Origin of the sequence: Coleofasciculus sp. A1-SPW-01, assembly GCF_040217205.1 — a bacterium.
Classification (GTDB): Bacteria; Cyanobacteriota; Cyanobacteriia; order Cyanobacteriales; family Coleofasciculaceae; genus Coleofasciculus; species Coleofasciculus chthonoplastes_A.
In genome coordinates this window covers 1-50,418 of record NZ_JAVJNP010000024.1, presented here as the reverse complement: position 1 = coordinate 50,418, position 50,418 = coordinate 1, and the positions used below count along the sequence as shown (strand labels likewise).

At 45.5% G+C, this 50,418-nt stretch carries 35 protein-coding genes and 2 pseudogenes; 14 read left to right on the top strand and 23 right to left on the bottom strand.

The features are described from left to right. Positions 1 to 188 (top strand): annotated as a pseudogene (locus RH949_RS04725) (photosystem II q(b) protein); the annotation flags it as partial. A gap of 327 nt (positions 189 to 515) precedes the next feature. Here the strand turns inward: RH949_RS04725 and RH949_RS04720 are convergent. From RH949_RS04720 to adhE, 8 genes are all read right to left on the bottom strand, one after another. Next, positions 516 to 959 carry an OsmC family peroxiredoxin gene (locus RH949_RS04720; protein ID WP_446352085.1) on the bottom strand — a complete coding sequence of 148 codons (444 nt, stop codon included), beginning with the start codon at positions 957 to 959 and terminating at the stop codon, positions 516 to 518. Positions 960 to 1,635: 676 nt separating this feature from the next. After that, a complete protein-coding gene (locus RH949_RS04715) occupies positions 1,636 to 2,658 on the bottom strand; it encodes a radical SAM/SPASM domain-containing protein (RefSeq protein ID WP_446352086.1) in 1,023 nt (340 codons plus the stop codon). 316 nt (positions 2,659 to 2,974) lie between these two features. Further along, complete coding sequence (locus RH949_RS04710; protein WP_006101686.1) at positions 2,975 to 4,399, bottom strand: Ni/Fe hydrogenase subunit alpha; 1,425 nt, start codon at positions 4,397 to 4,399, stop codon at positions 2,975 to 2,977. 131 nt (positions 4,400 to 4,530) lie between these two features. Next, complete coding sequence (locus RH949_RS04705; RefSeq protein WP_446352084.1) at positions 4,531 to 5,079, bottom strand: NADH-quinone oxidoreductase subunit B family protein; 549 nt, start codon at positions 5,077 to 5,079, stop codon at positions 4,531 to 4,533. 183 nt (positions 5,080 to 5,262) lie between these two features. Then, positions 5,263 to 5,979, bottom strand: a complete 717-nt coding sequence (gene hoxU / locus RH949_RS04700) for a bidirectional hydrogenase complex protein HoxU (protein ID WP_006101685.1) — start codon at positions 5,977 to 5,979, stop codon at positions 5,263 to 5,265. A 181-nt stretch (positions 5,980 to 6,160) separates the two neighbouring features. After that, complete coding sequence (nuoF, locus tag RH949_RS04695; protein ID WP_446352083.1) at positions 6,161 to 7,777, bottom strand: NADH-quinone oxidoreductase subunit NuoF; 1,617 nt, start codon at positions 7,775 to 7,777, stop codon at positions 6,161 to 6,163. Between the two features lie 154 nt (positions 7,778 to 7,931). After that, on the bottom strand, positions 7,932 to 8,471 hold the full coding sequence (gene hoxE, locus RH949_RS04690) for a bidirectional hydrogenase complex protein HoxE (protein WP_044207783.1): 540 nt from the start codon (positions 8,469 to 8,471) through the stop codon (positions 7,932 to 7,934). Between the two features lie 61 nt (positions 8,472 to 8,532). Then, positions 8,533 to 11,217 (bottom strand): bifunctional acetaldehyde-CoA/alcohol dehydrogenase, encoded by a 2,685-nt coding sequence (gene adhE, locus RH949_RS04685; RefSeq protein WP_446352082.1) that lies wholly within the window; start codon positions 11,215 to 11,217, stop codon positions 8,533 to 8,535. Between the two features lie 825 nt (positions 11,218 to 12,042). On the opposite strand from adhE, the gene RH949_RS04680 reads away from it, so the two are divergent. Together RH949_RS04680 and RH949_RS04675 are read left to right on the top strand one after the other, a co-directional pair. Beyond that, positions 12,043 to 13,383 (top strand): cytochrome P450, encoded by a 1,341-nt coding sequence (locus tag RH949_RS04680; protein WP_446352081.1) that lies wholly within the window; start codon positions 12,043 to 12,045, stop codon positions 13,381 to 13,383. A gap of 446 nt (positions 13,384 to 13,829) precedes the next feature. Continuing rightward, positions 13,830 to 16,169 carry an NACHT domain-containing protein gene (locus RH949_RS04675; RefSeq protein WP_006101629.1) on the top strand — a complete coding sequence of 780 codons (2,340 nt, stop codon included), beginning with the start codon at positions 13,830 to 13,832 and terminating at the stop codon, positions 16,167 to 16,169. A gap of 386 nt (positions 16,170 to 16,555) precedes the next feature. Here RH949_RS04675 and RH949_RS04670 read toward each other — a convergent pair whose 3' ends face one another. From RH949_RS04670 to RH949_RS04620, 11 genes are all read right to left on the bottom strand, one after another. Then, the gene (locus RH949_RS04670) at positions 16,556 to 17,068 is read right to left on the bottom strand and encodes a L,D-transpeptidase (protein WP_446352080.1); all 513 of its coding nucleotides are present in this window, start codon (positions 17,066 to 17,068) and stop codon (positions 16,556 to 16,558) included. 41 nt (positions 17,069 to 17,109) lie between these two features. Beyond that, positions 17,110 to 17,751: a bifunctional 4-hydroxy-2-oxoglutarate aldolase/2-dehydro-3-deoxy-phosphogluconate aldolase gene (locus tag RH949_RS04665; RefSeq protein ID WP_044207780.1), complete on the bottom strand. Its 642-nt coding sequence runs from the start codon at positions 17,749 to 17,751 to the stop codon at positions 17,110 to 17,112. 476 nt (positions 17,752 to 18,227) lie between these two features. After that, the gene (locus RH949_RS04660; RefSeq protein WP_446352079.1) at positions 18,228 to 18,830 is read right to left on the bottom strand and encodes a hypothetical protein; all 603 of its coding nucleotides are present in this window, start codon (positions 18,828 to 18,830) and stop codon (positions 18,228 to 18,230) included. A gap of 407 nt (positions 18,831 to 19,237) precedes the next feature. Beyond that, on the bottom strand, positions 19,238 to 19,900 hold the full coding sequence (locus tag RH949_RS04655; protein WP_446352078.1) for a retron system putative HNH endonuclease: 663 nt from the start codon (positions 19,898 to 19,900) through the stop codon (positions 19,238 to 19,240). Between the two features lies 1 nt (position 19,901). Continuing rightward, on the bottom strand, positions 19,902 to 21,254 hold the full coding sequence (locus tag RH949_RS04650) for an AAA family ATPase (protein ID WP_044207666.1): 1,353 nt from the start codon (positions 21,252 to 21,254) through the stop codon (positions 19,902 to 19,904). 404 nt (positions 21,255 to 21,658) lie between these two features. After that, entirely contained in the window at positions 21,659 to 22,939 is a 1,281-nt protein-coding gene (locus tag RH949_RS04645; protein ID WP_446352077.1) for a DNA-processing protein DprA, read from the bottom strand. Between the two features lie 15 nt (positions 22,940 to 22,954). Then, positions 22,955 to 25,045 carry a RecQ family ATP-dependent DNA helicase gene (locus RH949_RS04640; protein ID WP_446352076.1) on the bottom strand — a complete coding sequence of 697 codons (2,091 nt, stop codon included), beginning with the start codon at positions 25,043 to 25,045 and terminating at the stop codon, positions 22,955 to 22,957. A gap of 335 nt (positions 25,046 to 25,380) precedes the next feature. After that, positions 25,381 to 26,334: a DUF1350 family protein gene (locus tag RH949_RS04635; RefSeq protein ID WP_446352075.1), complete on the bottom strand. Its 954-nt coding sequence runs from the start codon at positions 26,332 to 26,334 to the stop codon at positions 25,381 to 25,383. Between the two features lie 200 nt (positions 26,335 to 26,534). Further along, the gene (locus RH949_RS04630; protein WP_446352074.1) at positions 26,535 to 27,305 is read right to left on the bottom strand and encodes a hypothetical protein; all 771 of its coding nucleotides are present in this window, start codon (positions 27,303 to 27,305) and stop codon (positions 26,535 to 26,537) included. Positions 27,306 to 27,626: 321 nt separating this feature from the next. Further along, positions 27,627 to 28,847: an acetate/propionate family kinase gene (locus tag RH949_RS04625; protein ID WP_446352073.1), complete on the bottom strand. Its 1,221-nt coding sequence runs from the start codon at positions 28,845 to 28,847 to the stop codon at positions 27,627 to 27,629. A 342-nt stretch (positions 28,848 to 29,189) separates the two neighbouring features. Continuing rightward, complete coding sequence (locus RH949_RS04620; protein ID WP_446352072.1) at positions 29,190 to 31,631, bottom strand: phosphoketolase family protein; 2,442 nt, start codon at positions 31,629 to 31,631, stop codon at positions 29,190 to 29,192. A 384-nt stretch (positions 31,632 to 32,015) separates the two neighbouring features. On the opposite strand from RH949_RS04620, the gene RH949_RS04615 reads away from it, so the two are divergent. The 4 genes from RH949_RS04615 to RH949_RS04600 all read left to right on the top strand — a co-directional run bounded on the left by RH949_RS04615 (position 32,016) and on the right by RH949_RS04600 (position 39,092). After that, entirely contained in the window at positions 32,016 to 35,453 is a 3,438-nt protein-coding gene (locus RH949_RS04615; RefSeq protein ID WP_446352071.1) for a PAS domain S-box protein, read from the top strand. A gap of 99 nt (positions 35,454 to 35,552) precedes the next feature. Then, complete coding sequence (locus RH949_RS04610) at positions 35,553 to 35,996, top strand: response regulator (protein ID WP_446352070.1); 444 nt, start codon at positions 35,553 to 35,555, stop codon at positions 35,994 to 35,996. 85 nt (positions 35,997 to 36,081) lie between these two features. Continuing rightward, the gene (locus tag RH949_RS04605; RefSeq protein WP_446352069.1) at positions 36,082 to 37,635 is read left to right on the top strand and encodes an ATP-binding protein; all 1,554 of its coding nucleotides are present in this window, start codon (positions 36,082 to 36,084) and stop codon (positions 37,633 to 37,635) included. Between the two features lie 455 nt (positions 37,636 to 38,090). Continuing rightward, positions 38,091 to 39,092: a hydroxyacid dehydrogenase gene (locus tag RH949_RS04600; RefSeq protein ID WP_446352068.1), complete on the top strand. Its 1,002-nt coding sequence runs from the start codon at positions 38,091 to 38,093 to the stop codon at positions 39,090 to 39,092. A 119-nt stretch (positions 39,093 to 39,211) separates the two neighbouring features. On the opposite strand, the gene RH949_RS04595 is transcribed toward RH949_RS04600, so the two are convergent. From RH949_RS04595 to RH949_RS04585, 3 genes and pseudogenes are all read right to left on the bottom strand, one after another. Then, on the bottom strand, positions 39,212 to 40,576 hold the full coding sequence (locus tag RH949_RS04595) for an NAD(P)/FAD-dependent oxidoreductase (protein WP_446352067.1): 1,365 nt from the start codon (positions 40,574 to 40,576) through the stop codon (positions 39,212 to 39,214). Between the two features lie 321 nt (positions 40,577 to 40,897). Then, entirely contained in the window at positions 40,898 to 41,530 is a 633-nt protein-coding gene (locus RH949_RS04590) for a cytochrome c oxidase subunit 3 (protein ID WP_006101654.1), read from the bottom strand. 101 nt (positions 41,531 to 41,631) lie between these two features. Further along, positions 41,632 to 42,384, bottom strand: a pseudogene (locus tag RH949_RS04585) (cytochrome c oxidase subunit I); the annotation flags it as partial. Between RH949_RS04585 and RH949_RS04580 the strand changes: the two are divergent. Beyond that, positions 42,379 to 42,756, top strand: coding sequence for a hypothetical protein (locus RH949_RS04580; RefSeq protein WP_044207662.1), 378 nt, complete (start codon positions 42,379 to 42,381; stop codon positions 42,754 to 42,756). The pseudogene RH949_RS04585 and the gene RH949_RS04580 sit on opposite strands and share 6 nt — an antisense overlap. A 48-nt stretch (positions 42,757 to 42,804) precedes the next feature. Continuing rightward, on the top strand, positions 42,805 to 43,614 hold the full coding sequence (locus RH949_RS04575; RefSeq protein ID WP_446352066.1) for an SDR family oxidoreductase: 810 nt from the start codon (positions 42,805 to 42,807) through the stop codon (positions 43,612 to 43,614). 93 nt (positions 43,615 to 43,707) lie between these two features. Here the strand turns inward: RH949_RS04575 and RH949_RS04570 are convergent, their stop codons facing one another. Continuing rightward, positions 43,708 to 44,646, bottom strand: coding sequence for a hypothetical protein (locus tag RH949_RS04570; protein ID WP_446352065.1), 939 nt, complete (start codon positions 44,644 to 44,646; stop codon positions 43,708 to 43,710). A gap of 368 nt (positions 44,647 to 45,014) precedes the next feature. On the opposite strand from RH949_RS04570, the gene RH949_RS04565 reads away from it, so the two are divergent. The 5 genes from RH949_RS04565 to folE all read left to right on the top strand — a co-directional run bounded on the left by RH949_RS04565 (position 45,015) and on the right by folE (position 50,096). Continuing rightward, positions 45,015 to 45,710 (top strand): aldehyde oxygenase (deformylating), encoded by a 696-nt coding sequence (locus RH949_RS04565; RefSeq protein WP_044207762.1) that lies wholly within the window; start codon positions 45,015 to 45,017, stop codon positions 45,708 to 45,710. Between the two features lie 277 nt (positions 45,711 to 45,987). After that, positions 45,988 to 47,010 (top strand): long-chain acyl-[acyl-carrier-protein] reductase, encoded by a 1,023-nt coding sequence (locus RH949_RS04560; RefSeq protein ID WP_006101798.1) that lies wholly within the window; start codon positions 45,988 to 45,990, stop codon positions 47,008 to 47,010. Positions 47,011 to 47,029: 19 nt separating this feature from the next. Next, the gene (accA, locus tag RH949_RS04555; protein ID WP_006101627.1) at positions 47,030 to 48,007 is read left to right on the top strand and encodes an acetyl-CoA carboxylase carboxyl transferase subunit alpha; all 978 of its coding nucleotides are present in this window, start codon (positions 47,030 to 47,032) and stop codon (positions 48,005 to 48,007) included. 588 nt (positions 48,008 to 48,595) lie between these two features. After that, positions 48,596 to 49,321, top strand: a complete 726-nt coding sequence (locus RH949_RS04550) for an SDR family oxidoreductase (RefSeq protein WP_006101684.1) — start codon at positions 48,596 to 48,598, stop codon at positions 49,319 to 49,321. Positions 49,322 to 49,379: 58 nt separating this feature from the next. Further along, positions 49,380 to 50,096, top strand: a complete 717-nt coding sequence (gene folE, locus RH949_RS04545; RefSeq protein WP_446352064.1) for a GTP cyclohydrolase I FolE — start codon at positions 49,380 to 49,382, stop codon at positions 50,094 to 50,096. The last annotated feature ends 322 nt before the right edge of the window (positions 50,097 to 50,418 follow it).

Genomic DNA, 50,418 nt, shown 5'->3' with positions numbered 1-50,418 from the left:
GATTCAACTTTAACCAGTCAATCCTGGATTCCCAAGGTCGTGTAGTCAACACCTGGGCAGACGTACTCAACCGCGCCAACTTAGGTTTTGAAGTTATGCACGAGCGCAACGCTCACAACTTCCCCTTAGACTTGGCGGCTGTTGAAGCTACTCCCGTAGCTCTGACTGCTCCTAGCATCAACAGCTAATTCTCTGATACCAAGTTGCAGTCTAAGGTAGAATCTGTCATGCTGAGCAAAACGCAGTGAAACGGAGTGACGCGAAGCATCTGCCCAGATTCTTCGCTTCGCTCAGAATGACATGATAAAACGCAACTTGGTATGAATCTGAATAGAGATTCGGTAAGTAGGGTGGGCATTGCCCACCCTACATTTTTTTATTACAAATTCAGAAAAAATGCCCTCCCACCTCCTTGACTGAGGTGAGAGGATGTCAAATCCTTACTGTTCCGAGATGTTGAAACTATTGCCTATTGCCTATTCCCTCTTCTTACCACAAAACTTATTCAGCAGACCCTACTTAGTTAAAGCCGCATCAAGTTCGATTTCTACATTTTGACGCAAGGCATTAGAAATTGGACAAGCTTTCTCCGCTTCTTGGGCAATCTGTCCAAATAGAGTATCGTCCAGGTTCGGAACTTTTCCTTGTGTGGCTAGACGCATTTTGGTGATCTTGAATCCCCCATTTTCCTGAGATTCTATCGAGCAGAATGCCTGCGTTTGAAGACTTTCAGCTTTATAGCCTTTTTCTGCCAAAGTATGAGCAAGCGCCATGGTGTAACAAGCCGCATGGGAAGAGGCAAGCAGTTCTTCAGGATTTGTACCTGGGATATCCTCGAAGCGCGTGGAAAAGGTGTAGGGAGTATCGTTGAGAATATGACTTGATGCATTAATGTGACCATTGCCACTTTTCAAGTCGCCATTCCATTGTGCTTGTGCTGTTCGGGTTAGTGTAGTCAAACTCCTACCTCCTAAGTTGTATTGAAGTGATGTTTTCTATTTATTGGTAAACGCTGTTGCGTGATTCACATCATTAGCCAATTTATAGTAGGAGTTATGGGTAGCAACTGCATGTGTCACAAGGTAGATTCTGTCTGATTAAGCTGAAATTACCCTCTGACAAATCGCTACACTGTATACCTATCTTGGCTTAGGGCGATTAGAAGAAGCTGAATCGCTCCGAACTGAGTGGGTAACTATTCCTTCGCGTTTATCCTTCTATCGTCAATCGGGATGGGGGGAACTTCAGCTTAATAAAAAAGCCCGAAACCCTTGCGGTTACAGCATTGCTATTATGGGCAATTCACCGGACTTGATATGAGCGATCACACCAATTACAACACCATGTAGGGGCACGGCAATGCCGTGCTGGAAATGAGAAGGATAAGGGTAAGCTGTTCGGCATTTAAACCTTAATGTCAATAATGGCGAAATCCTTGTAGTGCGAGCATCTTGCTCGCTACTAATACCCAATTTAAATGCATGACAGCTTATCTCTAGCAACTAGCGAGATTACTGACGCCAGACTTCATCGACAACATCCCCGGATGAACCCACTAATTGGATATGCAAGGGCATTTGACCAAACGCATGAGTCGAACAACTTAAGCAGGGGTCAAAGGCGCGAATTCCGGCTTCAAAATTTAACTTGCTCTTTTATTTTTTTATTTTCAAGGGAAACGATAGCTTCCTGCTCGTGCCTACGAAAACAGTATGAGCCAGGAATCATACGCCCGATTTCTTCTGCCACTTTGTTTGCACGAGACCACAAAGTTGCAAGTCCCTCTTTGTATATGCTACCATAAGCACTTCGTGCGAAGGGACAAGGTGAAAATGATCCATCAGCATGAATCACGCAAGATGAGCGACCACAGCTACATTCTGGAATATTAATAACATCAAGATCTGAACGGCAACAAGAAGCAATCTTCTCTCTCAACTGGCTGTACTGTTCACTAGTCATTGCTCCCAAACCAGGTGCAATAGAGGTGTTGGAAGTTGCCCGCAAAGGCGAGATATATACCTCAGTTATTCCTAGTTCCTCACAAAACTCTGGTAAATAGTCAAGCTGTTCAAAGGTTTTGTTAGATACAGTTAGACTTAGACTTACAAGAGGAACCCGTTGCTTGAGCGTCTTAATGGCAATAAGAGTATTATCGAAAGCACCTTCACCCCGACTCAAGTCATGTGTTTCTCGGTCTAGTCCATCAAGGGAAACAGCAACCTGATTGACACCAGCTTCGCCAAGCTGCGCGGCATTTTCTTCAGTGACAAGTACGCCATTGGTAATCACTTTAACAAAAATGCGATGGAAACGTAGCTGGCTAATGATATCTGTCAACTTGTTGTAGCATAAAGGTTCGCCACCGAGTAGAGTTACCCAAGGTATCTTGTTAGTAACTAATTCACTTATAACTTGCTCGTACTCTTCAGGGCTAGGATCGTCAATAGTAATTTCATCCGGCTGATAACAAAAGAGACACCGTTTTTTCAGGGGACAACGTTCTGTTACTTCCCATAATACGAACCACGGGGATTTTAGAGTCAATGTATCAAATTGATACTGCCAAGGGTCTTGGTATAAACCGATGCTTGCTGCGTCAATAATTGGTTCGATATTTACAGGTGGATGACATTGAATGAAGCCATTGTGCAGCATGTATGCGAAGGTTGTTCGCAATCGGTTGTCCCAATCATCCCTTAGAATATCATCAAGTAACGCTGAATCCTCTATTCGGTTCCATAAAGAGAGGGCGGATTCATTCAAAAGTTGCACGATAGGCGGTTGTCCATTCTTAGGCTTGAGAAGAAACAGACGATTATCAGTTTCAATCCTTGAAAAAACATCCTCGGATCGGGAAATAATTGATTGCATAGCTTTTTCCTCCTTAGATTTTTTGATTGTGGTAGACAGTTAACTTGAACCCTTAAACCAAAAATCTCCCGATTAAATCGGGAGATTTTTAAATCTGCGCTTAATGACGCCAGACTTCATCGACAACATCCCCGGATGAACCGACTAATTGGATATGCAAGGGCATTTGACCAAACGCATGAGTCGAACAGCTTAAACAGGGGTCAAAGGCGCGAATTCCAGCTTCAACTCGGTTTAATAACCCTTCAGGAATTTCATTCCCGTGGATATAATGTTTGGCAATTTGTGCCACCGTTTTGTTCATCGCCAAGTTATTTTGACCCGTGGCAATAATCATGTTGACTTTCTTGATAATGCCATTTTCATCCACATTATAATGATGGAACAATGTGCCTCGGGGCGCTTCACTGACACCAATGCCTTCTAAACTGTTAATTCCGGCTTCAGCCCGAGTGCGTTTGGAGACAATATCTGGATCTTCAACTAATTGTTCAATCCGTTCTAAAGCTGCCAGAATTTCCACTAAGCGGGCATAGTGATAGAAGAAGGATGAGGTGGCTACACCGCCTGCACGATCGCGAAATTCTTGTAACTCCCGATCAGCGGCTTCCGTACCCATGCGATCGCAGATATTCAGTCGGGCTAATGGACCCACTCGATAAATCCCATCCGGGTATCCTAAGGGTTTATAGTAGGGGAATTTCAAATAAGACCAAGGTTCAACCGCTTCACCCATAAAGTCTTGATAATCATCCTCACTGAGTCCATCCGCCACCATATTCCCTTCACTATCTTTGAAGCGAAGATGACCATCATAATGTTCCCAGACTCCATCTTTACCCACTAACCCCATAAACAGGGAGGGGAACAAACCAAAGGTTTCTACCTCGGTAGAAAACTTATCCAATAACTGCTTAAACAACCCCAAGGCGGTATCGAGAGTCGCGCGGGATTCCGGTAAGCGATCGCGTATCCAAGCCCGCCCCTCTTCCGATAAAGGCGATCGCACGCCGCCAGGAACCGCCCAGGCTGGGTGTATTTTCTTCGCCCCCAACAGTTCGATCACCGTCTGACCAAACTGGCGCAAGCGAATCCCACTGCGGGCTAAATCCGGATCAGCCGCAATTAAGCCAAACACATTCCGAGTCGCCGGATCACTATCCCAACCCAACAAAAAGTCAGGACTACTCAGATGGAAAAACGACAGCGCGTGAGACTGGGTAATTTGTCCCAAGTTCATCATCCGCCGCAATTTCTCACCCGCAGGCGGTACCTTCACCGCTTGAATTTTATCCCCCGTTTTCGCCGACGCCAGTAAATGACTTACTGGACAAATCCCACAAATTCGAGCCGTAATCCCTGCCATTTCCCACATCGGGCGTCCTTCACAGAACTTTTCAAAGCCCCGGAATTCCACCACATGAAATCGGGCGTCTTCCACTTCCCCTGCATCATCAAGAAAAATAGAAATTTTCGCGTGTCCTTCAATACGAGTAACCGGATCAATAAGAACTGTTTTAGCCATAACCTTCCTGTCTCTAGTTGTTTCTTGCTTTTGTATCCTTTGCCCTTTGTTGAGTTGATCAGTTAATTATTATTTGTTACCCACCCTCAACGTTAACCAATGACAAAGGACATAAGACGAATGACCAATGACTATCCAAACTTAATCATTTCCCGTCCTTCCATAACGGGTTTTTCACCGCGCAGTAACGGTTCAATTGTGGCTTGAATTCGGTCGGCTGGTGGTGGACATCCCGGCATAAATAAATCAACGTGAACCAACTCATGCACAGGGCGCACGCGGTCTAGTAATTCTGGCACAATTCCAGGGAAATTAGGCAATTGGGGATTCGCATCTCCCAACTCCAGATAACAGCGCTTCAGCACCGGTTCTGCCCCTCCTAACATATTCCGTAAGGCTGGTACGTTGGCAGTTACAGCACAATCGCCAAAGGAAATCAGGAATTTGGTGCGTTCTCTGGCGATGCGAATTAACTCCAAGTTTTCTTCATTCGCCACACCCCCTTCTACTAAACAAACATCCACATCTTTGGGGTACTCTTTAACATCAGAAGCCACTGGACTGTAAACCACATCCACTTTCTCAGCCAGTTCCAGTAGCCATTCGTCTAAATCCAGAAAGGACATGTGACAGCCAGAACAGCCACACAACCAAATCGTCGCTAATTTTATCTTTGCCATGCTTTATATCTCCCAACAATTGGTGATTGGTGATTGAGGATTTGTTAAAGAAAAGGGAAAAGGGAACAGGGAACAGTTAACAGTTAACAGGTAACAGGTAAGGTAGAGTTTTGAGTTAACTTACTCAGCTTCCCCAGCTCCCCCCGCTCCCCCCGCTCCCCCAGCTCCCCCCGCTTTCCTACGTCACCGAGTCCATTTATGCTCTTCCCGTGCGGTGACTAAAAATTCTACTTTCCCTCTGTCTTTTTCCATTTCCGCGACTGTGGAACCCTTGCGGAAAAGAGAACCTGTGGGACAAGCATCCACACACTTACCACAAGAGGTACAGGCTTCCACCTCTCCCCAAGGTTGAGCCAACCCGCTAATGATACGGGACGCCGGACCCCGCCCTGCTACATCCCAAACGTGAGCGCCTTCGATTTCGTCACAGACTCGCACACAACGAGTACAGAGAATACAACGATTGTGATCAAGACCGAAGCGATCGTGAGATACATCCACGTCTCGTTGTGGGAAACGGTAGGGGAAACGGGTGTGATCCATTCCCACCTCAATCGCCGCATCTTGCAATTGACAATTGCCATTCACTACACAGACGGCGCAGATGTGATTCCCTTCGGAAAACAGCATCTCGACAACCATGCGGCGGTATTCTTGGAGCGTTTCGGTATTGGTATGAACTTTCATTCCCTCCGACACCTCAGTAACGCAGGCAGGTAGGAGTTTGTTAATCCCTTCAATTTCTACCAAACATAACCGACAAGCGCCCACATCAGTGACCCCTTCCAGATGACACAACGTAGGAATATGAACACCTGCTTCTTTGGCTGCGGTTAGGAGGGTTGCACCTTCTTCAATGGCGACATCAACGCCATCAATGGTCAATGTTTTTACTGACATATCTTTTGTCCTTTGTCATTTGTCCTTGGTCATTCGTCCTTTGTCATTTGTCATTTGTCCTTGGTCATTCGTCAAAAACCCGATAACGTATGACTTATGAATAAGGGCGGGTTTTGTTGAAACGTTATCGGTCTTTCATTAGCGTTAGTCCCTAAACCCGCCCCTACAATTGACTGATGACTTATGACTTCACTGCCACTTTTCCATTCGGGCTATCTTGCAGTAGCGCCAGATACTCATCCCGGAAATAGCGCAGCGTACTCATGACGGGATTCGGTGCAGTTTGACCCAAACCGCACAAGCTGGTGTCTTTCACCATGCCACAGAGCTGTTCGAGTTGTTCGATATCTCTCATTGTGGCTTCTCCCTTGAGGATTTTGGTCAGCGCTTGGTACATTTGCACTGTTCCCACGCGACAGGGGATGCATTTGCCGCAGGTTTCTCCCCGACAGAATTCCATGTAGAACTGGGCAACTTCAATCATGCTGGTGGTTTCATCCATCACCACCATGCCGCCGGAACCCATCATCGAGCCGATTGTGACCAGTGAGTCGTAGTCTACTGGGGTATCCAGTAGGGATGCGGGGATACAACCGCCAGACGGTCCTCCCGTTTGCACTGCCTTCACTTCACCATCTGGTACACCGCCGCCCATTTCTTCGACAATTTCGCGTAGGGTAATGCCCATTGGCACTTCAATTAAACCATTGTTGCGGATTTTACCCGTTAGAGCGAACACTTTTGTGCCTTTGCTCTTTTCGGTGCCGATATTGGCGTACCATTCGGCTCCTTCCCGAATAATGACGGCAATATTGGCGAAGGTTTCCACATTATTAATTAAAGTCGGACATCCCCACAATCCTGATTGTGCCGGATAAGGGGGGCGGGGGCGGGGTAAACCTCGTCCACCTTCTACGGAGGCAATTAAGGCGGTTTCTTCACCGCAGACAAAAGCACCTGCACCGATGCGGATATCAACTTTGAAGTCAAAGGGAGAGCCGAAGATTTGACTACCTAGAAGGCTGAGCCTTTTGGCTTGCTTGATTGCCTTTTGCAGGCGATCGATCGCGAGGGGATATTCCGCCCGAACATAGATGAACGCTTGGGTAGCACCAACCGCATAACCCGCGATCGCCATTCCTTCTAAAACCCGATGGGGGTCACTCTCTAACACCGAGCGATCCATGAACGCACCCGGATCACCCTCATCCGCATTACAAATTACATATTTTTGCTCCCCAGGCATCTTCGCCATGGTTGCCCATTTCAATCCTGTGGGATAACCGCCGCCACCGCGTCCGCGCAACCCACTCTTGCTGATTTGATCGACAACCTCCGCCGGGGTCATATCATGAATAACTTTATAAAGGGACTGATACCCCCCAGCCGCAATATATTCTTCAATCCGTTCCGGGTCAATTTTGCCACTGGTTTCCCGGACGATTCGCATTTGGCGAGCAAAAAAGGGGTGATTCAGATCGCCCTCATTCGCCGTGGCTGTCCCGCCATTGAGTGATTCAATAATACTGGCAGCATCATCGGGAGTCACTTCCTCGTAGAGTTTGTCCTGGGGATCGATTTCCACCAAAGGACCTCGCCCGCAGAACCCCATACACCCCACACCGACGACTTGCACGCGATCGCCTAAATCTGCTGCTTTAACCGCTCCTTCTAAATTTTTCTTTACACCCAAGGAATTCGCCGCTTGGCAACCTGTTGACGTACAACAATGTACGCGGATGCTTTTTTGCGCCTGACGTTCTGCTTCAGCAATTTCTTGCAGTTCCGTTAAATCCATAATTTTCTCTCCTCATCAGTGGTGGAATAAACCCATCCGCACAAACGTGACTCTACCTCGTTGCATTCAAACCGATAACGTTTTCTCCCCAGACGCGCCATGGCGCGTCTCTACATGCTTCCTATCTACTACGTTTGACCGCAACTCGGTATTATTACTCCATCCATCCCTTCACCTTCTCCAGTGCCAATTCTGCGGTTTGTTTCGGCGCAACTGTGCCATCAAACACTACGGCTGGGGCGATACCGCAGGCACCGAGACAACGGGCGCTGAGCAAGGACATTTCGCCATCAGGGGTGGTGTCACCTACTTGGATGCCAAAATGCTCCTCTAGTGCCGATAGCACTTGTCCACCACCTTTGACGTAACAAGCCGTACCCGTACAAACCACACAAGTATGAGTGCCACCGGGCTTCAGGGAGAATAGGTGATAAAATGTCGCCACCCCATACACCCGACTCAGGGGCAGTTTTAGCCCTCGTGCTACATACAGCAACACGTCCTCCTCCAGATAGCCAAAGGCTTCCTGTGCCTTGTGGAGAACTTCAATCAAAACATCAGGACGATACTGAGCCCGCTTCATTGTGATATCCAGAACTTTGAAGCGCTTATCACCACTGGGATGTCCTTTCTTGGCTTCCTTCGGCTTTTTCGCCGCCGTGGTGTCTGCACGAGACGTGGGCACAGTTGCCATAGTTAACTCTCCTTTATTTTGAGTATCTGTAGGGTGGGCATTTGCCCACCCCACAAAAGGTTTACATCGTCGGTACGGCAGGTTGGGTATCGGATTTGATATTGGTATCACCGATCGCACCATTGCCGTTGACGGTTTCGACATCAGGAACCTCGCCCAAGTCGCCGTGATAGGCTTTGGTGAGGATTTCCTTAAGATCTTCAATCAAGGGGTAGCGGGGATTCGCGCCAGTACACTGATCATCAAATGCCTGATCTGCAACTTCATCCAGTTTGGCGAAGAATTCCGCTTCACTTTCCTTGATCACATCCTTCAGCGCCGCCGGAATCCCCACCTGACGCTTGAGTTCCTCAATCGCCCCAATCAGGTGATTGATTTTCTCGTCTTCGGTATCGCCGCCCAAGTGCAGGTAATCGGCAATCCGAGAATAGCGCCATTTGGCATTAGGATACTTGTATTGGGAGAACGTCGCCTGCTTAAAGGGCGCATCCGTGGCGTTATAGCGAATAACATGAGAAATTAACATGGCATTCGCTAACCCGTGGGGGACATGGAAAATAGCCCCTAATTGGTGTGCCATAGAATGACAGATGCCCAGGAAACTATTGGCAAACGCCATCCCTGCCATCGTGGCGGCATAGTGCATTTTCTCCCGCGCCTTGGGATCATTTGCCCCATTTTTGTATGCCGAAGGCAGGTATTTAAAGATCAGCCGGGTAGCTTCGAGTGCCAACCCATTGGTATATTCACTAGCTAACACCGAGACATAGGCTTCTAAAGCGTGAGTCAAGGCATCGACGCCCCCGAATGCGGTGAGACTCTTGGGCATATTCAGGACTAATTCGGGGTCTACGATCGCCATATTTGGCGTCAAGGCATAGTCCGCCAAGGGATACTTGATATCATTGCGGCGATCCGTTACTACCGCAAACGGTGTAACTTCTGAACCCGTTCCCGATGTCGTGGGAATGGCTACCATCATCGCTTTCTCACCCAAGGGGGGCAGTTCATACACCCGTTTGCGGATATCCATGAACCGCATCGCTAACCCCTCAAATTCAATCTCTGGATGCTCATACATCAGCCACATAATTTTGGCAGCATCCATGGGCGAACCCCCACCCAAGGCGATAATCACATCGGGCTTGAAGGTGTTCATCAACGTCAATCCCCGTTGTACGGTTTCTAAGGAGGGGTCTGGCTCTACGTCATAGAAGATATCGTATTTGATACCAATTTCAGCCAAAACCTCTTCGACGCTAGCCGTCATCCCCAGATCGTAAATGGGTTTGTCGGTGACGATAAATGCCCGTTCTTTCCCTGCTAACTCCCGCAGGGCGATGGGCAGAGACCCATACTTAAAGTACACCTTGGGTGGTATCCGGAACCAGAGCATATTTTCCCGCCGTTCCGCGATCGTTTTTATGTTCAGCAGGTGTTCCGGTCCCACATTTTCACTGATGGAGTTCCCTCCCCAAGTACCACAACCCAGCGTCAACGAGGGATCAAGGCGGAAGTTATAGATATCCCCGATCGCACCTTGGGAGGAGGGGGTATTAATCAAGACGCGAGACGCCTGAACTTGGTCTTCAAACCGTTTAATATGGTCAGCATTGGCTGGATTGGTGTACAGCACCGCCGTATGTCCACGTCCGCCAAATTCAACCAACTGTCCGGCTTTGTCTACCGCATCCTCAAAGTTTTTCGCCCGATACATTGCCAGAACGGGGGAGAGTTTCTCGAAGGAAAAGGGTTCATCAATGCCAATCTTTTCCACTTCGCCAATAATCACCCGGGTTTGTTCCGGTAAGGTAAATCCAGCTAATTCGGCTAACTTCTCAACAGGTTGACCGACAATTTCGGCATTTAAGCGCCCATTGACAATAATTTTACTCCCCATTTTTTCCCGTTCTTCTGGCGTCAAGAAGTAAGCGCCGCGATTAATAAATTCTTGGCGAACTTCCTCGTAAACATTATCCAAGACAATCACCGACTGCTCACTGGCGCAGATCATGCCATTGTCAAAGGTTTTACTCAGAATAATCGAAGACACCGCCATTTTAATGTGAGCGCTGGAATCAATCACCGCTGGCGTGTTTCCTGCACCAACACCGAGAGACGGATGACCCGAAGAATAGGCGGCTTTCACCATTCCCGGACCCCCGGTTGCCAGGATCAGCTTCACATCGGGGTGCTGCATCAAAGCTTGGGAAAGAGGCACCGTTGGTTCATCAATCCAGCCGATAATATTCTCAGGTGCGCCAGCCGCTACCGCCGCGTCTAAGACGACTTTTGCCGCTTCCAGGGTGCATTGTTTGGCACGGGGATGAGGGGAGAAAATAATCCCATTTCGGGTTTTCAGAGCAATTAATGCCTTAAAAATCGCCGTTGAGGTGGGGTTGGTGGTGGGTACGATCCCCGCTAAAATACCAACGGGTTCAGCAATTTTCTGGAAACCGAACGATTTGTCCTCTTCGACAACACCACAGGTTTTGTCGTGTTTGTACTTGTTGTAGATCATTTCCGAGGCAAAGTGGTTTTTAATCACCTTGTCCTCAACCACTCCCATTGCCGTTTCACTAACGGCTAATTTTGCCAGAGGAATACGGGCTGCATTAGCTGCGAGTGCCGCTTTTTTAAAGATGGCATCGACCTGCTCTTGCGTATAACCAGCGTATTGGGTTTGAGCGTTTTTAACCCGTTTAATTAATTCTTCGAGTTCCTGATGGTTCGTGACTTTGATCATGTTAGTTGCAGTAAGTCTCGTCATGCGTATTGATTACAGTCCTCACACCCACTATTGAGGTTGTTCTTGTTATTACTCGCTCGTGTATAAATCGGGCAGGTTTCCCGGCTAAAGCGACTGATTTTCTCTTTAAGTCGTCACCGAGATAAATCCTATCTCCGGTTGTTTATAATCTGTGGTCTTAAGCGAAGTCCAAGGCATATTTTCCTGTCCTTTGTCCTAACCTATCGTCTGTTCTGATTACCGTTTCATCGCTGCCAATAGTATCGACTCCCAGTATAAAGTGGGCGGGGAAAGCAAAAAATCTCCTAATGGGAATACTAACATCTGATCCTCCTAATTCCCTAGGATGATTAACCAAATGATCAACAAGCAGACCGTTCCTCCCAATGCAGTATAGATCAAGGATTCATGTCTAGGGGAGTCCTAAGAATCTAAGAAATACTTTTTCCTCCCGTCACACCTACTATACTATCTCGAATGGGAGATTTGTAAACCAATAAATCCATGATTTTTTTAAGATTGCGCTAGACTTAAGCCTCCTGATTTTTAGACTTTCTTAATAAACAACGTTCTAGTTGTTCAAACGTCAGACTAGCTTTTTTCAACCTGCCAAAACTGTTAACCATGAACCAAGTATCCGACAAGGCGGCTGCATGTCCTTAATAGCACTTGCCGTATCGGTTTGTCGATAGGGAAACAGTAGGGACACGGCAGTGCAGTGCCCCTACCGATGCGACGGGGTTCCTTTATCTCCAGACGTAAACGTTGCAAATTTAAAATAAACTTAACACAATGAAATTATTCTTTTAATATTGATAGGCGATGACGACCACTGACGAACTAAAATCCCGACCCTTACCTCCCGGTGATTTCGGTTTACCGTTGATTGGGGAAACCATCCAGTTTTTCCGTGATCCCGACTTTGCCCAGAAGCGTCATCAAAAGTACGGGTCAATATTCAAGACAAAGTTATTTGGACGTCCCACGGTGATGATTAGTGGTTCCGAGGCGAACCGCTTCGTCCTCACTCATGAGAACCAGTACTTTACCAGCACCTTCCCCCCCAGCACAAAAATACTCTTGGGACCTGCGTCTCTAGCGGTACAGGGCGGTTTGAACCATCTTCAACGACGCAAAATCCTCTCCCAAGCCTTTCAACCTAGGGCATTAGCAGGGTATTTGACCGATATGGCAGAGATTGCCCAAGGTTATCTACACAAATGGGAGCGTCTGGGTACATTTACATGGTATCCAGAACTGAGAAATCTCACCTTTGACATCGCCTGCAAATTGCTGGTTGGCGTAGATTCCGCCTCAGAAACGCTGATGGGCAAATGGTTTGAAGAGTGGTGTCAGGGATTGTTTAGTATTGCCTTACCCTTACCGTGGACGAAATTTGGTCGTGCGTTGCATTGCCGCAAGCAACTACTGAACCAGATTGAGCAGATTATACGCCAACGCCAACAATCCAGCGACCCTGGTCAAGATGCATTGGGACTGCTGTTGCAAGCACGGGATGAACAGGGTAATCGTCTGAGTTTAGAGGAACTCAAAGACCAAATTTTACTGTTGCTCTTTGCGGGTCATGAAACGTTAACATCGGCACTGGCATCTACTTGTCTTCTCTTAGCCCAGCATCCCGATATTTTAGCCGCCATCCGCGCCGAACAACAGCAACTGAATCTGCAAAGTCCATGGACGATGGAGGATTTAAAGCAGATGACGTATCTTGAACAAGTCCTCAAGGAAGTCATGCGTCTGATTCCCCCTGTTGGTGGTGGGTTTCGGGAAGTGATTCAATCGTGCGAGTTAAATGGTTATCAATTACCAAAAGGATGGTCAGTTCAATATCAAATTAGCAGAACTCATCACGATAGTGATATTTATACGCAACCAGAACAATTTGACCCAGAACGGTTTAATCCAGAACGGGTGGAGGATAAATCCAAACCCTTTAGTTATGTTCCCTTTGGCGGTGGGGTGCGCGAATGTTTGGGACGAGAGTTTGCCAAATTGGAGATGAAGTTATTTACCGCATTGTTAGTGCGCGATTATCAGTGGGAACTGCTTCCGGAACAGAATCTGGACATGGTTGCAGTACCGACACCCCATCCCCGCGATGGTTTGCGGGTTAATTTTTGGCGGCGAGAGGCTGAAAATTAGGTCTTTGTCACATAGTCACGTCGGGTGGGTTAGGCGGGGCTTAAATTTTATAAAGGGCGCAAGTCTTTGCGCCCCTACGAACGGCATATATTATTTAAATAAATGCGACGTTTATGTCCAATTCTCAACTGATATAAACCCTACCTAGATTCAATAATACATTCTCAGCATTAATAGGGGTGGGTTACGGCGGATAACTCATTGAATAGTTATCGCTTCAGTTAAAACTCCGCCTAAACCACCCTACGTTTTTTTGATCAAAGTATTTCCCACTGGTCTCTTTTTTTGAGATAAAAGTTTTTTTATTCTGTGTATTGATGTTGTAATATTGCTACAAAATTGGCAGAGGGGTTGGGGGTGAGGGCTGGCTGAGGCGATACACAGACAACGGGAACGGGAATACTGAGAAAAAAGCCCCCAGTTGTCAGTAGTAGGTAACAGCAGCAATGGCTAAGCGATCGCTAAAAGCATCCACTATCGGTATCACTCAGGCAAAACAAGCCTTTGAACGCAAGGGATGGACTCAAGAATACCTCGCCGCCCAGGTGGGTTTAGAAACCCGCCACTCGGTTTGGAAGTTTTTTCGCGGGAAACCGATTGATCGAGCCTATTTTATTGATATCTGTTTTCAATTAGATCTGGATTGGCAAGATATAGCCGATTTTCCGCCAACCTCTGTACTCTCAACCCCAACCCCAGAAAGCAATACACCCAGCCAAATTGACGCTTGGGTGCAACTAATGCGATCGCAACTTCAGGATCACATCCAGGTTCAAGCGGGTATCCTGCAATCCTCCTTTGATGTCACCCAGCCTCTACTCCTGGATCACCTCTATACCCACGTCAAAATCTTACCCCACCTCACCCATCAGCGATGGCTTGAGGTGTCTGACTTACAGGGTTCTCAGCCCAAAACAGGCGATCGCGTTCGCTTAACTCAACTGAATCAACCCGCCATTCCGGGAATGGAGGCGGTGATGATGCATTCTAAACTCACCCTTCTCGGTAAACCGGGTGCAGGCAAAACCACGTTCTTACAATATCTTGCCCTTCAATGCAATGCAGGTCATTTTAAACCAGACTGTATTCCCGTCTTTATCTCCCTGAGACAATTTACCAAACAAGCCCGAACTACTGGTAATTTCAGTTTCCTCAATTATCTGAGTACGAAGTGGAAAACTTTTGGCATTTCTCCAGAACAGATAGAACTCTTACTTCAACACGGAAAAGTCCTACTATTACTCGACGGTTTAGATGAAGTATCCAAAGCCGATACCCCAGAATTGCTGCAACAGATACAACTCTTTGCAGATGAGTATTACCAAAATCAGATTATTATTACCAGTCGCATCGCCGCCCAACAATACCACTTTCGCGGCTTTACTTATGTCGAGTTAGCCGATTTTGACACCCATCAAATTGAAACCTTTGCCAAAAAATGGTTTACCGCCACCAACAAAAATTATCAGCGCGTCGGATTAGCCAAAGCCACTCAATTTCTGGAACAATTACACCGTCCGGAAAACCAACCGATTCGAGAACTCGTCGTCACCCCAATTTTACTTAGTTTAGTCTGTTCCGTATTTCAGGAACGGGCAACCTTTCCCAGCAAACGCGCCAAACTCTATCAGGCGGGATTAGATATTTTGTTAGTGCGCTGGGATAAAGCCAGAGGAATTCAACGGGATCAAACCTATCGCAACTTACAGCTTCCTGATAAGATAAAACTCCTGAGTCAAATCGCAGCGACGATGTTTGCACAGGGGAACTACTTTTTTGAAAAAAGTGAAGTTCTGCCGATTATTTCTGACTATCTCCATAATTTACCCAATGGGAGTCAGGATTTAGAAACCCTGTGGTTAACCAGTGAAGGCGTTCTCAAAGCCATTGAGTTACAGCATGGATTACTCGTGGAACGGGCGCGAGATATTTATTCCTTTTCTCATCTCACGTTTCAGGAATATCTAACCGCCCGAAAAATTGTCGCAACTCAAAGCACAGAGGCACTGCAACAGTTAGCGACTCATATCACTGATTCCCAATGGAAGGAAGTCTTTTTGCTCACTGTGAGTCTGTTACCTACGGCGGATCTATTACTCCAGCTAATCAAGGAGGAAATTGATAAGTTAGTTAAGGACGATCGGCAAATGAAGGCTTTTATTGACACCATTGATCAGAAAGTCAATCAGCTAAAACTGGATTGCCACCCTGCTGCATTACGAGCCTTTTACTGGACATTATTTCAGGATCGGGATTTAAACTTAGCGGTGTCTCTTGATGCCAAGCTAGCCCAGGAATTACCCAACGATTTAGCCTTAGATTTAACCCTAGCACGGGCATTTGATTTAACTGAGATACTAATCAAGAAGCCTACTGTTAAACAGATTCTTAACCTAGAATTTGCCTTAGATTTTGAGCGAACCTTTCAGTTGGACAAAGCATTTCAGCAGTCTCTCCAGCAAATTAAAGCTCAACTTCCTGATCCCGCCCAAGGAAAAGAAGGGTTACAAGCTTGGTGGCAAGTTAACGGTGAAGCTTGGCTGCAACAGTTTCGTGCTATTATTATTGAGTATCGCGCTATTGGGCAAGATTGGCAGTTTAGTCAAGACCAATGGCAACGATTACAGCAATATTATCAGGCAAATCAGTTTCTTGTTGATTGTCTCAATAGTGAGGGTCAAGTGAGTGCTGAGGTGAGGGCGGAAATCGAAAATAACGTGTTGATTGTTGATGAGGGAAGTTGCGATTCTTCACTTCCTTCAAGAACATGGCGCGTGAATTTGTAGGGGCGGGTTTAGGAAATTACGTTTCGCTATTGATGATAATCTTTATTCAAAACCCGCCCTGATTATCTGAGGGGTTTCACTATTATTATTTCTTGCCTTCTGCCTTGTCTTCACCAATAGGATAAGTATTCAACTAGACATGATAAGCTGTCATGCATTTAAATTGGGTGTTAGTAGCGAGCAAGATGCTTAGTAGCGAGCAAGATGCTTAGTAGCAAATCGCTAGGCGTGTATTTACAACTCCCGTACCTGAAACTGAGTCCAGATGAGATGTTCGTACAAACAAAGTGTAACTAGACCAGCGCGAAGCGCTATAGTAGCGAGCAAGATGCTCGCACTACATACAAGCCATTATTGACATTAAGGTTTAAATGCCGAACCGCTTATCACTGATGAATCACCACTGGCGTTCCCACAGATGCCCAATTATATAACCACTCGGCGTGATCAACTGCTACATTCACACAACCATGACTCATCCGAGTGCCAAAGTTATTGTGCCAATAAGCTCCATGAATCGCATAGCCACCTTGGTAATACATGGTATACGGCACATTAGAGATATCATAACCCGGACCCCGCATGCGATCGCGCCGCAGCTTGGTTTGAATGTTAAAGACACCTGTACGGGTAGGTGTAGCCTGTTTCCCGGTGGAGACAATCACCGCATAGACTTGTTCCCCTCCTTCCCAAGCAATTAACCGTTGATTGCTGAGATTAATTTCAATCCAGCGCTGATTCGTATTTTGCAGCGCCGCCATTTTGCTGGCAATCTGTTCAGTGTGGGGTGTGGGATGGGCGACAGGTGTCTCAAACCCAAACATAGTTGTAGCTAAGGCGACGCCGACTAGGAAAGTTGCAAAACGGCGTCCCCAAGGGGCAAATTTGATGCTTTTCATGGAAACTGGGGAGATGACACAATGATCCTCTTATTTCTATTTTATGGATCACCGCTGAATTGGGATCGAAGTTTTTTCGCCCGTTGGGTAATTCCGTGCCAATCCCCAGACGCGATGAGAGATGTGGGGAACAAGTCTCCCGCCAATCCGACCGCGATCGCACCGGCTGTGATAAAGTCTTTAGCATTGGCGAAGGTGACGCCGCCTGTAGGAATCAGGGGAATATGACCCAAAGGTCCTTGTAAGGCTTTAATATAACTGACACCGCCTACTGCCTGAATCGGAAACACCTTAACGCAACTTGCCCCCGCATCCCAAGCCGTCACAATTTCACTGGGAGAAAGTGCGCCAGGAATAATAGGAACTCCCGCATTAACAGCCGTATTAATTAGAGTGATATTGGTATGAGGGGTAAACAGAAACTCAGCCCCCGCCTCAATAGCCTGTTTTACCTGTTCCAAGTTTAGTAATGTTCCTGTACCAATCGTACAGTCTGGTAACGCTTGACGCAGATGACGAATTAAATCAGCAGCCGCGTCTGTATTCCAGGTAATCTCAATTAACTTTATTCCCCCGGCGGCTACCGCCTGCGCCATTTGACGTCCTACAGATTGGTCAGACGCCCGAATCACGGCAATAGTACGATAATCTTGCAGAAGAGTCAACCAAGATTGATTTGATATACTCACAACGTTATACTTACTGATGTCATTTAGCTTAAATCGAATGTCACGCTCCTTAAGCAGAATGTTAGCAACTTAGACGCCAGGAAATCAATTTCCGGAACCCAAGCTCAAGTAAGAATCGAGCTGACTAAGTAAGCTTTAGCTCTTAGACGTCAGGAAATAAATTTCCGGAACTCAAGCTCAAGTAAGAATCGAGCTGACTGAGTAAGTATTACAACCCGTTAAAACGGGTTTTAGCTTTTAGCCCGTAGACGCGGAGCGGCTTCTCTTCGAGTACTTTAGTTCAGGGCTTTAGCTTAGACGTCAGGAAATAAATTTCCGGAACCCAAGCTCAAGTAAGAATCGAGCTGACTAAGTAAGTATTACAACCCGTTTTAACGGGTTTTAGCTTTTAGCCCGAACTTTAGTTCAGGGCTTTAGCTGCCCAGTTTTTCCTCAGGGCTTGTGAGCTATTTTACAGGCTAAAGCCCTTACTACAAACTTTGCAGCCATTGCTTAAACTCTTGCTTAACCTGTTGTTCCCGTTGAGCAACGGTTGCACCCGCTTCACCCATCTTATTCTCAACCTCAGCTTGCTTGTGTTCTACAACAGTAGGTTCTACCGTTTGAGATTGTGCTTTTAACTGATTGTACCAAGCGGCAAAATTTTCTAGGCGCTGCTTCAACCGCTCATAACGACTGCGCTCAATTTCAGTCCCCTTACTATCAGGGTTGACCTCGTGGCTATTCATCGTAGCATAGTGATGCCGCAAATCCGTATAAGCTTGGCGCAAATAGGGAAACAGGCGACTTTTAAGCACTTTGGAGACGGCGATAACCATAGATTTAGAACGAAGCCCAGGGGTTTTTGGCGTGGCTTCCCCGTTTTCGTTCTCTAGTTTATCTGCCCTTGCCAAAATCTCCGATAAATTTTCTTGAATAATCCCGCGAATTTCACCCGTTCCGTCTTTCACTTCCGCAAAACTTTTCGAGAAAGCCTCTTGAACAATTTCTTGAATTCGTTCTGCACGTTCCCTTTCTAGGGACTTAGCTTTCTGAAAATCAGTGGTGATGCGTTCTTTAGTAGATTCAGACATAGTTATTCCTCATCGCTTTGATTAACTCGGTTTCGAGACTTCTGCTAAAAAGCTTGTTCTACTCCCAATTTAATCTTGGCAAATTTATCCGTAAGTTTCCGGTGTGGTTTACCCCTAGTTTTGGCGTGTTACTTCGACAAATTGTAGGAATACTACGACATTAAGTACGGATATCCGACGATTGAGCTTATTTCATCGACTATCCAATTGAGGCGGATTCCTGTTCCCCCCTTTTTAAGGGGTGCTAGGGGGGATCTCCCGATGTTCAATACATGCTTCCCAGTCGTATTGTGCATTTTCCCAACCTACTTGACTCTCTTGAAAGCAGAGGATGCTTCGCTTTTATTGCACGGGGATTTAGGGGGATCGACAATGTACCGCATAGCAGAGCAAACTGCTATATTATTTTACCCTTGGCTTTTGGCTTGATTCTTCGCCACGGATAATTTTTTATTTAAGAGACAAACAACAAATTTACAATAAGGTCGATATTTAGCTGTTTGAGTCACATTGTCAAATTTAGCAATTTCCTTACTTAAAATACCAACCGTCCAAGACTTAGATGGATATTTTTTACGCAAGCCCTCAATCACAGCATCCATAGCCGCTTTGCGATTTCTAGTCAAGGTTTCTAAATTGAGATTCAAAACCTCGTTTAATTCGTTATTAATCGTTTCATCATCAGAGTAGATTTGACCACTACTGCTGTATTTGATGAAGTTCTCACAGTTCTTACTCGCGTCAGCCGGATTAATCGTAATTTCTGTTTCACCCTTTCTCGTATCACAGTGTTGTAAACGTTGAGGTTGACCTTGATTACCGTGACAAGCACCAAGTAAATTTCTGTAATCTAATTGTAAATTGGGATAAATACTCTGGGGTTGCCAATGCTCAATCTTCATAGTATCGCGGGCTATGCGTTGCATACAGTAACAACAAATATATCCTTGCTCAATCAACAACAATTGGCGTAAATCATCTTTTTGTGGATAGTTATCATAATCAGCGTAAGGCTGTGAACGGTGTTCTACTAATGAGCGGGGTTCGTTGCCTTTGACAATATGCTTCACGTTATTCGGTTAAAAAACTAATCAGTGTTTGACCCCGAATAACTTCCGGGTCATTTTCACCCAGTAACTCAGCGAGTTCTTGCAGTTTTATTTTAGCATCCTCTATTTTCTCTTCATCGATCAAAGCAAAACAAGCATTGATTTTTTCCTGCACTTGATTGGGGCGTTCTTTCACCCCCATCAATTCATATAAAATTGAATTGCTATCTCTACCATAGGTATGAGGCGTTACTTCAACAAGTTGAAAGTCTTCTAAAATAAATACATTTTCTCGTTTGACGTTACTCAGAACTTGAGGCGAATGAGTTGTCACAATAAACTGACAATTCGGAAAAGTACGGGTCAGGCTGGGAATCACTATTCTTTGCCATTGGGGATGCAAATGTAAATCAATTTCGTCAATTAAAACAATACCTTCGCCTTCTAACGCATTAACTCCCAAACCAGGATTAGCAATTGCCAATCGCCTCGCCAAGTCAGTCACCAACATTAACAGCATCTTTTGTCCATCTGAGAGTTGCTCTAACTTGAAGTCTTGATTATTTTTGGTGATTGTTAAGGAAGGGGGGGCAGGGTTGCGAGTAAAATCAAGATTTCTTTGGGATTTTGATCTAACTACCCGCAGGTTATGAAAATCGCTATCGGGAAACTCTGCTAAAAATACTTCTATTGCCTTTCTGATGACCTCTAAGTTGGGATTTCTATATGCATTATCTTGGCGCAAGCGAATTTCATTCTCGTAATCCTCTTCTTGTCTAAACCATATTAAAAAATCTTGAAAGTTATTTATTTCGGGATTAAATGCTCCCCTGTAAGCATTCAATTGATTAATTCTGCATTGAATGATTGTGATATCTAAATCATCTAAGTCAATGGTTTGAGTGCCTAAAACCATTCGACGAGTTCTGTAATATATTAGTAAAGGTAAATTTATAGATTGATTTTCTTGTTGTAATTGTTGGCGCAAATATTCAATATAATGATTGACTTGATCATAGTTGCCTGAAACTTCTTGTTTATTGATATTTTTTTGGATTTTCCAACATATTTTATTGCTAGACTCTAATGAGATTGTAACGGATGCATAAGATTCTTTGGCTTCCAGCTTAATATCATCTATTTTGAAAGTTTCATTGATTTTTTTGGAAACAGTATCAGATTCAAAAAGATCAGTGAGTTCAATTTTAAGTATTCGTATTTCTAGTTGAATCAAAAGAGCAGCGATGCAATCCAATATAGCTGACTTGCCTGAACCATTTACTCCAATAAGTATAGCTGTATTATCAGGTGGAAACTTAAAATGTATCTCTTGAAAACATCTAAAGTTTTGAATACGTAATTCATCAATATGCATAAATAGCCCGAAATGAATAATTTATATAAAATATTTTACTTGAAAACCTTTGCCAATTCAAATAAACTCAGCCATTAGCCCTCTACAAAATCTCAGTCACTTGCCTAGCCACCCTATAGCGTCAATCTAGGAATCACAGTTAACAGCTACAAGACGTAATCAGTCAATTGTAGGGGCGGGTTTAGCCACTAAAACTACTTGTCACCGATAACGGAACAACAAAACCCGCCCTTATACTTAAATCTTACACCACTCCCATTAAACAGCCTTGGGTTAAAACCCCAAAGACAAACGCGAAATTCGGATAAAGACGACTGGATAAGAGTTCTAGTCCATTTTAATGGACTTAAGCTATTAGCCCGGAGTTTGAACTCCGGGCTCCGGGCGGGCGTCTCACATTCGCCTTATCCAGAATCCTCCTTTTCCAGCAAAGACAATAAATTAAATTCTTTATTCACTACATACATCACCGGATTCTTCTGCTTAATCACTTTCCCCTCTTGCACCGCTCGTTTTAACCAATCCTCCATCTGTCCTTTTCGTACCTGCAACGATTCAGCCAGAGATTTCGCATCTTGAGGTTGCTCTAACTGGTTGAGGATAAAAGGTAAAACCGCTTCATAAATATCTTTAGCGGGTAAATTAATATAAATCGTTTTATCCCCGCCTAAATCATCTCCGGCTGAGGATTTCTCAGACTCTATTACTTCCCCATCAACTTTGCTTTCTTCAACCTCAGCTATAGCTGCATCTAAAAGTGTACGCAATGGCTTATTCCAAGGGATTTCTGGAAAAACGATTCCTCCCTTTTCCAGCAATTTCTGATTTCCTTCAGGTACAGTTCCCTGCATCCGCACAAAAACCGGGACATCTTGTACCTTTCTCAACACTTCAGTCGCCCCCGCCCAGGTTCCACCTTTACCAACAGCAGAACTAATCACTAACGCATAATCCGCTAACGCATAAATATACTTGTTTCGCCCCATAGCATTACCCGCGCTGAAACTAGCATCGGGGTCATACGCAGACACTAATGTCAGTCTACCTTCTTTAATTCCAGCACGATACTTACTCGCCACAGCCGCCTTCGTTAAACTATCAGCAAGTACACCCACAGCATTCCCACCTGCTGCTAATATACCTAACATTGAAGCTTGATCTACTCCACGCGCCCCACCAGAAATCACATTGATTCCTTGTTCAGCGCATATCTGGACAACTCTTTCGGTATAATTAAGTCCTTCTTGATCAACTTCACGAGAACCAACGATAGCCAACCCAGCTTGAGAAAGCAATTCTCTCTTACCAATTCCATAGAGAATCGCGGGTGCATTATGTTTCAATCTCTGCTTCAAACATTGAGGATAATCTGCGTCACCTCGTCCCACTATCCATAACCCCTGATTCGTCCACTTTTCCACCGCCAAACTGAGCATAACACCGCGCTCAAGTAACGTGATTAAACGATGAGAATCCAGCTTACCAATGGTAATTTGAGATAAGCGATTTTTCAGGGTTTGATCAAGCAAATTCTCCGGAATTATGTCATTTTCTACCAACCAAATTGCAACCGTATTATACTCGCTCAGGGTTAAGGGTTTAGGCTCAGTTTGACGATTTTGTCCAAAGCTGGCACACAATAATAAAATGGCTTGAGTATTGGGTGACAGCAGATGGTAATCCATAATCTTCTAATTGGCTTACGCTAACGAATTAAGTGCCAATGCTAACGGAAAAACTGGACCACTTCCAGCCCGACGTAACAGTGCAGCAATGACAGTGAATGTCCAACGTGAGTCTACCATATCATCAATTAAGAATACTGCCCCCTTCATCCCTTGCCAAGAATTCACGTCAAACACACCATCGAGATTATGGGCTTGTTGGTAACTATTCCCCATCTGTTTTTGGTGCTGAGTATGGCGAACTTTCTGCACAATTGGCTGAAAGGGTAATTGTAATTGATGGGCAAGTCGTTGGGCAAAATTGGGGACAAGTTGGGGATGATGTAAGGAAGGAACACAAGTTACCCAAGTGGGAAAAGGCTGGGGGTGCCAACGTTGAATCATCTCAAATGCACCCTGCACCAAGGCGTCATCCAAATCATGATTATCGTATTTCCCTTGTTTAACTAATTCTCCCCAACCCGCATCACCCCAAAGTGATAATGCTCGTCCGGGTTCAGCGCGTAAATTGTCACGAATTTTCCCAGAAAACCCATAACTAGGGAGCGCTTTAGATGCCCATTGTTTACGAGGTTCGATAATTTGGTCACTGCGACGGAGATACTGAATCGCTTGATTTACTCGGTTTAGTGAATAGGTTTCGGGTAATAACGGTCTACCCAAGCATACCGCACATTTTCCGCAAGGCGTTGGCTGCGGATCATCTAATTCTCTGGCGAGAAATGTCATCAAGCATTCTCGACTGTTCATATAGTCAAACATGCGAGTTTGTTCTTGGCGACGAATTTGGGTTAACCGTTCAATTTTCTCTGTATCCGGTTGATAAAATACGGGCGTCGCATACCATTTAGAGCCTTGCTTAGTTATAGGTGCAGGAGACTCTAGGGATAACAGTTTCAATACCTTCTTAATTTGCCCATTCGAGAGATTGAGATGCTGCTCGATTTGGGGAACCGACAATCCATCTTCGGCTTGTTCTAACGCATTTAAAACATCCTGAACATGAGCCTCTGGTGGAAAGGCAGTTTGAATAAAATAATCAGTTATTTCCTGATCTTCATCCCCACTGAGCAGAATCCCATAAGCTTGCTCTACCGCTCTCCCCGCTCGTCCGACTTGTTGGTAATAATGAACAACAGAACCCGGACGCTGGTAGTGGATAACAAATCCTAAATCCGGCTTATCAAATCCCATTCCTAAAGCCGTTGTCGCGACTAAAGCTTTAATTTGATTGTTAATTAGTTGGTCTTCTAAGGTTAAACGCTGTTCATGGGTTAGAGCCGCATGGTAGGCTTGAGCATGAATCCCTTGCTGATTTAACCAATGGGCAACTCGTTCCGTATCTTTGATAGTTAATGCGTAAATAATCCCACTTCCGGGTAAATTTGGCAGCTGTTCAGCTAACCACGCCATGCGGGCGGCGGGACTCGGTAATTTAATGGTTTGTAATTGTAAGCTTTTTCGGGTGAGAGTACCTCTGGATACCCGCAAATTGGCACCCAGTTGCGTAATAATATCGTTAACAACGCGGTTATTTGCCGTGGCGGTTGTAGCGAGGGCGGGAATGGTTTGAGGAAGCGCTTGCAAAACACGGACAATGCGCCGATAGTCGGGGCGAAAATCATGTCCCCAGTCGGAGATACAATGGGCTTCATCGACAACAAATAAACCAATTCGTTGGGAGGTGGGTAACAGAATTTTTTGGCGAAAGTCTTCATTGGCGAGTCGTTCGGGAGAAATGAGCAGAATATCAATGATTCCTGCTTGTAATTGAGCGTTAATCTGTTCCCACTCTTCGGGATTACTGGAGTTAATCGTGGCGGCGTTAATATTAATCCGTTTAGCAGCGACAATTTGATTTCGCATCAAAGCCAGGAGGGGTGAAATGAGGAGAGTGGAACCTGCACCACTATTCCGCAGCAAGCGAGTAGCGAGAAAGTAGACAATGCTTTTCCCCCAGCCTGTGCGTTGTACAACCAGAAGCCGCGATCGCGCTAAAATTATGCTAGCGATGGCTTCCCATTGTCCATCCCGAAATTGAGCGGTTGGGTTGTTAAGAGCTTGGCGCAGCAGCGATAGTGCTTGGGCTTTCAGTTGGGTTGTCATATCGATACGCCGTGTTGAGTGAAGTTAAGGGTTTTCTGAAGCAATGTTATTGGTAAAACCCGCCTCGACTGTCCTTAAATTCTAGCTATTCTAGCATCAATCGCCAAGAACTAAAGTTCTTGGCTTATAGCGCAAGTCATCTAAAGATGACTATAATTATGTTCCAACAGTAGGCTAGATTATTTTGGTTTTTAGTTATTTTTTAAAGTCAGCGCTGGATCAAGTCTAATAATTTTAACGTTAATTGACCATAGACAATAACACAATAGTCTATTTTCATGAATTAGCTAAGTAGGGTACAACGTTTTATTGCCTCCCTACCTAAAATCGGATCATTAATCCAGTTGTTTTACCCGCATACTGAGTTTATCCAAAAACTGGATAACTACTCTTTCCAGCGATCTATTTTGAATTCTTTGAATAAATTGACTGAGTGGATTTACTCCAATAACATAATTACCAAATTGAATCCCCAGCGGTGCTAAATGCTTACCGGATAGTTCCTGATGCAGTAAGGAAAACTTACCCTGCTTCAAATACTCGATCAGCCACAGCACATCACTATTTCTTCTCTGTTCCTCATCTTTAAATCTGTCCTGCTCACTTCCAGCAATTGTATCCCTGTCAAACGAAATAATGCCTGTTAAGTTAAACAGTGGGCTTTTGCTAATGTAGCATAACGTTTGTTTCCTGATGGGAATTACACCCAGGTTTATTGAATCAAGGAAACTGGCGATGAACGCCAAAGGTTGAGGAATGGCACTTTGCGTATCACTAATATCAGGTGCGAGGAGTAAAGAGGGTTGATTTTTGATAGACTGTTGTAAGTCAGGACTATCCATAAAACCCTGTTCAATTTGGCGAATCTGGCTGTCCGCGTTTGAATTACACTGCCTTAAAATATCTCGCCATCTGTCGCCACTTAAAAGCTCTAAAAGGGCGATATACTTGCATCCTAAACTGTGACCTATCCAAAAATAATTGTCTAGATTTTGATAAACTTCAGTTGGGTAGTTGAGTCTCTTAGCAATTTGAGAAATTTCCTGGGACAGAACTTTCTGTTCTTGTAACAAACTAATTGAAACAGACCAATGGCGAAACGTAAACCGAAAGGGGAGAGCAATGATGGTATAACCTTCGTCAAATAACGCTTTTAATAAATAGCGATAAAAAACCGTCGGGAAACTGCCAAAGAAAGCACCGCCGATAAATTGAATAACACCTTTTGGATTTGGATGAATAGCCACCCAGCTAAAGGAAAGGGGCTGAAACTTAAATGTCTCGTTCATGATTAATTAATGTTGCTTTGGGATAAAGACAAAGAAAACCGCCACGTCTCTATGGCTAACCGCTGTGGCTAAATCGACGCTTGAGAGGGAGAAATAATTTTTGAGTATGATAGTAGAGACGTAGCCTGCTACATCTCTACTATCTTTTGGTTCAAGAGCTAGGTTGACATAGACTAAATGCCAGGTTAATTTGTGATAAATTAACGGTTTGTAGCCTGAGTTTCTAAGTCACTAATCCGTTCCACCATTGTGCTTAAAACCTGTTGCAAGCTATCGGTTGTTTCGGAAATTACTCCATTGCCCAGATTCGGGGGGTTAAGAGTAAGCCGATCAGGATTTTCTCGGATAATTTCGGCTAAGCCAGGGTCAAGATCAAGGATTTCTGGCGAAAGTTGCCGTATCGGAAAAATTGGGAATTGAAACTGAGTGAGCGTAACTTTAGAACCGCCTGTAGCCGTGGGCAGCGCATAAGCAAGTTGGTCAAAGTCTACGTTGTCTGCGGGAAAGTTTTGCGGCAAGAATGTTCCCCGTTGCTGAGGAGTCAGCAACAAGTCAAAGGAGTTAGAACCAAATAAATTAGCTAAGGAAAGCGTTACAAATCCACGTATTTCAGTATCTGCGGCGGCAACAACATTTCGGTCTGTGACATTGGGTTGTAAAAGAAATAACCCTGTGTCGCGTGGAGGAATTGATATAAAATAGGTTTGGTTCGTTGCATTTGAAAACCCTGGAATTAATGGAAGATTTGAACCCCCGACATCAAAAAATGCTAGTAGCGGTTGGCTGTTTAGGTTGGGAGACTGAGCGGTGAAATTGACTCGCAGTCGGACAGGATTACTGCTATTGAGATTAGAGATTGTCAAAAAGTAACCCTGGATAATAGTCCGACCCGCCCCTAATATGTCAGCAGCCGGCTGCACTAGGGGTTTAACCAAAAGCTCGAATGTAGAAACAACTGTGGATACAGCCATTAGCTTGAAACTCCTTTAATAGAACATCAGAATTGAGTACCGCTTCCGAGAAATTCAAACTGCTCTGTCAGTAATGCTTGACTGATCAATTGATTTCCGCCGCGTTGTACTTAGTGATTAACCGGGTTGTCCCTCGGTTATTACTAGAAACGAGGATTAAGGGGAGACTATTCCAGATTGATACAAAACTTTACATTAGGAGTTGAAGTTATGAAATGGGAGGTTCGTCAGGGGTGAGGGGTTGAGCTTAAGTTGACACCAATGGCAAGCCTTGCGCCCCTACAGGAGACGAATACAAGCTGTGGGTTGGGTTGACGTATGTTAAAGGGAATCTAGGGCTAAAGCCCTTACTACAAGCTGGGCGATCGCCCAATCTTCTTGGGTATGAATCACAAACACGCGCACGCTTGAATCCTCTGTGGAAATATCTGCATCTACGGGATTGGTTTCATTCTTGTCTGAGTCGATTTTAAGTCCCAAAAATGCTAAGGCGTCAGATGCAGCTAATCGCACAGAGGCTTGATGTTCGCCAACCCCGCCTGCAAAGACTAATACATCTAATCCGCCCAAGGAGGTTAGCATTGCTCCTAAATAGCAACGTAAACGGTGGATATAAACGTCCAAAGCGAGTTTAGCCTGTTCATTACCCGCCGCGATCGCGTCATTGATTTGGCGCATATCACTACTCACGCCAGATAACCCTTTTAATCCCGATTCTTTGTTCAATAAATGCTCTAATTGATCCGCATCATACCCTTGTCGCATTAGTTGAATCAAAATCGAAGGGTCAATGGAACCGGAACGCGAACCCATCATTAATCCTTCTAAAGGTGTATAACCCATAGTTGTATTAATACTGATACCATCCCGGATGGCGGCTAAGGAACACCCATTGCCTAAATGACAAGTAATCACTCGTAACGATTTAGCCTCTTTTTCCAACAACTGAGCAACTCGTTCCAGGCAATAGTGATGACTGATCCCATGAAAACCATAACGACGTATTCCTTGATCGAGCCAATCTTTGGGACCTGGATAAATCGCAGCAGGTAAAGGCATTTGGGAATGAAATGAGGTATCAAATACCGCGAATTGGGGTAGATCAGGCAAAATATTCTCAATCGCCTCAATTCCTTCTAGATTGACTGGATTGTGGGATGGTGCTAGGGGAGACAGAGACGCGATCGCCTTTTTCACTTCAGCATTAATCAAAGTTGGTTGATGGTATTTATCGCCGCCATGAACCACCCGATGTCCGACTACATCAATGTCACTCAGTTTGGAAATGACTTGAGTTTGACCGCGCCAAAGAGTATTCAGCATTTGAGCGATCGCCTTCATTCGATCATCGGTGGGTAGGCGTTCCTCTATAGATCGTCCTTGAGACGTTTTAACCTTTAAACATTCTGTATCTGATTGTCCAGTCCACTCAATCTTGGCTTCCCATATTGGTTCTGGCGGAGAATTGGGTAAAGATTCGCCAATCTCATACAAACAACTTTTTTGGGTACTAGAACCCGCGTTTAATACTAAAACTTTCATCGGTGATTCTGATAACAAATTAAATGGAGGGTGGGGCGGGGGCGGGTTTAATCCAATCTAGGTGCGCCAAAAAGGATAATAGTGAAACCCGCCCCTACAGACGAATATTAACCCTATTGCCTATTGCCTATTGCTACACAGCTTCCCTTTTGCTCCCCTCTCCCGTGCAAAAAAAGCGAAGCATCCTTAGTCATCCCTCCTCGCAGGGGGGAACGAGGGGGGTTGGAAGAGGGGCTGGGGGTGAGGGCTGTAACATAAGTTGAAACCAGCCCCTACCAACGAACCTTAACCCTGTTGCCTTTTCCCTAACCAATGACCAATGACAAATGACGAATGACCAAATTAACACCATTGCCAATTGGTAATCTCGTCTGGATCTTCGCCAGTCTCACAGATATACTGCCCATGAGCCGCTAACACATATTCATAATGACGCACCCGATCATTTGCCCGTGCGGATACACGAGAATTTTTCTGGGCGGCTAAACGAATCGCTTGCATGATTAAATGATACCGACTCGTACCATTGCGGACTTGCATATCAAAGGGTGTAGTGGTTGTCCCTTCTTCCTGATAGCCATTAATTTGGAATCGCTCAATTGTGGGACGCCCAAACAGCATTTGTTTAATCAGCGAGGGATAACCATGGAAGTTGATAATTACGGGTTTATCGGGAGTGAATAGGGCAGCAAACATATCATCATCTAACCCGTGAGGATGAGTGGAATTTTGTTCCAGAATTAATAGATCTGTCACATTAACCACTCGTATCCGTAATTCCGGTAATTCATTTCTGAGGATTTGCGCGGCTGCCATCACTTCTAACATGGGACAATCGCCAATTCCTACCATTACTACATCCGGATCAACCCCATCATCGGTACTCGCCCATTGCCATACTGAACCCCCTGCCCGACAATGGGCGATCGCGTCTTCCATAGACAACCATTGTGGCAGAGGATTTTTGTTGGCGATGACTAAGTTGACATAGCCTGTACTCTGTAAGCAGTGGTCAATTGTACTGAGGAGACAGTTGGCATCGGGGGGTAAATACACCCGCGCATAGTCAGCCTGCTGATCCAAGACACTATTAATAAAGCCCGGATTTTGGTGAGAAAACCCATTATGTTCCTGTCGCCACAGGGTTGAGGTTTCTAAGTAATTCAGGGAGGATACAGGGGGACGCCAGGGAAATTCTTTGGAGTATTTTAAGAACTTGGCATATTGATCCATCATCGTGGTGACAATGCCCAAAAATGCCTCGTAGGAAGGGAATAAACCATGTCGTCCGGTGAGGAGATACCCTTGTAAGAATGCCTGACAGGTATGTTCACTCAGTAATTCGATAATCCGTCCCCCATCGGGTCCAATCTCGCCATCAAAGGGTCCGGTGGGCCACTGATAGTTACGCTGGGTAACATCGAGAACTTTGTACAGGCGGTTGGATTCGAGTTCGTCGGGACAGAAAATCCGGAAGTTGCTGGGATTTTGCTGAATCACATCCCGCAGGTATTTGCCCACTTCATAGGTATTACTAACGCTACTCTCGCCGCGTTTACACCCTTCGCCAGCTTCGGGATGTTCTACCGGGACAGCATAGTTAAACAGATCCGGTAACTCTAAGGGTTGACGCATACGTCCGCCGAAGGTGTGGGGATTGCTGCCCATGCGCCGTTCCCCTTGGGGACATTGATCTAAAATGTCGGGGAAGGGTTGTCCTTGTTCGTCAAACAGTTCCTCTGGACGGTAGGAACGGAACCAATTTTCTAGCAGTTCTAGATGTTCGGGATTCTTTTTAACCCCTTTAAGCGGAACTTGGTGAGACCGGAAATTCCCTTCAATCGGTACGCCGTCGGCTTCTTTAATCCCTGTCCATCCTTTTGGCGATCGCAAGATGAGGAGGGGCCAACGGGGTTTGCTGATACGGTTCCCGGAACGGGCGGCTTGTTGAATCCGACAGATTTCTTGATATGCCCAATCCATTGAAGCATACATATCAGCATCCAAGTCCTCATCTTCGACAATTCGCACTTGGTAGCCGTATCCGGTAAACAGATGCAGCAATTCCTCATCACTCATCGTGCCAAAAATTGACGGGCTGGCAATTTTGTACCCATTCAGATGCAAAATCGGTAAAACTGCCCCGGATTCAGCCGGATCAATGAATTTTGTCCCATGCCATGCTGTAGCGGTGGGTCCGGTTTCTGATTCGCCATCGCCAACGATACACGCTACCACTAGATCCGGGTTATCCATTACCGCCCCAAACGCTGTCGCCAAGGCATAGCCTAATTCCCCACCTTCGTGAATCGTGCCAGGAATTCCCGGATACAGGTGAGAGGGAAAGCCACCGGGCCAAGAAAATTGCTTGACTAACCGATGCACTCCAGCTTCATCGAAGCTAAGGTCAGGATAATAATCCCGTAACGATCCTTCTAGGTAAAGATTGGCAAGGTTCGCGGGCGCACCATGTCCGGGTCCAGTCACCAGAAACATGTTGGCATCGTAACGCCGGATCAGGCGGTTGAGATGGGCATAGACTAGGTTAATGCCGGGACAAGTCCCCCAGTGACCCAGTAACCGATCTTTGATGTGTTCCGGTTTTAAGGGTTCGCGTAAGAGAACATTATCTTTGAGATAAATTTGAGTCGCTGCTAGGTAGTTAGCCGCACGGCGATATTTGGCGATCGCGTCGAGTTCGGCAGCCTGATTTTGCCGGACTTGGGTAACGGGAATGTCCGGTTGAGAGAAGGACGCTTGGGGTGTTGAAGTGGTTATTGTCATAATTTATAAAATTCAAATTACAAGAAATTTTGACTGGTGTGGGTAGCGGTACTCGTCTGCTGTGCAGTTTACCCAAAGTTTTCCGGGGAATTCTCCTACTTGGGATAGATCATGCCTTTTTGTACATGCACAGGAGTAGAGCCATGCCATTGCACGTCTGTCAATTGTAGGGGCGGGTTTAGGGACTAAAACTCAATAACAAGCCGATAACTGAACAACAAAACCCGCCCAAATTTATAAGTAGTCAAAAATGGGTTATTTTACAGGCATATTGCAAAAACTTATTTTTGTGCAACGGGGTTCCTCTAAAGTAATATATAATATATCTCTCCTGCTCCCAGACGTGCCATGGTACGTCTCTACTCTAAATAAACTTGACAAATTGTGATTAACACTCCTGTGCATCTGCTCCTCATTGATGAGGACCCAGATGAACGAGCCTTAATCATTCGTCAATTGCAGCAAGAGTTTTCCGCACTGCATGTCGCCCAGCCGACCAATGCTAAAGACCTAAATCAGGTACTCTTAGACGGTCATTTCGATATGGCGATCGCGGACGATGAACTTCCTTGGACAACTGGTATAGCGGTCTTTAAGCAGGTTAAACGTCTGCAACCCGCTTGTCCATTTATTATGTTCACCAGTCAAGACAGTGTAGAACTCGCTGTAATGGCAATGAAAGCGGGTATAGATGACTACATTATTAAATCGCCGTCCCATTATAAAAAATTGGTGACAGCCGTTCGTTCTGCATTAGCGCCTCAGCTAAAGTCTCAATCTTCTCGGCTAGAAGCGACTCCACCCATCACCATTTCCCAGAACCTACAACTGATCGCTACCCTCCAAGCTAGGGTCACTCAGCAAACAACAATTGTGCGGTTTAGTCAATATGCCTTAAGGGGGATTGACATTGATTCGTTAATGAATTGTGCGGTGACTCTTTTGGCAAAAACTCTCGACGTAGACTATGCCAAAGTCCTGGAATTACTTCCTGATGGCAAAGCCTTATTGTTGCGGGCGGGTGTAGGTTGGCAGGTTGGCTTAGTCGGTCAAGCTACTGTCGATACGGAAACCAATTCTCAAGCCGGCTATACGCTCCTGTCTCAAGAACCAATCGTGGTCGAAGATTTGCGAACAGAATCGCGATTTTCGGCTCCGCCTCTATTAGAGGATCATGGGGTTGTCAGTGGGATGAGTGTGATTATTCCTGGACTCTCGTTGGCGAAGCCTGGGACTCTTAAACATTGGGATACTATGCCCAACCCCGATAGTCAACCCTTTGGTATTTTGGGCATTCATAGTACAGATTCCCGCCAGTTTAGCCAAGATGACATTAACTTTTTGCAAGCGATCGCCAATATTCTCGGTGCAGCAATTGACCGTTGTCAACAAGCGGAACGATTGCGAATATTGGAGAGTGCGGTTAATGCCAGTAGCAATGGGATTTTAATTAGTGATCCCCATCAACCGGATAACCCAATTATTTTTGTCAATTCTGGGTTTGAACGACTCACCGGTTACAGCGCCTCAGAATTACTCGGTCGTAACTGTCGCTTTTTGCAGGGAGATGACTCCAATCAAGCCCAACTTGAGGAAGTACGACAGGCGATTGCAACAAAAAAAGACTGTCAAGTAACCTTGCGGAACTATCGTAAAGATGGTTCTGTATTTTGGAACGATCTCTATATTTCACCCGTGCGAAATTCCCAGGGAACATTGACTCACTTTCTGGGAGTACAGACGGATGTTACAGCCCAGAAATTAGCCCTAGAAAAGCTCCGCCAACAAGCCCAACTGCTTGACTTAGCCAATGATGCGATTATGGTGCTGGATTTGCAGGGCAAAATTACCTATTGGAATCAGGGGGCGCAACGTTTGTATGGCTGGAGTAGTCAGGATGCTATTGGGCAAAATGCTCACCAATTGCTGCATACGATTTTCCCCCAGGCATTAAGGGATATTAAGACTCAATTATGGCATCAAGAATATTGGCCCGGTGAGTTAATTCAAACCACACAGGACGGAACTCAAATTACCGTAGCGAGTCGTTGGACATTACAGCGAGATCATCAAGGTAACCCATTAGCCATCTTAGAAGTTAATCATAATATTAGCGCCTACAAACGCACCGAGAAAGCCCTGCGTCAGAGTGAACAACGATTCCGGTTAGCGGTCAATCATAGTCCGGATATGTTCGTGATCTATGATGCTCAACGACGGTTTGTTTTTGTGAATACGACAACCCTTGATCGCACAGGCAAATCATCAACGGATTATCTGGGACACAGGGATGAAGAAATCTGGTCGCCGGAAGTTACTGAATGGTATTTACCGACACTCAAGCGGGTGATAGAAACCCGCACTCCCCAGACGGTAGAAGCCACAATTCGGTTACCGAATACTAACCCCTTTACCACCGTAATTAAGTATGTGCCGATGTTGAACGAGCTAGGAGAAATTGTGCAAATCCTCGGCTTTACGTTTGACATTACTCAGCGCAAGCAGCTTGAAATTCAATTACGACAAACGATTGACCGCCTGCAAACCTTACAAACCCTTGACCAAGCCATTCTCGCCGAACAACCGCCGCCTGCGATCGCGCAAGTGGCGTTAACAGGTTTAAAATCCCTGCTATCGTGTCGTCATCTGAGTGTCGTGGTGTTTGATTGGGACTCACAGCAAGCCACCCTGCTCGCCACTAATGGTGAGATGGAAAACCTAGCTAGAACAACGATTAGTCTCGAACCGTTTACCTCAGAGTTGGCTCAATTTGCTGACCATAAAATCCATCAACTCAAACAATCAGACATTGTCAGGGTATTACGACCCATTGTCCAAGCTTTACTCTCACAGAACGCGGCATCATTCTCTATTATTCCGCTTAGAAGTAAGCCGGAAATAATCGGAACACTCAACCTAGAGTTCAGGGAGAAAAATGACCTGGATAATGAACATAAGACCATTGTCCAAGAGGTAGCAAATCAACTCGCGATCGCGATTGCTCAATCCCGATTACAACAGCAGCTTAAACGCTACACCACCGAACTCGAAGAACGGATCACTGAACGAACTCAGGAATTGCAAGCCATCAATGCGGAACTCGAAGCATTTTCCTACACCGTTTCCCACGATCTCAGAGCGCCATTACGGGCAATGCAAGGGTTTGCTAATGCCTTAGTTGAAGACTGCGGTTCCCAATTAGATTCAATCGGTTTAGACTATACTCAACGGATTACCACGGCTGCCCAGCGTTTGGATAAAATGATCCAAGATTTACTAGAATATAGTCGCTTAGGGCGTCTAGACTTTCCCCTAAAACCAATTAGTTTAGACTCCATTATGTCAGAAGTCCTCTTCCAACTCCAGGAACTGATTAAAAACACAAATACCCAAATTAAGGTAGCCGAGAAAGGGGTCATACCTCTACCAGAGGTTTTGGGTCATCGTGCTACACTTATGCAAGTTGTATCAAATTTGATCGCTAATGCGATCAAGTTTGTCCCAGAAACAGTACAGCCTCAGATACAGGTGTGGGCAGAAGAACGAAAAGACGTTAATGGTAGTACATGGATACGACTCTGGATCGAGGATAATGGAATTGGCATTGAATCGGAATATCAAGAAAAGATTTTTCTGGTATTTGAACGCTTACATGGTCGTGAACACTATCCCGGTAGTGGTATTGGTTTAGCCCTTGTCCGCAAAGGTATGGAACGTCTAGGAGGGCGTTCGGGCGTTGAATCATCACTCCATCAGGGAAGCCGATTTTGGATTGAGGCGCAAAAAGTAGAGACGTGTAATGACATCTCTATTATGGAATAGGGGCGAGTTTTACCGATCAGGTTTAGCTGTAAACCGATAAGCGACTAAACCTGTTCTCCTCAGTCTTTGAGGTTTGGAGTAATTTTTATGTAGAAGATTATGAGTAGCAAACCTGCTGATATTTTACTCGTTGAAGATGATGATAATGACGTTTTTTTAATTCAGCGTGCATTTAAACGCCTCGATTTACCTCATTCATTGCAAGTTGTCACAAATGGAGAGGAGGCAATCAGTTACCTAGACCGCAAAGCACCGTATGATAACCTAAAATCTCATCCTATTCCAACTCTTATCTTACTCGATTTAAAACTACCTCGTAAATCCGGTTTAGAAGTTTTAGCTTGGATTCGACAGCAATCTCGGTTAAAACGTCTATTAGTGGTGGTATTAACGGCATCCAGAGAAACGCCGGATATTAATAAAGCGTATGATAGGGGCGCGAATTCTTATTTAGTGAAACCTGTAAACTTTCATGATTTTTTAGAAATGATTCGTACCCTTGACCTATATTGGTTAATGTTCAACGAAAAACCTTTAGTCTGAATTATAAATTTCTATTCCCTATTCCCTATGACACACCGAGCGAAGCCGAGGTGTTCCCCGTTCCCTGTTCCCTATTCCCTGAACAATGACAAATGACAATCCCGTAAGAATCCTGCTAATTGACGATAACCCCGACGATCGTATGTTAGCACTACGCCGACTAGAGCAGGAGTTTGAACAATTACAGTCTAAAGAGATTACCGATATCAAGCAACTCCAACAGGTATTAGCCGAGCGAAAGTTTGATATCGTCGTCACTGATTATAGCTTGCGTTGGAGCAATGGTTTAAACGTACTGAACCAGGTTAAGCAGCAGTATCCAGATTGCCCTGTAGTCATGTTTACCGGGACAGGAAACGAAGAAATTGCTGTTAAGGCGATGAAGTCAGGACTTGACGATTATATTATTAAATCCCCTCAGCATTATACTCGTCTTGCCGCCGCCGTGCGAGCAGCCTGGGAACGCTCTAAGCAACATCAAGCCTTCAAAGAGATGCAACAACGATATCAACAACTCTTTGAAAGCGTACCCATTGGACTTTACCGGATGACACCAACGGGTCAAATTATTGAAGCCAATCCAACCCTGTTGCAACTGTTAGGATATCCCAGTGTACAAGCCTTGCTGGACACAAATATATCCAAGCACCTTCTTGATACCAAAACCAACAACTTATGGCAGAGTCAGATAGACGGCGAAGGAGTGGTACGAAACTTGGAAATACCGATGCGTCGGTGTGATAATACCATGATTTGGGTACGCTACAATGCTCGTGCTATTCGCAATTCTCAGGGCGAAGTCATGTACTATGAGGGCGCGATTGAAGATGTCACCCAGCGCAAGCAAGCGGAAACAGAACGGACTCAATTGCTCAAAAGTGAACAAGCCGCCCGGGCTGAAGCCGAAACTGCGAATCGCTTAAAAGATGAATTTTTAGCCACCCTATCCCATGAATTGAGAACGCCCCTGAATGCGATTTTAGGATGGGCGGGACTCTTGCGAAGAAAGCAACTGAGTCCAGACAAAGTACAGCGGGCGTTAGAAGTAATTGAACGCAATGCTAAGTCTCAAGCCCAGCTTATTGATGACTTGCTGGATGTATCGCGGATTATTCGGGGTAACTTACGCTTAACTGTTATCCCTGTTGACTTGCAGCAGATTATCAACGCAGCAATTGATACCTTACAACCCGCCGCTGACGCCAAAAGCATTCAGATTGACTCATTTTTAGAACCGAGTCAGACTGTGATTAAGGGGGATAGCGATCGCTTACAGCAAATTGTTTGGAATCTTTTGTCGAATGCGATTAAGTTTACCCCAACTCACGGACAAGTCAAGATTTATTTGGAATGGTTAGAAAATGCGGTACAAATTCGGGTGCAAGACACAGGTAAGGGGGTGTCTGTTGACATTGCGCCTTACATTTTTGACCGCTTTCGCCAAGCCGAAGGCTCAATAACTCGTTCCCATGGCGGATTAGGACTAGGATTGGCAATTGTGCGTCACTTAGTTGAACTCCATGGGGGAACCGTGTGGTGCGAAAGTGATGGAGACGGAAAGGGAGCTACTTTTACCGTAGAGCTACCGCTCAAACCTCAAGCAGACGCTGAGAGTGTCGGTTTGTCTACCCCCAGTTAAGCTGTTCGGTATTTAAACTTTAATATCAATAATGGCGCAATCCTTGTAGTGCGTTTAGCGAAGCCATGCCGCAGGCTTTGCATCTTGCTCGCTACTAATACCCAATTTAAATGCATGACAGCTTAACAGTCACAAAAAGTAGTAATGGTAGGGGCGGGTTTAGCCATTTAATTTTGATACTCACCGATAACCTCTCAACAAAACCCGCCCTTCGTCATACTACTGGCGTGAACCAGCTAATTTGATGCAATAGATTGGCTTCGTAATGAGGGCTTCAGCCCTCTTCAGCTAGGACATCGGTCAATAAACCCGGTTTCTCATAATACTTGACCGACGCTCTAGGGAAGTTTATACCCTGAGATAGAAACAATACAGCCAAAACTTTAGGATAATAAAGCATCAATATTTCATGAATTAATCGAAAAAAGCAAACTTAAGCAATAGAAGGTAAAATTATGAAAATCATTGTTTTCACTGTTGAAGCCTGGGAACGCGATATCTTTGAAAAACTGAGTCCCGTCCATCACGTTGAATGTGTGGAGCAGTCACTAACTACAGACAACGCCAGCCACTATGCGGATGCCGATGTTATTTCCACGTTTATCTACTCAGATTTAAGCGCAGATGTTTTAAAACAATTCAACAATCTGCAAATGATCGCCACGCGATCAACAGGCTTTGACCACATTGATACTGACTATTGCCAAGAACATGGCATCAAAGTCTGCAACGTACCCACCTATGGTGAGAATACCGTAGCTGAACACGTTTTTGCACTGCTATTAGCTCTCAGCCATAATTTAATCGAGTCAACAGATCGCACTCGCAAAGGTGATTTTTCCCAGGTAGGGCTTCAAGGCTTCGACTTGCGTGGTAAAACGTTGGGTGTAGTTGGTACAGGAAATATTGGAGAATGCGTAATTGAAATTGCCAAGGGATTTCGCATGGAGGTTGTGGCGTTTGATGTGAAGCCAAAAGAAGAATTGGCATCGCGGCTGGGGTTTCGGTATGCCGAGATGAAAGACGTCTTATCCACTGCCGATATTATCACTTTACATGTTCCAGCGAATCCGAAAACCCATCATCTCATTTCCACTGAACAATTTGATAGCATGAAAGATGGTGTTATTTTAATTAATACCGCTCGTGGATCTATAGTAGATATCAATGCCCTATTGCAGGCATTGGCTGAGGGTAAGGTTGCTGCAGCGGGTTTGGATGTGCTACCCGAAGAACCTGTAATGCGCGAGGAAGCCGAACTGTTGCGATCGGTTTATCGCAAACAGCACGATTTAGAATCCTTACTGGCTGACCATATTTTACTGCGCTTACGGAATGTGATTGTTACGCCTCATAGTGCTTTTAATACCAAGGAAGCCGTCCAGCGGATTATAGATACAACGGTTGAAAATATTGTCGCATTTGCTGAAGGTAATCCTCAAAATGTTGTAGCATAATGAGAGAGATTGTCGTTAGTTATGTGGTAGATAATTATCGCACTTGAGAGGGGCGGGTTTAGTCAAATCTGGGTGCAACCGAAAACATAGTAGTGAAACCCGCCCCTACACCTTTTTCCTTAAGATGTACCTTTATTATTGCCGATCGCGTTAATTAATTTTTTCGCCGCAATCGCACCAACCGCAACACCGCCAACCACTTGCGCTACCTTAACTGCCCGATTCAGATTACCATCATAGAGATAGCGATGGAAAATTTCATCTTGCAGCCATTGTGCTGTAATCTTTAAATTACGAGCTGGTGTAGGCAAGAGTTCCAGATAAGTACCTTGACGAATTAAATGACCCATTTCTCCGGTGACTTCAAACTTTTCAAACAAGTTAGCCGCACCGTTATTGATACCCAGTTTGAGCAATGTTCCTCGGATATTCACCTGAGCTGGTAGAAGTTGACGATCAAACGCTAAGGCAAATAAATTATCCGCGATCGCTTTCCCTTGTTGATAGGCTACCTGGGCGGTTGGGGGTAAGGAATTGTCCTGAATCGCCGCACAATCGCCCCCCGCAAAAACCTCTGGAAAATCCAACAGTTGCAGCGTAGGTGTCACGTAGGGGCGCCCGTGATGATCCCGTTTATCTTTGGGAATCGGTAGGTCTTTAATTAAAGGATTAGTACTGGTTCCTGTTGTCCAGATGGCAGTTGATGTGGGTAAGGTATGAGTTTTATCATCTTTCTGATACTCAACTGCATCGGGGCGAATGGCTGTCGCTTGCGCCTCCATAATCAATTCCACAGGTACGGCGCGTTTTTGCAACTCCTGATAGGTGGGTTCCCGTAACGGATCATTAATGTCACCTTTGAGGATTTGCGAACCATGATTAATTAAAACGATACGAATATCCTCTGGAGTACCCCCTAACGCCTCATACCAATGAGGGAGTAAATCCGCTAACGTTGCAGCCATCTCCACCCCAGAGGGTCCAGCACCAATCACGGCGACGGTGAGCAGTTGACGGCGGATGTAGGGATCGATAGTTTGCACCGCGCGTTGTAGACAATCCCGGAGTTGCTGATCGATCGCGATCGCATTCTGTTGGGTGCGTAAGGGGAATGCATTTTCCTTAGCACCTTCAACACCAAAATATCCCGTCACACTCCCTAATGACAAGACTAAATTACTGTAATTATAGGTTGTGCCTGAGACTAATTTTACCTCCCGTTGCGTTAAATCTATGTCTTGTACCGTATCTTGAACAAAAACCACACCGCTATCCTGTAGAAGTTGATCAAACCGGGGGACAACGTTTTGAGCATCCATTTCGCCACTGCAATATTCATAGAGCAACGGCTTAAAACAAAAGCGTTCATCTCGATCAATCAGGATAACACTGCGTGGATAATGGTGATGAGCCAAATGCAGGGCGGTAAAAAGTCCCGTAAAGCCACCGCCAAGAATGACTGTTTGATGAATTGGATAAGTCATAATCTTACTCTCTGAATCTCTACTCACGAATCAACTTTTTTGGCAAAGCTAAGGTTTTTACTTAAATTAATTTCCATCCAAAGCTTAACTAGGCAATCATCATAATTAAGCCTAAAGCCTTTAGATAAATATCAACACAAATTAACTTGATCATTCCTCTATCTATCAGTAGATATTTTCAACTTTTTCGGGAATCTTGCTCCCCCCTTTTTTTCGGAAATCTTGCTCCCCCCTTTTGAAGGGGGGTTGGGGGGGATCAATACAAGTAGCCTAGAAAGCCGCCAAATTAGACAAAACTCTCGAACCAAGATAAGTTCCTACTCACCAAACATAAAGAAGTAGAAATAAAATCACCCAAATCCCATCGACAACGTGCCAGAACAACGAAACCGCCGTAACGCCAAAGTGACCCCGGTTATAATTTCCTGGAATAAATGAACGAACTAACATCAGCATTTGCAGAAAAATACCGACGAAAACATGCAACCCATGGAATCCCGTTAACACATAAAACGTTCCGCCTAATGTCGCCGCATTTAGACCAAAATCCAGGTGCAGCCACTCTTTAACCTCACCCACTAAAAAGTAAGCACCCATGATAGAGGTAGTCAACCATAACCCGCGAAATTGGGCAAGTTTTTGGTGAGACAAAGCCCGTTCCGCTAAATAGATGACTAAGCTACTGGAAACCAACACAACTGAATGAATCATCACCGAACCCGACAATTCAGGTGTGGAAACACCGGGAGGACGCCAATCATCGGTTAAAGCCCGCAGCCCCACATAAGCGACAATTAAACTCGCGAAAATCATGCTTTCGGACAGCAAGAATAGAGTAAAGCCAAACAGGACTTTACCTCGCTCATCCTCAAGTTTTTCAGGATTACCGACTTTAGCGTGAGGGTTTTTTAACTCACGAGACGGAATAAACTTCTCTAGGCTAGATTTTATCATTTAAGTAAGCACCTAACTATAAATAATGTAGGTTCTAAAATAAGAATGTTAAAACAAATTAAATCCTTACAAATGACAAATGACGAATGATGAATGACGACCTATTTATGGTGTCTATCAATCGCCCCTGGATCAGTCGAATCTACCATCGAATAGGTGGGTTGACCATAACTGTAGGGTGCTAATCTTACCGTCGGAATTTCCTCAAAATTCTCCTTCGGTGGCGGTGAAGAAACTGTCCATTCCAGTCCAGTTGCCTGCCAAGGATTGTTGCCAATTTTAACCCCGTATAACCAAGACGCCACCATGTTGGCAATAAAAGGCAGGGTTGATACCCCCAATAAAAACGCACCCAAGCTGGCTAAAACATTTCCCCCCATATACTGGGGTGGATATGACGAAACCCGACGCACCATTCCCTGTAAACCCACCGCCAGCATCGGAAAAAAGGTTAGGTTTGCCCCAATAAAGGTGAGCCAAAAATGCACCTTACCCCAGCCCTCATTATACGCCCGCCCCGTCATTTTCGGGAACCAGAAATAAATGGCGGCTAAAATAGCAACCGTAATTGTGTTGTAGACGATATAGTGAAAATGTCCAACAATAAAATGAGTGTTGTTGACATGAATATCAAAGGGCATTACACCGAGCATCACCCCCGTAATACCACCGAGGAGAAACATCACCACACCCCCTAGGGCAAACAGCATCGGTGTATCCAAATGAAGCCGACTTTTCCAAACAGTTGCTGTCCAAGCAAACACCTTAATTCCTGTAGGTACAGCCACCAATTCCGACGTAAACATAAACAGCACCCGCATCCATTCCGGCGTACCACTGGCAAACAGATGGTGCTCTCTCGACGATTAGATATGTATAAAGGCAAAGCTTGGTGGCTACCCTTACAGGAACCCATTGCCCCAGATCAGTTACTCAAAATGCAGATGTGGTTAAGACAAACCTATAACGAACGCCGACCTTTTGCTACTCTACAGGCAGCCAAGGCAGGGATGATATTTTTGAATCGGTTAGGGTTAGGAAATAAGCTGGATCTTTCGGCTCTATTTTGTTCTGAACTGGTGACCGCCGCGTTACAAATTGCGGGTGTGGTTGATCCCTATATCAATCCCTCAAAGCAGACACCGGCTGATGTGGTTAATTTTCCTTGCTTTTCCCACCCCCCGATTTTGATTAAGTCTTTTCCTTCTCGGTGTAAACCTCAATAGGACAAGTAGAGACGAGTTAATTTTGATGTTCACAGTTATCGAAAAATTATGAGCTATTCTCCCTATTTACTTCAAGGTCAAAAAGCCCTCGTCACAGGCGGAAGTTCTGGGATTGGCGCAGGTGTAGTGCGTCAGTTAGCCAAAGCGGGTGCCACTGTTGCGATCAATTATCATTCCCATGGCGAAGCGGCTGAAAAAATTGTCGAGGATATTAAATCTGCCCATGGGGAAGCGATAGCTATTCAAGCGGATGTCAGCCAAGAAGCAGATGTCAAGGCGATGTTCTCTAAAGTCTTGAACGAATTTGGCACAATTGATATCTTGGTCAACAATTCGGGTATCCAAAAAGATTCACCCTTCCTCGATATGAGTTTAAAGGATTGGAACCTAGTTCTTAGCGTAAATTTAACGGGTCAATTTCTATGTGCTCGCGAAGCCGCCAAAGAATTTTTACGACGCGGTGTACAACCTCAAATTTCCTGCGCGGCGGGAAAAATTATTTGTATGAGTTCAGTGCATCAACTCATTCCTTGGGCAGGTCACGTCAACTATGTTACCAGTAAAGGCGGTATTAATATGATGATGAAAACCATCGCCCAAGAACTTGCACCTCATAAAATTCGCGTGAATAGTATTGCTCCGGGTGCGATTAAAACACCGATTAACAAATCATCTTGGGACACCCCAGAAGCTGAAGCCCAATTACTTGAACTAATTCCTGCCAATCGCGTTGGAGAAGTAGATGATATTGGTAAGGCGGCGGTTTGGCTGGCGTCTGATGACTCTGATTATGTAAATGGTACAACCTTGTATGTAGATGGTGGGATGAATTTATATCCCGGCTTTGCCACAGGTTAATGAGTTTACCGTGTAGGGTTCATGGTTCTATGAACCCTCTGCGTTACTTCAACTTGAAGCACAAAAAACTACATACTTGATCAGCAGCAAACCCTAATTCGCATTGGATTGATACATTTGGCGATATTTATCAACAACTGAGGCAATGGCTTTGACTCGTCGTAGTTGGTCTTTGTAGACACAATCCCATTCAGTTATGGGTAGGTTTTCTCTAGCGCAGATGCCTAAGAGTCCTGTGGCTTTGTTGGAACCTGTCTCTAAATCTAACTCGTTATTGACATTGAGGTAAAAGGATGCTGTTCTTGCCCATGCTAGGGCATCAATTCCCTTTAACCCGCCCTTTTTAGCGATGGCGAGGGCGTGGGGAAAGTGGCGAGAATGGATAGGCATTGCCTGATTGTATAAATCAGCTACATTGAGTAACGCCTCTAAATCCCGTTCTGGGTCGATACCCGCTGCATTTAAATCAACTAGATGAGTGGGGAGTCGCGATCGCGATCGCTCTAAACACAGTTGTTCGGCTAAGGTAATATCTCCCTTACTGCGTCCTTGATCACTACAGGGTCCATAATTTGTGACCACATCTCCCCAGGATAAGTTACCTGGATCAGTATGTCCAAAGTAGAACCGGGTTTGCTGAACATAGAGATTACCATTTTCAATAAACAGGCGATAATTCCCCTCAGCTACCCCAATAGCCACCATCCCTAAAGAGGTTGGTGCAGCAAACAGAGGCTGATAGGTGCTGAGGCTTTGCTTGAGATCGAATGGACGCGAAAGAACCGGAAGAGATTTCTGGGATACCTCCGAGGCGGGAGGGGATTTGGGTAAAGTTAGCAAGGGTAACGGTTGCGGGGGTAACGTTACAGCTTGAGTCTTACCCGGTGCGATCGCGGCTTCTGAGTTCAGGTGACGAGTATTAGGTTCCAAGAAGACGGTTCGCCCTAATATACCAAAGAATAAGGCAGATCCAGCAGCGGTTCCTACTAATCCTAGCCCTGCGACGCGAGATAACCAGACCCAATCAAACATGGATAAGCAAGTAAGAGATGAATAAGCATTCGACTCCACATTCTAGCGTTTCGTTCCGTCGTGATGGGGAGCAGGGGAAGCTGGGGGAGCTGGGGGAGCAGGGGAAGCAGAGGGAGCAAAGCACAAATGACGAAGCCCAAATCTGTAGCGATTTAGACATTTATCTTCGTTTAATCCTATGCTTTTAATAAGTGAATACTGATGATTGAGGGGAGAATTTGCTGCCTCAGGCACTATTGGGCAATACCTCTCACCATATATCATTGATGGGTTAAGTTTGATATAGCGGTTTTGAGCCAACGGTCTAGGATTAGGTTCAAAGCTTTTTTGAAACACGTCTACTCATGCAAACAGGAGAAAATCTACTGATGCAGCAGCTTACAGTCAGTCAAGAGCTAGATTTCAACAGTGAAACATACAAGGACGCCTATAGCCGCATCAACGCGATCGTGATCGAAGGGGAACAAGAAGCTCATCAGAACTACATCCAACTGGCTGAACTGCTACCCGACCAAAAGGATGAGCTAACCAGCCTAGCAAAGATGGAAAACCGCCATAAGAAGGGGTTTCAAGCCTGTGGTCGAAACTTGAGTGTCACAGCGGATATGGAGTTTGCCAAGGAGTATTTCAGCGATTTACACCAAAACTTCCAAACCGCCGCCGCCTCAGGGAATATCGTCACCTGCTTGCTGATCCAATCACTGATTATTGAATGTTTCGCGATCGCGGCGTATAACATTTACATTCCCGTTGCTGATCCCTTTGCCCGAAAAATCACCGAAGGTGTAGTCAAAGACGAGTACATGCACCTGAATTTTGGCGAAGAGTGGCTCAAGGAGAACTTTGAAGCCTCGAAAACCGAACTCGAACAAGCCAATAAGCAAAACTTGCCCCTGGTTTGGCGGATGCTCAACCAAGTTGAGAAGGATGCTCATATCCTGGGAATGGAAAAAGATGCTCTCGTAGAAGACTTCATGATCGCCTACGGTGAAGCCCTCAGCAACATCGGCTTTACCACCCGTGACATCATGCGGATGTCCGCCTACGGATTGACAGCAGCCTAACTCAACCTAGATGTAATCGTCGAATGTAGAGACGTAGCATGCTACGTCTCTACTCAGGGCGGGTTTAGTCACATCCGGGTGAGGCAAGAAACGATAGTAGTGAAACCCGCCCCTACAAACATCACGCGCCATGCCCTCAAGCAAAGCGAAGGGTCAAAACTTAAACCATCACCCCCATCTCCCCAATATTCCTGATAATATTTTTAAATGTCCTTAACAAATTCTTACCCTAATTTCCCATTTTCCCCTGATTAACAGCCTTACCAGCGAGCAGTAAATGTTTGGTCTTATCGGTCACCTCACCAGTTTGCAACACGCCCAAGCCGTCGCCAGAGATCTAGGCTACCCAGAATATGCTGACCAAGGGTTAGATTTTTGGTGCAGCGCCCCTCCCCAAATCGTGGACACCATTAAGGTGACTAGCCTAACCGGGGAGACGATAGAAGGACGCTATGTGGAATCATGCTTTTTGCCAGAGATGCTAGCCACGCGCCGGATTAAAGCCGCTATCCGTAAAGTTCTCAACGCGATGGCTCATGCTCAAAAAAACGGCATTGAAATTACCGCATTAGGTGGCTTTTCGTCAATTATTTTTGAAGAATTCCACTTATATGAGAAAAGCCAGGTTCGCAATATCAAGTTAGAGTTTGAGCGCTTTACCACAGGTAACACCCACACGGCATATATCATAAGCGCCCAAGTCGAACAAGGGGCGCAAAAGCTGGGGATTGACCTGTCAAAAGCTACTGTGGCTGTTTGTGGAGCAACCGGCGATATTGGTAGTGCCGTTTGTCGTTGGCTCAATACCCGCACCGATGTCGCCGAGATTCTCTTAACCGCCCGTAACCAGGAACGATTGCAAGCCTTACAAGATCAATTAGGGCGCGGCAAGATCATGGGATTGGAGGAGGCGCTACCCCAAGCGGATATTATTGTCTGGGTGGCGAGTATGTCCAAGGGCATTGACATTGATGCCTCGCTGCTAAAGAAGCCCTGTCTGCTGATTGATGGGGGGTATCCCAAGAATTTAGCCACTAAGTTACAACATCCCGACATTTATGTTCTCAATGGAGGCATTGTCGAGCATTCATTGGATATCGACTGGAAAATTATGCAAATCGTGGAAATGAAAGATCCAGGGCGTCAGCTATTTGCCTGCTTCGCCGAGTCGATGCTCTTAGAATTTGAAAAATGGTATACCAACTTTTCCTGGGGACGGAATCAGATTACGGTAGAAAAGATGGACAAAATTGGACAGGTGTCAATTAAACATGGATTTAGACCGCTGCTGAACGTTTAAGGGATAAAACGACTGACCCATGACCACTGCAAACCGGATTTTTCTGCTGGACTTTGAGAAGCCCCTGTATGAATTAGAGACCCGAATTAACCAAATTCGCGAACTCGCCCAGGAAAACAATGTCGATGTCTCTGACCAAATTCGCCAGTTAGAAGCACGGGCGGTACAACTACGTCAAGAAATTTTTAGTAGTTTATCGCCAGCCCAACGGCTTCAGTTAGCCCGTCATCCCCGGCGTCCGAGTACGCTGGATTATATTCAGGCGATTAGTGATGAATGGATGGAATTACACGGCGATCGCGGCGGCTATGATGATCCAGCATTAGTCGGTGGGATTGGGCGCTTAGGGGGACGCCCGGTGGTGATGTTAGGGCATCAAAAAGGACGGGATACCAAAGATAATGTGGCGCGGAACTTTGGCATGGCGTCGCCCGGTGGTTACCGTAAGGCGATGCGGCTGATGGAACATGCGAATCGCTTCGGGATGCCGATTTTAACGTTTATTGATACACCGGGGGCTTGGGCAGGTGTTGATGCGGAAAAATTAGGTCAAGGGGAAGCGATCGCCTATAATCTGCGGGAAATGTTTCGCCTGGATGTGCCGATTATCTGTACGGTGATTGGCGAAGGCGGATCGGGTGGTGCGTTGGGGATTGGCGTGGGCGATCGCATTCTCATGCTCGAACAAGCGGTTTATACGGTTGCCACTCCCGAAGCCTGTGCCGCGATTCTCTGGAAAGATGCCGCTAAAGCCCCCCAAGCCGCCACTGCGCTGCGGATAACCGCCTGGGATCTCAAAGATTTAGGAATTTTGGATCAATTAGTGCCTGAACCCTTAGGCAGCGCTCATTCTGATCCCTTAACCGCTGCGGCAACGCTTAAAGCCGCCCTCCTGCAAAATCTGGAAGATTTATCTCGGTTGAGTCCCAAGGAACGTCGGGAGTTACGCTATCAGAAGTTTCGCCATATTGGGGTTTTTACTGAGCTACATGCTTGAAAATGGTTTGAGCGTTACAATAATTAAGGGGAATTTGGCATCCAACTGAAGTAAGAAGGATAAAAGCTGAATTATCCTTCCGACTTCTGCCCTTTTGTCAATGGAACCCAGATAGTCGTATAATTAGATTTGTAACAATTCTTCACAACTTAGCGTCAGGACGTTAATCCATCAGCAAGTCAACCCTAGCTTGATCCAAGTGTCACCCTAGCCATTCGGGATTAACTGTCAAACTTTATTGTTTGTCCGACAAAGAAGCTCGGAGAACGTTGGTTGTGTTCGATATTGTCTATAGGCGGCTGTCGTTGAATCAATTAGTCAGATTACAACAATTTGCTGCTGATCATAGCAGTTGGCGATCGCTTGAGGTATACGATTATCCTGCTTAATCTTCCTTGTCCCAATTGGGGATAAATATAGATCAAAAACAGGAAAATTGTTGTATCCAGGACTTTTTAGTGAGAATGTAGCCGCAGGAAATGATTGGCTGTTGCTTTAATTCAAATGTTTGTTGGCGGACTCTTTCCTCCCCTAATACCCTTATGAGTTAATCGGGGAACCCTTGCCGCATCTGAGTTGGAAAATTTTATGACGTCTTCCGTTAAAAAACGTGCCTTGATTACTGGCGCAAGTAGTGGTATTGGCAAAGCTACGGCTTTAGCCTTTGCCAAAGCCGGAATTGATCTGGCATTAGTCAGTCGTTCCCAAGACAAATTAGAGGCAGTAGCCACCGCCGCCCGAGACGCTGGAGTCAATGCTCAATCCTATCACCTGGATCTGAGTCAACTCGATCAGGTCAAAACCAAGATCGAAGCGATCGCGGCGGAATTTGCCTCCCTGGATATTTTGGTCAACAATGCGGGTATGGGCTATACCGGGACGCTGACGGAAACCCCCTTAGCGGACTGGCAGCAGGTAATGGATCTCAATCTTACCAGTGTATGGCAATGCATTCTTGGTGTTTTACCCACCATGCGTCAGCAGCAACACGGCACAATTATTAACGTGGCATCCATTGCGGGTCAACAACCCTTTCCCGGTTGGGGTGCCTACAACGTTAGCAAAGCCGGGTTGATTGCCCTATCCAAAACCCTAACGGCTGAAGAACGCGACAATGGTATTCGGGTGGTGACGGTATGTCCAGGGGCAGTGAATACGCCAATCTGGGATACAGACACCGTAAAAGCCAACTTGAATCGGTCAGCCATGTTAACCCCCGAAATTGTTGCCCAATCTCTTTTGCACGTCGCCTTAATCCCCCAAGCGGCTGTTATCGATTTCCTGACTCTAATGCCCAGTGCCGGAACTCTCTAGAACGGCACCATCCGACCGTCCCATTCAACCTTGTCAAGATTATCAATACTACCTAACTATGACTATTGCGTCCTCCAATGGTTTGAATCGCTCTGACTCTATGACACCCGTGACTCGTAACACCTCCACCACTCAAGTTGAACCCCGACCCGATCGCAATACCCAGAATGGTCAAGAACCTAAGTTACAAATTCCTGGGGAAGCCTCAACTGAAGACATGATGGACGCGGTGCGGACGCTACTTTTAGGCGTTGGCGAAGATCCTGAACGTGAGGGATTACTGAAAACCCCAAAACGAGTCGCGGAAGCCATGCGCTTCTTGACGGGTGGCTACAATCAGTCCCTGGAAGAATTAGTAAATGGGGCGATTTTTGATGAAGGTCACAACGAAATGGTGTTAGTACGGGATATTAACTTCTTTAGCCTGTGTGAACACCACATGCTGCCATTTATGGGACGGGCGCACGTTGCTTATATTCCCAATCAGAAAGTTGTGGGACTAAGTAAGTTAGCGCGTGTTGTGGAAATGTATGCACGGCGGCTACAAGTTCAGGAACGCCTAACCCGCCAGATTGCCGAAGCCATTCAAACTATTTTAGAACCCCAGGGAGTGGCTGTAGTCATGGAAGCCACTCACATGTGTATGGTGATGCGAGGGGTACAAAAACCCGGTTCCTGGACAGTAACCAGCGCTATGGTGGGTGTGTTCCAAGAGGAACAGAAAACTCGTGAAGAGTTCCTCAATTTGATTCGCCATCAACCCAGTTTTATGTAGTTCAGGGTGGATAGTTTCACGGGATTTGGAAAACCTCTCTCCAAACCTTTCTCCTACAAGGAGAGAGGCTTTGAATTCTCCCCCGTTAGATCCCCCTTCCGTCGCCCTTTAGATCCCCCTCCCGTCCCCCGTTAGATCCCCCTTCCGTCGCCCGTTAGATCCCCCTCCCGTCCCCCTATTTGATCCCCCTTCCGTCCCCCTATTTGATCCCCCTCCCGTCCCCCTTAAAAAGGGGGAAGCCAGCGGATGCTTCGCTTTTTGTTCCATGGGGGAAACCAGATGTTGCTTCGCTTTTTGTTCCATGGGGGAAGCCAGAGGATGC

Bases quoted from the DNA above. Each gene is read 5' to 3' on its own strand.
- RH949_RS04590 (WP_006101654.1), bottom strand. From the start codon at position 41,530: ATGATAAAATCTAGCCTAGAGAAGTTTATTCCGTCTCGTGAGTTAAAA.
- RH949_RS04640 (WP_446352076.1), bottom strand. From the start codon at position 25,045: ATGACAACCCAACTGAAAGCCCAAGCACTATCGCTGCTGCGCCAAGCT.
- accA (WP_006101627.1), top strand. From the start codon at position 47,030: ATGACCACTGCAAACCGGATTTTTCTGCTGGACTTTGAGAAGCCCCTG.
- RH949_RS04650 (WP_044207666.1), bottom strand. From the start codon at position 21,254: ATGCATATTGATGAATTACGTATTCAAAACTTTAGATGTTTTCAAGAG.
- RH949_RS04660 (WP_446352079.1), bottom strand. From the start codon at position 18,830: ATGTCTGAATCTACTAAAGAACGCATCACCACTGATTTTCAGAAAGCT.
- RH949_RS04565 (WP_044207762.1), top strand. From the start codon at position 45,015: ATGCAGCAGCTTACAGTCAGTCAAGAGCTAGATTTCAACAGTGAAACA.
- RH949_RS04600 (WP_446352068.1), top strand. From the start codon at position 38,091: ATGAAAATCATTGTTTTCACTGTTGAAGCCTGGGAACGCGATATCTTT.
- nuoF (WP_446352083.1), bottom strand. From the start codon at position 7,777: ATGGATTTAACGGAACTGCAAGAAATTGCTGAAGCAGAACGTCAGGCG.
- RH949_RS04675 (WP_006101629.1), top strand. From the start codon at position 13,830: ATGGCTAAGCGATCGCTAAAAGCATCCACTATCGGTATCACTCAGGCA.
- RH949_RS04550 (WP_006101684.1), top strand. From the start codon at position 48,596: ATGACGTCTTCCGTTAAAAAACGTGCCTTGATTACTGGCGCAAGTAGT.
- RH949_RS04560 (WP_006101798.1), top strand. From the start codon at position 45,988: ATGTTTGGTCTTATCGGTCACCTCACCAGTTTGCAACACGCCCAAGCC.
- RH949_RS04570 (WP_446352065.1), bottom strand. From the start codon at position 44,646: ATGTTTGATTGGGTCTGGTTATCTCGCGTCGCAGGGCTAGGATTAGTA.
- adhE (WP_446352082.1), bottom strand. From the start codon at position 11,217: ATGATCAAAGTCACGAACCATCAGGAACTCGAAGAATTAATTAAACGG.
- RH949_RS04595 (WP_446352067.1), bottom strand. From the start codon at position 40,576: ATGACTTATCCAATTCATCAAACAGTCATTCTTGGCGGTGGCTTTACG.
- RH949_RS04625 (WP_446352073.1), bottom strand. From the start codon at position 28,847: ATGAAAGTTTTAGTATTAAACGCGGGTTCTAGTACCCAAAAAAGTTGT.
- RH949_RS04575 (WP_446352066.1), top strand. From the start codon at position 42,805: ATGAGCTATTCTCCCTATTTACTTCAAGGTCAAAAAGCCCTCGTCACA.
- RH949_RS04715 (WP_446352086.1), bottom strand. From the start codon at position 2,658: ATGCTGCACAATGGCTTCATTCAATGTCATCCACCTGTAAATATCGAA.
- RH949_RS04680 (WP_446352081.1), top strand. From the start codon at position 12,043: ATGACGACCACTGACGAACTAAAATCCCGACCCTTACCTCCCGGTGAT.
- RH949_RS04605 (WP_446352069.1), top strand. From the start codon at position 36,082: ATGACAAATGACAATCCCGTAAGAATCCTGCTAATTGACGATAACCCC.
- RH949_RS04670 (WP_446352080.1), bottom strand. From the start codon at position 17,068: ATGAAAAGCATCAAATTTGCCCCTTGGGGACGCCGTTTTGCAACTTTC.
- folE (WP_446352064.1), top strand. From the start codon at position 49,380: ATGACTATTGCGTCCTCCAATGGTTTGAATCGCTCTGACTCTATGACA.
- RH949_RS04710 (WP_006101686.1), bottom strand. From the start codon at position 4,399: ATGGCTAAAACAGTTCTTATTGATCCGGTTACTCGTATTGAAGGACAC.
- RH949_RS04645 (WP_446352077.1), bottom strand. From the start codon at position 22,939: ATGGATTACCATCTGCTGTCACCCAATACTCAAGCCATTTTATTATTG.
- RH949_RS04635 (WP_446352075.1), bottom strand. From the start codon at position 26,334: ATGAACGAGACATTTAAGTTTCAGCCCCTTTCCTTTAGCTGGGTGGCT.
- RH949_RS04630 (WP_446352074.1), bottom strand. From the start codon at position 27,305: ATGGCTGTATCCACAGTTGTTTCTACATTCGAGCTTTTGGTTAAACCC.
- RH949_RS04705 (WP_446352084.1), bottom strand. From the start codon at position 5,079: ATGGCAAAGATAAAATTAGCGACGATTTGGTTGTGTGGCTGTTCTGGC.
- RH949_RS04610 (WP_446352070.1), top strand. From the start codon at position 35,553: ATGAGTAGCAAACCTGCTGATATTTTACTCGTTGAAGATGATGATAAT.
- RH949_RS04580 (WP_044207662.1), top strand. From the start codon at position 42,379: ATGGTGCTCTCTCGACGATTAGATATGTATAAAGGCAAAGCTTGGTGG.
- hoxU (WP_006101685.1), bottom strand. From the start codon at position 5,979: ATGTCAGTAAAAACATTGACCATTGATGGCGTTGATGTCGCCATTGAA.
- RH949_RS04620 (WP_446352072.1), bottom strand. From the start codon at position 31,631: ATGACAATAACCACTTCAACACCCCAAGCGTCCTTCTCTCAACCGGAC.
- hoxE (WP_044207783.1), bottom strand. From the start codon at position 8,471: ATGGCAACTGTGCCCACGTCTCGTGCAGACACCACGGCGGCGAAAAAG.